This is a genomic window from Microbacterium sp. HJ5, assembly GCF_054824025.1.
The window spans coordinates 56652-114322 of the sequence record NZ_JSYE01000018.1; the positions used below are offsets into that span (position 1 = coordinate 56652).

44 protein-coding genes (2 of these 44 cut by a window edge) are annotated in these 57671 nt (G+C 71.8%); 18 read left to right on the plus strand and 26 right to left on the minus strand.

The window, feature by feature from the left end; genetic code table 11:
* The 5 genes from OB08_RS09815 to mgrA all read right to left on the minus strand — a co-directional run.
* Positions 1 to 1476: the 5' portion of an ABC-F family ATP-binding cassette domain-containing protein gene (locus OB08_RS09815; RefSeq protein ID WP_461474266.1), read on the minus strand. 339 nt of this gene lie to the left of the window's left edge; the window shows 1476 of its 1815 coding nt (coding positions 1-1476); its start codon is at positions 1474 to 1476; its stop codon lies off the left edge, out of view.
* A gap of 59 nt (positions 1477 to 1535) precedes the next feature.
* The gene (locus OB08_RS09820) at positions 1536 to 1793 is read right to left on the minus strand and encodes a GrpB family protein (protein ID WP_461474267.1); all 258 of its coding nucleotides are present in this window, start codon (positions 1791 to 1793) and stop codon (positions 1536 to 1538) included.
* Between the two features lie 180 nt (positions 1794 to 1973).
* Entirely contained in the window at positions 1974 to 3332 is a 1359-nt protein-coding gene (locus OB08_RS09825; RefSeq protein WP_461474268.1) for a GNAT family N-acetyltransferase, read from the minus strand.
* Between the two features lie 71 nt (positions 3333 to 3403).
* Positions 3404 to 4330, minus strand: coding sequence for a 4-(cytidine 5'-diphospho)-2-C-methyl-D-erythritol kinase (locus tag OB08_RS09830; protein WP_461474269.1), 927 nt, complete (start codon positions 4328 to 4330; stop codon positions 3404 to 3406).
* Positions 4327 to 5394: an L-glyceraldehyde 3-phosphate reductase gene (gene mgrA / locus OB08_RS09835; protein ID WP_461474270.1), complete on the minus strand. Its 1068-nt coding sequence runs from the start codon at positions 5392 to 5394 to the stop codon at positions 4327 to 4329. The genes OB08_RS09830 and mgrA overlap by 4 nt, the downstream gene beginning before the upstream one ends.
* A 177-nt stretch (positions 5395 to 5571) precedes the next feature.
* Between mgrA and OB08_RS09840 the strand changes: the two genes are divergently transcribed.
* The gene (locus OB08_RS09840) at positions 5572 to 7158 is read left to right on the plus strand and encodes a stealth conserved region 3 domain-containing protein (RefSeq protein WP_461474271.1); all 1587 of its coding nucleotides are present in this window, start codon (positions 5572 to 5574) and stop codon (positions 7156 to 7158) included.
* Here the strand turns inward: OB08_RS09840 and OB08_RS09845 are convergent.
* Together OB08_RS09845 and rsmA are read right to left on the minus strand one after the other, a co-directional pair.
* A complete protein-coding gene (locus OB08_RS09845) occupies positions 7106 to 8023 on the minus strand; it encodes a phosphodiesterase (RefSeq protein ID WP_461474272.1) in 918 nt (305 codons plus the stop codon). The genes OB08_RS09840 and OB08_RS09845 overlap by 53 nt on opposite strands.
* 102 nt (positions 8024 to 8125) lie before the next feature.
* The gene (gene rsmA / locus OB08_RS09850; RefSeq protein WP_461474273.1) at positions 8126 to 8974 is read right to left on the minus strand and encodes a 16S rRNA (adenine(1518)-N(6)/adenine(1519)-N(6))-dimethyltransferase RsmA; all 849 of its coding nucleotides are present in this window, start codon (positions 8972 to 8974) and stop codon (positions 8126 to 8128) included.
* Positions 8975 to 9053: 79 nt separating this feature from the next.
* Here rsmA and OB08_RS09855 point away from each other — a divergent pair, with 79 nt between their 5' ends.
* Positions 9054 to 10514, plus strand: coding sequence for a sugar porter family MFS transporter (locus OB08_RS09855; RefSeq protein WP_461474274.1), 1461 nt, complete (start codon positions 9054 to 9056; stop codon positions 10512 to 10514).
* Between the two features lie 72 nt (positions 10515 to 10586).
* Positions 10587 to 11891, plus strand: a complete 1305-nt coding sequence (locus OB08_RS09860) for an MFS transporter (protein WP_461474275.1) — start codon at positions 10587 to 10589, stop codon at positions 11889 to 11891.
* Positions 11892 to 11893: 2 nt separating this feature from the next.
* Here the strand turns inward: OB08_RS09860 and OB08_RS09865 are convergent, their stop codons facing one another.
* A complete protein-coding gene (locus OB08_RS09865) occupies positions 11894 to 12256 on the minus strand; it encodes a YciI family protein (protein WP_461474276.1) in 363 nt (120 codons plus the stop codon).
* Positions 12253 to 13536, minus strand: coding sequence for an RNA polymerase sigma factor (locus tag OB08_RS09870; RefSeq protein WP_461474330.1), 1284 nt, complete (start codon positions 13534 to 13536; stop codon positions 12253 to 12255). Before OB08_RS09870 ends, OB08_RS09865 begins: the two co-directional genes overlap by 4 nt.
* Positions 13537 to 13770: 234 nt before the next feature.
* On the opposite strand from OB08_RS09870, the gene OB08_RS09875 reads away from it, so the two are divergent.
* Positions 13771 to 13941: a hypothetical protein gene (locus tag OB08_RS09875; protein WP_461474277.1), complete on the plus strand. Its 171-nt coding sequence runs from the start codon at positions 13771 to 13773 to the stop codon at positions 13939 to 13941.
* 75 nt (positions 13942 to 14016) lie between these two features.
* Here OB08_RS09875 and OB08_RS09880 read toward each other — a convergent pair whose 3' ends face one another.
* From OB08_RS09880 to OB08_RS09895, 4 genes are all read right to left on the minus strand, one after another.
* The gene (locus OB08_RS09880) at positions 14017 to 14928 is read right to left on the minus strand and encodes a TatD family hydrolase (RefSeq protein WP_461474278.1); all 912 of its coding nucleotides are present in this window, start codon (positions 14926 to 14928) and stop codon (positions 14017 to 14019) included.
* An 84-nt stretch (positions 14929 to 15012) separates the two neighbouring features.
* Positions 15013 to 16590, minus strand: a complete 1578-nt coding sequence (metG, locus tag OB08_RS09885) for a methionine--tRNA ligase (RefSeq protein WP_461474279.1) — start codon at positions 16588 to 16590, stop codon at positions 15013 to 15015.
* 49 nt (positions 16591 to 16639) lie between these two features.
* Positions 16640 to 17458 (minus strand): 16S rRNA (cytidine(1402)-2'-O)-methyltransferase, encoded by an 819-nt coding sequence (gene rsmI, locus OB08_RS09890; RefSeq protein WP_461474280.1) that lies wholly within the window; start codon positions 17456 to 17458, stop codon positions 16640 to 16642.
* A 9-nt stretch (positions 17459 to 17467) separates the two neighbouring features.
* A complete protein-coding gene (locus tag OB08_RS09895; protein WP_461474281.1) occupies positions 17468 to 18055 on the minus strand; it encodes a MarR family winged helix-turn-helix transcriptional regulator in 588 nt (195 codons plus the stop codon).
* 85 nt (positions 18056 to 18140) lie between these two features.
* On the opposite strand from OB08_RS09895, the gene OB08_RS09900 reads away from it, so the two are divergent.
* Positions 18141 to 19760 carry a dolichyl-phosphate-mannose--protein mannosyltransferase gene (locus tag OB08_RS09900; protein WP_461474282.1) on the plus strand — a complete coding sequence of 540 codons (1620 nt, stop codon included), beginning with the start codon at positions 18141 to 18143 and terminating at the stop codon, positions 19758 to 19760.
* 18 nt (positions 19761 to 19778) lie between these two features.
* Here the strand turns inward: OB08_RS09900 and OB08_RS09905 are convergent, their stop codons facing one another.
* Positions 19779 to 21623, minus strand: a complete 1845-nt coding sequence (locus OB08_RS09905; RefSeq protein ID WP_461474283.1) for a thioredoxin domain-containing protein — start codon at positions 21621 to 21623, stop codon at positions 19779 to 19781.
* A gap of 22 nt (positions 21624 to 21645) precedes the next feature.
* Complete coding sequence (locus OB08_RS09910) at positions 21646 to 22482, minus strand: aldo/keto reductase (RefSeq protein ID WP_461474284.1); 837 nt, start codon at positions 22480 to 22482, stop codon at positions 21646 to 21648.
* A gap of 263 nt (positions 22483 to 22745) precedes the next feature.
* Here OB08_RS09910 and hrpA point away from each other — a divergent pair, with 263 nt between their 5' ends.
* Positions 22746 to 26660, plus strand: a complete 3915-nt coding sequence (gene hrpA, locus OB08_RS09915) for an ATP-dependent RNA helicase HrpA (protein ID WP_461474285.1) — start codon at positions 22746 to 22748, stop codon at positions 26658 to 26660.
* Positions 26661 to 26689: 29 nt separating this feature from the next.
* Positions 26690 to 27631 carry a quinone oxidoreductase family protein gene (locus tag OB08_RS09920; RefSeq protein ID WP_461474286.1) on the plus strand — a complete coding sequence of 314 codons (942 nt, stop codon included), beginning with the start codon at positions 26690 to 26692 and terminating at the stop codon, positions 27629 to 27631.
* Between the two features lie 14 nt (positions 27632 to 27645).
* On the opposite strand, the gene OB08_RS09925 is transcribed toward OB08_RS09920, so the two are convergent.
* Positions 27646 to 28506 carry a sulfurtransferase gene (locus tag OB08_RS09925; RefSeq protein WP_461474287.1) on the minus strand — a complete coding sequence of 287 codons (861 nt, stop codon included), beginning with the start codon at positions 28504 to 28506 and terminating at the stop codon, positions 27646 to 27648.
* Positions 28507 to 28579: 73 nt separating this feature from the next.
* Here OB08_RS09925 and OB08_RS09930 point away from each other — a divergent pair, with 73 nt between their 5' ends.
* Positions 28580 to 29977, plus strand: coding sequence for an O-acetylhomoserine aminocarboxypropyltransferase/cysteine synthase family protein (locus OB08_RS09930; RefSeq protein WP_461474288.1), 1398 nt, complete (start codon positions 28580 to 28582; stop codon positions 29975 to 29977).
* Here the strand turns inward: OB08_RS09930 and OB08_RS09935 are convergent.
* Entirely contained in the window at positions 29950 to 31278 is a 1329-nt protein-coding gene (locus OB08_RS09935; protein ID WP_461474289.1) for a M20/M25/M40 family metallo-hydrolase, read from the minus strand. The two genes, OB08_RS09930 and OB08_RS09935, sit on opposite strands and share 28 nt — an antisense overlap.
* Before the next feature lie 83 nt (positions 31279 to 31361).
* Here OB08_RS09935 and OB08_RS09940 point away from each other — a divergent pair, with 83 nt between their 5' ends.
* Both OB08_RS09940 and OB08_RS09945 read left to right on the plus strand, forming a co-directional pair.
* Positions 31362 to 32369: a Gfo/Idh/MocA family protein gene (locus OB08_RS09940; protein WP_461474290.1), complete on the plus strand. Its 1008-nt coding sequence runs from the start codon at positions 31362 to 31364 to the stop codon at positions 32367 to 32369.
* A 1-nt stretch (position 32370) separates the two neighbouring features.
* Positions 32371 to 33246, plus strand: a complete 876-nt coding sequence (locus OB08_RS09945; protein WP_461474291.1) for an NYN domain-containing protein — start codon at positions 32371 to 32373, stop codon at positions 33244 to 33246.
* 18 nt (positions 33247 to 33264) lie between these two features.
* Here the strand turns inward: OB08_RS09945 and OB08_RS09950 are convergent, their stop codons facing one another.
* Complete coding sequence (locus tag OB08_RS09950) at positions 33265 to 34077, minus strand: alpha/beta fold hydrolase (RefSeq protein WP_461474292.1); 813 nt, start codon at positions 34075 to 34077, stop codon at positions 33265 to 33267.
* A gap of 6 nt (positions 34078 to 34083) precedes the next feature.
* Positions 34084 to 35469, minus strand: coding sequence for an FAD-binding oxidoreductase (locus OB08_RS09955; RefSeq protein WP_461474293.1), 1386 nt, complete (start codon positions 35467 to 35469; stop codon positions 34084 to 34086).
* Between the two features lie 132 nt (positions 35470 to 35601).
* On the opposite strand from OB08_RS09955, the gene OB08_RS09960 reads away from it, so the two are divergent.
* The 8 genes from OB08_RS09960 to OB08_RS09995 all read left to right on the plus strand — a co-directional run bounded on the left by OB08_RS09960 (position 35602) and on the right by OB08_RS09995 (position 45132).
* Entirely contained in the window at positions 35602 to 36960 is a 1359-nt protein-coding gene (locus OB08_RS09960) for an MFS transporter (protein WP_461474294.1), read from the plus strand.
* Positions 36961 to 37092: 132 nt separating this feature from the next.
* A complete protein-coding gene (locus OB08_RS09965) occupies positions 37093 to 38280 on the plus strand; it encodes an ROK family transcriptional regulator (RefSeq protein WP_461474295.1) in 1188 nt (395 codons plus the stop codon).
* A gap of 3 nt (positions 38281 to 38283) precedes the next feature.
* Positions 38284 to 39381, plus strand: a complete 1098-nt coding sequence (locus OB08_RS09970; protein WP_461474296.1) for a substrate-binding domain-containing protein — start codon at positions 38284 to 38286, stop codon at positions 39379 to 39381.
* Positions 39382 to 39419: 38 nt separating this feature from the next.
* Positions 39420 to 40346, plus strand: coding sequence for an ATP-binding cassette domain-containing protein (locus OB08_RS09975; protein WP_461474297.1), 927 nt, complete (start codon positions 39420 to 39422; stop codon positions 40344 to 40346).
* Positions 40343 to 41593 carry a sugar ABC transporter permease gene (locus OB08_RS09980; protein WP_461474298.1) on the plus strand — a complete coding sequence of 417 codons (1251 nt, stop codon included), beginning with the start codon at positions 40343 to 40345 and terminating at the stop codon, positions 41591 to 41593. The genes OB08_RS09975 and OB08_RS09980 overlap by 4 nt, the downstream gene beginning before the upstream one ends.
* 289 nt (positions 41594 to 41882) lie before the next feature.
* Positions 41883 to 42968, plus strand: a complete 1086-nt coding sequence (locus OB08_RS09985; RefSeq protein ID WP_461474299.1) for a sugar ABC transporter substrate-binding protein — start codon at positions 41883 to 41885, stop codon at positions 42966 to 42968.
* Between the two features lie 86 nt (positions 42969 to 43054).
* Positions 43055 to 43864 carry an ATP-binding cassette domain-containing protein gene (locus tag OB08_RS09990; RefSeq protein ID WP_461474300.1) on the plus strand — a complete coding sequence of 270 codons (810 nt, stop codon included), beginning with the start codon at positions 43055 to 43057 and terminating at the stop codon, positions 43862 to 43864.
* The gene (locus tag OB08_RS09995; protein WP_461474301.1) at positions 43861 to 45132 is read left to right on the plus strand and encodes a sugar ABC transporter permease; all 1272 of its coding nucleotides are present in this window, start codon (positions 43861 to 43863) and stop codon (positions 45130 to 45132) included. The genes OB08_RS09990 and OB08_RS09995 overlap by 4 nt, the downstream gene beginning before the upstream one ends.
* A gap of 59 nt (positions 45133 to 45191) precedes the next feature.
* Here OB08_RS09995 and OB08_RS10000 read toward each other — a convergent pair whose 3' ends face one another.
* The 7 genes from OB08_RS10000 to OB08_RS10030 all read right to left on the minus strand — a co-directional run.
* Positions 45192 to 45890 (minus strand): NAD-dependent deacylase, encoded by a 699-nt coding sequence (locus OB08_RS10000; protein WP_461474302.1) that lies wholly within the window; start codon positions 45888 to 45890, stop codon positions 45192 to 45194.
* 79 nt (positions 45891 to 45969) lie between these two features.
* Positions 45970 to 49599, minus strand: coding sequence for an HYR domain-containing protein (locus OB08_RS10005; RefSeq protein ID WP_461474303.1), 3630 nt, complete (start codon positions 49597 to 49599; stop codon positions 45970 to 45972).
* 203 nt (positions 49600 to 49802) lie between these two features.
* The gene (locus OB08_RS10010; RefSeq protein ID WP_461474304.1) at positions 49803 to 51329 is read right to left on the minus strand and encodes an ATP-dependent DNA ligase; all 1527 of its coding nucleotides are present in this window, start codon (positions 51327 to 51329) and stop codon (positions 49803 to 49805) included.
* Positions 51330 to 51390: 61 nt separating this feature from the next.
* Positions 51391 to 52092 carry an ABC transporter ATP-binding protein gene (locus tag OB08_RS10015; protein WP_461474305.1) on the minus strand — a complete coding sequence of 234 codons (702 nt, stop codon included), beginning with the start codon at positions 52090 to 52092 and terminating at the stop codon, positions 51391 to 51393.
* A complete protein-coding gene (locus OB08_RS10020; RefSeq protein ID WP_461474306.1) occupies positions 52089 to 53093 on the minus strand; it encodes an ABC transporter ATP-binding protein in 1005 nt (334 codons plus the stop codon). The genes OB08_RS10015 and OB08_RS10020 overlap by 4 nt, the downstream gene beginning before the upstream one ends.
* Positions 53093 to 55816 (minus strand): ABC transporter permease, encoded by a 2724-nt coding sequence (locus OB08_RS10025; RefSeq protein WP_461474307.1) that lies wholly within the window; start codon positions 55814 to 55816, stop codon positions 53093 to 53095. The genes OB08_RS10020 and OB08_RS10025 overlap by 1 nt, the downstream gene beginning before the upstream one ends.
* A protein-coding gene (locus OB08_RS10030) for an FtsX-like permease family protein (protein WP_461474308.1) crosses the window boundary here: on the minus strand, positions 55813 to 57671 show its 3' portion. Its footprint extends 823 nt past the window's final position; the window shows 1859 of its 2682 coding nt (coding positions 824-2682); its start codon lies beyond the right edge, outside the window — the gene reads right to left on this strand; its stop codon occupies positions 55813 to 55815. Before OB08_RS10030 ends, OB08_RS10025 begins: the two co-directional genes overlap by 4 nt.

Below are 57671 nucleotides of genomic sequence, written 5' to 3' on the forward strand. Positions count from 1 at the left end.
ACCGCCGAGGATCGCGTACTGCTGGTCGGTGACCCGCTCGATGAAGTACCGGTCGTGCGAGACCACCAGCAGCGTCCCCGGCCACGTGTCGAGGAGGTCCTCCATGGCCGCGAGCATGTCGGTGTCGAGGTCGTTGGTCGGCTCGTCGAGGATCAGCACGTTGGGCTGCTCGAGCAGGATGAGCAGCAGCTGCAGGCGCCGCTTCTGCCCGCCGGAGAGGTCCTTGACGGGCGTCGAGAGCTGCGCGCTCGCGAAGCCCATGCGCTCGAGCAGCTGCCCGGGCGTGAGCTCCTGAGACTTCGAGCCGTTGCCGAAGGTGTAGGTCGTGCGCAGCCGCGCGATGACCACGCGCACCGGGTCGTCGAGATGGTCCTCGAGCTCGTCGAGACGCTGCGTGAGCGTCGCCACCTGCACCGTCTTTCCCCGCTTGACCCGCCCGGACGTGGGCTCGAGGTCGCCCGAGACGAGCGCGAGCAGAGTGGACTTGCCGGCGCCGTTCACCCCCAGGATGCCGGTGCGCTCGCCCGGCGCGATCCGCCACTCGACGGGATGCAGCACCTCACGGCCCGGCCCTCCGTCGGGCGAGGGGTAGGTCACCGCCGCGTCGAGCAGATCGACGACGTCCTTGCCCAGGCGCGAGACGGCGAGCGACTGCAGCTCCGTCTTGTCGCGGATCTCGGGCATGTCGGCGATGAGCGCGTTGGCGGCGTCGATGCGGAACTTCGGCTTCGAGGTGCGGGCCGGCGCGCCGCGGCGGAGCCACGCGAGCTCCTTGCGAGCGAGGTTCTGCCGCCGCGCCTCGATGGCCGCCGCCTGCCGGTCGCGCTCGACGCGCTGAAGGATGTAGGCCGCGTACCCGCCCTCGAACGGCTCGACGATGCGGTCGTGGACCTCCCACGTGCGGGTGCAGACCTCGTCGAGGAACCACCGGTCGTGCGTGACCACCAGCAGGCCGCCCTGGCTCGCCGACCAGCGACGCTTGAGGTGCTCGGCGAGCCACGCGATGGCCTCGACGTCGAGGTGGTTCGTGGGCTCGTCGAGGAAGATGACGTCGTGGTCGCCCGTGAGCAGGGCCGCGAGGGCGACGCGTCGGCGCTGGCCGCCGGAGAGACCCGTGACGGGACCGTCCCAGGCGAGCCCGTCCAGCAGGCCCGCGATGACGTCGCGCGTGCGCGCGTCGCCGGCCCATTCGTGCTCGGGACGGTCGCCCACCACGGCCTGGGCGATCGTCAGGGTGTCGTCGAGGGTGTCGGCCTGATCGAGAACGCCGACGCGGACGCCGCTGCGGACCGTGACCCGGCCCGCGTCGGGCTCGAGCCTGCCCGCCAGCATCGCGAGCAGGCTCGACTTGCCGTCGCCGTTGCGGCCGACGATGCCGATGCGGTCGCCCTCGTCGACACCGAGCGAGACGCCGTCGAAGACGACCTTCGTCGGGAATTCCAGGTGCAGGGCCTCGGCCCCCAGAAGATGTGCCATGTCCCCTCAAGGCTAGGCGAGAGCGGACGGGCGAGAGCACGGGCGACCGGGCGTGCGCCTCAGCCCGACGGCAGCAGCCCCGCCGCGACGAACGCGCGCCCGTAGATCTCGCGGATCACCGCCTGCTTGCGGGCGTTGTACTCCATGACGTGCTCGCCGGCGGCGTTCGCCTCGGCCGCCGCGGCGAGCTTCGCGTCGCGGTACCGGTCGCGGTCGTCGGGGTGCGCCCGCAGCCAGTCGCGGAAGATGAGGTGACGCGCCGGCTCTGCGGCGTCGGGCGAGAAGACGTGGAGGTTCGCGCGCGGGTCGACGGCCACGAGCCGCCCAGCGCGGCCGTCACCCGCGCTTCCGGAGCGCGGTACGCCGCCGACCACGTCGGGTCGGGATCGGCGATCCGGATGCCGCGCTCCGGCCTCTGGTCTCCGACCCAGGGCGTCGCGCCCGGCGGCGCCGGCGTGACGTCGAACCGGACGATGTCTTCGGGCCGCGCGGCCACGTCAGTACCAGATGCTGAGGCGGGGTGCGGTGTGCCAGGCGAGCACCCGCGCGGCGGCCGAGGCATCCGTCGACCGCACACGGCCCGCAGCCGCGAGCGTCGCGAGGGACACTCCGCCGAGGTACGCGGCCGACAGCTCCTCGATGCCGAGGGCCACCTCGACCGCGCCCTCCGGAGCGCCGCCGTCACCCCAATCCGAGACCGTGCCGCGGCCGTCGGCGTCGACGCTGAGCACGTATCGCCCACTCGCGTGACCGAGCACATCGGCGACGTCGAGGGCGAGCACTCCCGGTGCCCCGAAACGCCGCGCCTCGAGGGCTGTCACGACGTCGAGGATGCGGACGTACTGGTGGTCGCGGATCGTGACCCTGGCGGCGCGCTGGTCGGCGATCATCCAGCGCAGCGGCTCGTCGACCGAAAGCTCGTCGGCCGTCACCTCCGCCACGAGGTCGAGTTCGAGCAGGAAGCGCCACAGCGCGGCGTACGCGTCGTCATTCTCGGCCAGCAGGTAGCCGACCCGCACGCTCGCCTTGGTGAAGTCGTCGTGGTTCTCCTTCACCGAGTAGATCGCGAGCCCGCGCACCTCGCCGGTCGCATCGGCGTACTGCACGGCGCGCTTCTCGCCCGCCTTCTCGGCGGTCGGGCTCGTGCCCGCGAAGCCGTCCCAGTGACTGCCGGGCACGTCGATCTCGCCCGCGTCGCGCAGGCGCACGCGCTCGTGGAGGGCGGGCGCGAGCTCGCGCAGGCGCTCGCGCGGGATGAAGTCGACGCGCCCCTCGGGCCGGGGGCCGATCCACGTCGCCCGCTTGGTCTCGATGCGCCAGGACGCACTCGCGGCCGCCGGTGCGAAACCGTAGCGGCCGTACAGCGTGGACTCGCTCACGGTGAGCATGGCCAGCGGCGCACCCGACGAGACCGCTGCGCCGAGCTCGCCCTCGAGCATCGCGCGCGCGATGCCCCGGCGACGGTGCGTGGGGGCGACCGTCACGGCCGAGATCGCGCACGAGGGCAGGGCGGCGCCACCCGGCACCGTGAGCTGACCGATCCACGAGGCGATCGTCGCGACCGGGGACTCCGCCATCGGGGCCGAGGGGTCGTAGACGCCCGTGACCCGGCGATAGCCGCTGCGCTCGCGGCTCGCGGCGACCTGCTCGTCGGAGCGCTCGCCGTCCTGGAAGCCGCGTGCCACGACCTGGAGCCATGGTGCGAACCCCTCGCCGTCGACGGGCACGACCCGGTAGTCGAGCCCGTTCCCGGCGAGGCGGGCGCGCGAGGCCTCGTTCACCGGCGCCACGAGGTGAGCCGCGGCATCCGCCGTCTCGGTCTGCGCCGCGGGGCGCGTGTCGGTCTCGGAGGTCATCGTCGGTCCTTCCGTCGCGGTCGTGTGTGATTCGTCGTACTCGGGGTGACCTCGCGCCCGTCGGGCGCCGCTCAGCCGATCACGCGCGCGCCCGCGACCGGGCCGTGCACGTGCAGGGCCGCGAGCCCCGAAGCCGACAGGATGACCTGCAGCTCGAGCGCGGACTCGGGGTCGCCGGCCAGGAAGGCCAGCGTAGGCCCCGACCCCGACACCAGCCCGGCGAGCGCGCCCGAGCGCTCCCCCAGCTCGAGGGCATCACGGAGGCCCGGCCGCAGCGAGAGTGCCGCCGTCTGCAGGTCGTTGCGGATGTGCTCGGCCAGCGCGACGGGATCGCCCGCGCGCAGCGCGTGCAGCACCCCGGTGTCGACGTCCGGCGCGCCGGCCCCCACCCCGAGGTCGTTCTGCGCGCGCAGCGCATCGAGGTGCGCGTAGACCTCGGGAGTCGACAGTCCCTCGGCAGAGGGGACCACGACCCAGTCGAACCGCCCCTTCGCCAGCGCGGGACTCAGCTGGTCGCCGCGCCCGGTGCCGATCGCGGTGCCGCCCATGAGCGCGAAGGGGACGTCCGCGCCGAGCCGGGACGCGAGCTTGTGCAGCTCGGCCGTGCCGAGCTCGGCCCCCCAGAGCGCATCGCACGCGACGAGCGCGGCCGCGGCATCCGCCGATCCGCCCCCCATGCCGCCCGCGACCGGGACGTTCTTGACGATGTCGAGGTGCACGCCGCCGCGGTGCCCGATGCGCTGCGCCACGAGTCGCGCCGCGCGCACGGCCAGGTTGCGGTCGTCGGCGGGCACGCCCTCGAGATCGACCGTGCCCGAGAGCGTCACCGAGAACTCGTCGGACGGCGTGGCCCAGACGTTCTCGTACAGCGACACCGCCTGGTACGCCGAGGCGACGTCATGGTAGCCGTCGTCCTGCACGCCGCCCACCTCGAAGAAGAGGTTCAGCTTGCCGGGCGCGCGGACGTGCACGCGGTCGGTGACGGCGGCTTCGCTCACGAGGTCGCCGAGTCCGCCCACAGGTCGACGTCGATGCCGTCGGAGAGCGCGTCGATCTGCTCGATCTCCTCCGTCGTGAACCCTGGCCCGTCGAGGGCGCCGAGGTTCTCGTCGAGCTGCGACGTGCGCGAGGCGCCGATGAGGGCCGACACGACCACCGGGTCGCGCAGCACCCACTGGATCGCCATCTGGGCGAGGGACTGCCCGCGCTCCTTCGCGATCACGTCGAGTCCGCGGAGCTTCGCCAGCCCCGCGTCCGACAGCGAGCGGTCGGGGACGGAGGAGCGCTGCTGCGCGCGGTCGGCGGGCCCGCCGCCGAGGTACTTGTCGGTGAGGAGGCCCTGCGCGAGCGGGGTGAAGGCGATGGCGCCCATGCCCTCCTGCTTCAGCACGCCGGTCAGCCCGTCCTCGACCCAGCGGTTGAGGATCGAGTACGCCGGCTGGTGGATCACCAGCGGGGTTCCGAGCGACCGGGCGACGGATGCCGCGACCGCCGTCCGCTCGGCGCTGTACGACGAGATGCCGACGTAGAGCGCCTTGCCCTGCCGCACGAGGGTGTCCAGCGCCCCCACGGTCTCCTCGATGGGAACGTCAGGGTCGACGCGGTGGGAGTAGAAGATGTCGACGTAGTCGATGCTCATGCGCTTCAGGGACTGCTCGGCGCTGGCGAGGATGTACTTGCGCGACCCTCCGTTGCCGTACGGACCGTGCCACATGTCGTAGCCGGCCTTGGACGAGATGATGAGCTCGTCCCGGTACGGGGCGAAGTCCTCGCGCATCATCCGGCCGAAGTTCGTCTCGGCCGAGCCGTACGGCGGGCCGTAGTTGTTCGCGAGGTCGAAGTGGGTGATGCCCTTGTCGAAGGCGTGGCGCAGCAGCGCGCGCTGATTGTCGAACGGGATGTTGTCGCCGAAGTTCCACCACAGCCCGAGCGAGATGGGCGGCAGCGTGAGACCCGAGGTCCCGACGCGGCGGTACTCGGCGGTGTCGTAACGGTCGTCGGCGGCGGTGTAGGGGCGGCTGAGGTCTCCCCCGCGGGCACGGTAGCGCGGCTCTTCGGTCACCGCACCAGGCTATCGGCGTCGCGGCGAGCGCGCAGGGCGGCCACCGCGCGCGGCTCCCCGCGGCCCTGCACACCGGACGTATCGGTGTCAAGGGGCATCCCACGAAACGTCGCCGTAATGGAGTCTGCCTAGTGTGAGGCGGGGACGTGTCGCGCACGTCCCCCTGAAGGAGACCCTGTGCACCCACTCACCGTCGTCCCCGCTGTGCCGGACGCCTGGTCGACCCTGCTCGACCGCCCCGACGTCGTCCTCGACGGCGGGCTGCTGCATACGCTGCACGACGACGTGACGCCCGTCGGGGCGCGCACTGCGGATCTCCTGCTGGTGGCCGAGACGCTCGAGCACGCCGGGATCGACGTGACTCTCATCCGTCACGACCTCTCGGTTCCCGCCCTCGTCGTCGACCTCGCTGCCCGGGATGCCGCACTCGAGGCCATCGCGGAGCTGGGCGAGCGCGAGCCGGTGTACGTCAAGCAGAAGGGGCGCGCGGTCGCCCGCGCGATCGACGTCGACCCGCGCGGCGACGGCCCTGTCTCCCTCCGGGTCTTCCGCCCGCGGCTGTCGCGCGCCGGCGGGCTGCGGTATGGAGCGGCACTCGGTGCCCGCATCGAGTTCTGGCGCTTCGGCGAGGAGCTGGTCGAGGCGCCTTCCGACAACGCGCTCACGCGCCGGCTGACGCCGTCCAGCGACCTCACGTTCACCACGATCGAGCGGTTCGGGCGCCTGTGGCGCACGATCGACGGCATGTTCGACCTGCAGCCGCACGAGTTCGCGGGCGAGGTCGACATCGTCTTCTCCTGGGTCGACGGCTCGGCGAGCGACTTCCAGCGCCAGCGCGCCGCGCGCATGGCGGAGTACGTCGTGGGCGAGGGCGACGACGGTCCGGCCCGCTACCGTCACGTCGACGAGCTGCGCTACGCCCTGCGCAGCGTCCACATGTACGCGCCGTGGGTGCGGCGCATCTTCATCGCGACGGACTCGCCGACGCCGGCGTGGCTGGAGGACCACCCCCAGGTGACGATCGTGCGCAGCGAGGAGTTCTTCGCCGACCCGTCGGTGCTGCCCACCCACAACTCGCATGCCGTCGAAGCCCAGCTGCACCGCATCCCCGGCATCGCCGAGCACTTCCTGTACTCGAACGACGACATGTTCTTCGGCCGCCTCACCGAGCCGGAGCTCTTCTTCACGCCCGCCGCGGTGACGAAGTTCGTCGAGTGCGAGGTGCGCATCGGCGCCGGGGCGCCCGCTGCGCACCGCAGCGGTCATGACAACGGCCTGCGCGTGAACCGTGCGCTCCTGCGGGAGCGCTTCGGCCGGACGATCGTGCGCGACCTGGAGCACTGCGCGACTCCGCTGCGCCGCAGCGTCATGGCCGAGCTCGAGCGGGAGTTCCCCGACGACTTCGCGCGGACCGCGGCATCCCGCTTCCGCGCCTCCACCGACATCTCGGTGACGAACAGCCTGTACCACTACTACGCCCTCATGACGGGCCGCGCCGTCGCCACCACCCGACCGCGCACGCGGTACGTGCAGACCACGCTGACGGCGTCGCTGCGGCGCCTCGAGCGTCTCGCCGAGCGCACCGACATCGACATGTTCTGCCTCAACGACGGCGGCGAGACCGAGGTGCCCGAGCAGCTGCGGGCGCGCGTGGTGCAGGAGGCACTGGAGCGGATGTTCCCGGTGCGGGCGCCGTGGGAGCGCGCCGAGGTCAGCGCGGCAGAGCGATCGGCTCGGTCGGCGCATCCGTCCGCGCGGCGCTGAACGGCCCGACGCCGGCCAGCAGCAGACGCCGCTGCGCTTCGTCGGCATCGATGTGCTCCAGCGTGCGGGGCGCGTCGACCGGCACGACGGAGTGCACGACCGTGTCGTCGTAGAGGTGCACCAGGTTGAACGCCTGGGCTCCGTCCTGGGGGCGCGTGCCGCCGGTCGGCACCGTGAGGTCCTGCGCGTAGCAGGTCGATGACGCCACCGACACGGGGATGCCCGCGAACGTCGCGAACGTCGAGTAGTGCAGGTGCCCGGCGATGATCGCGCGCACGTCGGAGCGGCGCAGCACGGCGGCGAGGCGCGACTGATCCCGCAGCTCGACGCTCGCGGCGAGCGGCAGCACGCTGGGCACCGGCGGATGGTGCATGGCCAGGATCGTGCCGAGGGGCGCGGGTGTCGCGAGCACCCCGGCCAGCCACGCCAGCTGGTCGTCGGTCAGCTCGCCGTGGTGGTGACCGGGCACGGTCGAGTCGAGCGTGACGATGCGCAGCCCGTCGAGCTCGTCGACGCGGTCGATCGGCTCGGCCGCGCCGAGCTCGTCGAGGAGCGTCTCGCGGAACGTCGCGCGGTCGTCGTGGTTGCCCATGACCCAGAACAGGCGTGCACCGATGCGGGCGGCGAACGGCTCGACCAGCGCACGGAGGTCGGCGTACGCGTCCCGCTCGCCCAGGTCGGCGAGGTCTCCCGTGAACACGACGGCGTTCGGCCGGACCCCGCTCGCCTCGATCACCGAGAGCGTCTGCGCGAGATGCTCCGCCGCGTCGACCAGATCGAACAGCCGAGCGCCGCCGGCGCGCAGGTGCGTGTCGCTCAGGTGCAGCAGGATCCGTTCGGGCGCCGGGTACTCGGCGGTGCGCATCTTCGCTTCTCCCCCAGCCCTGCGGTCGAGTCAGGACTTGGCGGGAATGCTACCGACGCGATCCGTCGGGCCGTGCAAGGCGCGGTGAACGCTGAGGGAAATCTAAGCTCGCAGCGCCCGGGCGATGCGCACGAAGTCGTCGATCGACAGCTCCTCGCCGCGCGCGGTGGGCGCCACCCCGGCGGCCTCCAGGACGGCGGATGCCTCGCCCGACGTGCCGCCGAGGACGCCGGCGAGCGCCTGCCGCAGCATCTTCCGCCGCTGCTGGAAGGCCGCGTCGACGATGCGGAACGTCGCGCGACGCTCCTCCTCGGTGCCGCGCGGCTCGGGAACGCGGTGAAACCCCACGAGCACGCTGTCGACGTTCGGCACGGGCCAGAAGACCTGGCGCGACACCGTGCCGGCCAGGCGCCACGGTCCGTACCAGGCCGCCTTCACGCTGGGGGCTCCGTACACCTTCGAGCCCGGCGGGGCGGCGAGACGCTCGCCCACCTCGGCCTGCACCATCACGACACCGCGTTCGAGACCCGGGAACGTCTCGAGGAAGTGCAGCAGCACCGGGACGCTCACGTTGTACGGGAGATTCGCCACCAGCACGGTCGGGTCGCCGGGCAGCTCGGTCACCCGCAGCGCATCGGCGTCGACGACCGTGAGCGCCCCGTCAGACACACCATGAGCCGACGCGGTCGCCGGCAGCCGCTCGGCGAGGCGGTGGTCGATCTCGACGGCGGTGACGGATGCCCCGGCCTCGAGGATCGCGAGGGTGAGGGAGCCGAGTCCCGGACCGATCTCGACGACGCTGTCGCCGGGGGCGACCTCGGCGACGTGGACGATCTTGCGGACGGTGTTCGCGTCGACCACGAAGTTCTGCCCCAGCTTCTTGGTCGGGGTGACGTCGAGGTCGGCGGCGAGCGCGCGGATCTCGGCGGCTCCGAGCAGGGACACGGGCATGCGTTCACTGTACCCAGTGATCCCGCGCCGCCCGTGTGGCCCCTCGTCCGGGCAGTCGGCCCGCGCTAGCGTGACGGGCATGAACGGCACCGGATCGATCCCCTCTGACGCCTTCTCGCTCAAGAGCCCGTACGGACGAAGGGCGATCGGGCTCTCCGTGGCCGCGGCCGTCGGCGGCTTCCTGTTCGGCTTCGACTCGTCGGTCATCAACGGGGCGGTCGACTCGATCTCGAGCGACTTCGCGCTCAACGACGTCGTCACCGGCTTCGTCGTCGCGATCGCGCTGCTGGGCTGCGCGGTGGGCGCGATCATCGCCGGAAACCTGTCCGACCGATGGGGGCGGCTCCGGGTGATGTTCCTCGGGGCGATCATGTTCTTCGTCAGCTCGCTGGGCGCCGGCCTCGCGTTCTCGGCGTGGGACCTGGCGCTGTGGCGCGTGATCGGCGGCCTGGGCATCGGCATCGCGTCGGTCGTCGCGCCCGCCTACATCGCCGAGATCGCCCCTCGTCAGATCCGCGGCGGCCTCGCGTCGCTGCAGCAGCTCGCCATCACGCTCGGCATCTTCGCGGCCCTGCTGTCCGACGCCCTGCTCGCCAACACGGCCGGCGGCGCCGACAACGTCCTGTGGCTCGGGCTCGAGGCGTGGCGGTGGATGTTCATCGTCGGGGTCATCCCGTCTGCCGTGTACGGCATCCTGGCGTTCACGCTGCCCGAGTCGCCGCGGTATCTCATCGCGAAGGGCCGCTACGACGAGGCGCGCGCGATCTTCGCGCGGCTCGTGCCGGAGGCCGACCTCGACCACACGATCCGTGACCTGCAGACCGCGATCGAAACCGACCGGAAGAACGCCGGCGTCTCGCTCCGTGGGCCGGTGCTCGGCCTCCAGCGCATCGTCTGGGTCGGCATCATCCTGTCGGTGTTCCAGCAGTTCGTCGGCATCAACGTGATCTTCTACTACTCGACGAGCCTGTGGCAGTCGGTCGGCTTCGACGAGAGCGACTCCTTCACCATCAGCGTGGCGACCTCGATCACCAATGTGCTGGTCACCCTCATCGCGATCTTCCTGGTCGACCGGGTCGGCCGGAAGCCGATCCTCCTCATCGGCTCGGTGCTCATGACGGTCTCGCTCGGACTCATGGCTCTCTCGTTCGTCTTCTCCGAGACCGACGCGGAGGGCGCGGTCACGCTTCCCGCGCCGTGGGGACCGATCGCGCTCATCGCCGCGAACGTCTTCGTGATCGGTTTCGGTGCATCGTGGGGGCCGCTCGTGTGGGTCCTGCTCGGCGAGATCTTCCCCAGCCGGATCCGCGGCAAGGCACTGGGCGTGGCCGCGGGGGCGCAGTGGATCGCGAACTTCCTCATCACGATCTCGTTCCCCGCGATGTCGTCCTGGTCCCTGCCGCTCACGTACGGCATGTACGCCCTGTTCGCAGCCCTGTCCTTCGTCTACGTGCTGCTGCGCATCCCCGAGACGAAGGGCATGGACATCGAGCAGACGGAGACCCTGTTCACCCACAAGGACGCCAAGACGGCCGGATGACCCGCGCGGTGCGCGCCTTGCGGCCGTAGTGCGAGGTCGCGGGCCGCTCAGGCCCCGACCTAGGATCGTGGGATGCCCTCTCTCGGCGACCTCATCGCACCCCGCCGGATGGGCCGGGACTTCCGCTGGCTGCTGGCGTCGTCGTGGACGAGCAACCTGGGCGACGGCATCGCCCTCGCCGCCGCGCCGCTGCTGATCGCGTCGCTCACCTCGTCGCCGATCCTCGTCGCGGCCGGCGCCATGATGCAGTACCTTCCGTGGCTGCTCTTCGGCCTGCTCGCGGGCGCCGTCGCCGACCATCACGACCGCCGGAGGCTCGTGATGCTCGCGAACGCCCTCCGGGGTGCGATCGTCCTCGTGCTGGTGGGGTTCCTCGTCACCGGGCAGGCGACCGTGTGGCTCGTGCTGGCCGTGGCGTTCCTGTACGGCACCGCCGAGGTGTTCGCCGACTCCGCGGGCAGCACTCTCCTGCCGATGCTCGTGAAGCCTGCCGATCTCGGCATCGGCAATGCCCGCATGCAGGCCGGGTTCCTCGTGGCGAACCAGCTCGCCGGTCCGCCGCTGGGCGCGTTCCTCTTCGCGGTCGGCTCGTTCTGGCCGTTCGTGCTGCAGGTGCTGTGCGTCGCCCTCGCCGTCGTGCTGATCTCGCGCATCGCACGCACTCCGGTGCCCGAGCACGATGGGAGGCCGTCCGGCGCGAAGGTGCACGCCATCCGGGAGGGCCTGCGCTGGCTGCGCCACAACGCGCCCGTCCGCACACTGGTCGTCATCATCCTGGTGTTCAACGTGACGTGGGCCGCGCCGTGGGGCGTGCTCGTGCTCTACGCGACCGAGTACCTCGGCATGGGCCCCGTCGGCTACGGCGCCCTCACGACCGCCTCCGCGCTCGGCGGCTTCATCGCCGTCTTCGCGTTCGGATGGCTCGAGAAGGGCGTCTCGTTCTCCACGCTCATGCGCGTGTGCCTGTCGGCAGAGGTGCTCATGCACCTGGGGTTCGCGCTGACCACCTCGCCCGTGGTGGCGTTCGTGATCATGTTCGGCTTCGGGCTGTACGCGTTCGTGTGGGCCACGATCTCGACCACGGTGCGCCAGCGGCTCGTGCCGATGGAGCTGCAGGGCCGCATCGCGTCGGTGAACATGGTGGGAGTGTTCGGCGGGCTCGTGATCGGGCAGTTCATCGGCGGCGTCCTCGCCCAGGTCTGGGGTCTCACCGCACCCTGGTGGTTCGCATTCGGCGGCTCGCTCGTCACGCTGCTGCTGGTGTGGCGCTCGATCTCGCACATCGCGGCGGCCAGGCCCGTGCTCGACGAGGAGCAGGCGGAGCGGGTCGCCGACGAGGATGAGCCCGGCGCCGGCGGGATGCCCCTGCCGAACTGACGTCAGTCGGCGGGGTCCCACGGGTGCGGGACCGTCGGCAGGATGAGGATGCGCCCGAGCACGGCGGTCGGATGCTTCGACATGTACTCCGCCGCCTGCTCGATGGACCCCGCTTCGAGGATGTCGTATCCCGCGAACCATTCCTTGAACTCGGGGAAGGGGCCGTCGGTGACGATCGTCCGCCCGTCGCGGACGACGACCGCCTTCGCCCGGTCGCGCCCTGCGACGGGGGCGCCGACACCGACCGTGCCCGCGGCGACGCCTTCCTCCTCCCAGGCATCGAGCATGCGCCGATCCTCGTCCTCGGCGAGGGTCGATCCGCTCGCATCGGTCAGGTGGATCACGAAGTATCGCTGGGTGGTCACGTGGGTTCTCCTTCGATGGACGCCGCGAGGTCGTCACGGCGGCGGACGAGATGGGCGACCTCGGCGGAATTGCCCGTCAGATCGATCGCCCGGTCGTAGGCGGTGCGCGCCTCGTCGTTGCGGCCGACCCGACGCAGCAGTTCGGCTCTCGTCGCGTGGAACGCGTGGTGGCCGCCCAGCCGACCGGCGAGTCCCTCCGCCATTGCGAGAGCCGCCGCCGGTGCCTCGGCCTCCGAGACGGCGATCGCCTTGTTGAGCGTGACGACAGGACTCGGATCGACGCGCTCGAGCTGGGAGTAGAGCGCCACGATCTCCGGCCAGTCGGTGTCTCCTGCGCGCGACGCCGACGCGTGCACGCCGTTGATCGCCGCGAGGATGTCGTAGCGATTCCGGCCACGCCCCCCGCGCGCGGCCTCGTCGGCCCGCTCGCGCACGAGCGACAGCCCCTCGTCGATCAGCGCGCGGTCCCACGAGGCACGGTCCTGCTCGTCCAGTCGCACGAGCTCGCCGGCGTCCGAGACGCGGGCGCCGGACCGCGCCTCGGTCAGCAGCATCAGGGCCAGGAGCCCCGTCGCCTCGGCGCGCTCGTCGGAGTGGACAGGGAGCAGGTCGCGCACCAGCCGTGCCAGACGAATCGCTTCTCCCGTGAGGTCGGGACGGAGGGGGTCCGACTCGGCTCGCGATGCGAGGTACCCCTCGTTGAAGATGAGGTAGAGCACGGCGAACACGGCGTCCGCGCGGGCGGGCAGATCCTCCTTCTCAGGCAGGCGGAACGGGATCCTGTCGGCCCTGATCCTCGCCTTGGCGCGGCTCAGGCGCTGTCCCATCGTGGTCTCGCGCACGAGGAAGGCGTGAGCGATCTCGGCGACGGTGAGCCCACCGACGACGCGCAGCGTGAGCGCCACGCGGGCCTCCATCGCGTGCACCGGATGACAGCAGACGTACACGAGGCGGAGCCGGTCGTCGTCGACCGCCCCGACGTCCTCGGCGTTCGGATTGTCCGCGAGCATGAACGCCTCCCGCTGCAGATCGTCGCGGCGCGCTTCGCGACGGAGGCGGTCGATCCCCTTGCGATAGGCCGTCGTGGTGATCCAGGCGCCGGGATTGGGCGGGACGCCGTCGACCGGCCAGCGCTCGACCGCGACCGCGAAGGCCTCGGCCGCCGACTCCTCCGCGATCCCGACGTCGCCGAAGCGCCGCGCGAGCCCGGCGACCACGCGCGCCCACTCGGCGCGGTGCGTCGACGCGATGGCGCCGGCGACGTCGGCGTGCGGGTTCATCGTCGCCACGTCCGGCCGATCGCCCTGCGTGCCATGCCGTGCTCCTCCGCTCCTGCGATCGCGCCGCGGCGACCTCTCATCAGATCGACGAACAGACCTCGTCCGATTCGACACCTCCGCCGAACGAAGGGTCAAGAGCCGCTCGCCCGGCGCATCCTGTCGAACCGAGCCCACCCCGTTCGTGGCAGGAGTGAGGCGGACCATCCGCCCCCATGACGAAGGCGAGGATCGACCATGCACAGCACGATGACCGCAGACGACGAGCGCGAGTACGCCGACCGCATCCGCGAGGCGCGGCTCGAACACCGCCGGACGCGCCGCGCACGCCGGCACGCGTTCTGGGCGAACCTCAGCGAGTTTCTCCTGTCGATCCCCGCGGGGGTCGGCGTGCGCCTCGGCGGCTGACGCGACCGCTGCTCCTTCCTGCGACCGCGCCGCCGATCGGCGCAGCGCTCGCAGGAAGCTGCAGCGGTGGAGGGGTCAGTCCTCGAAGGGGCCGTAGACCTCGAGGGTGTTCGCGGCGATCTGCGCGGACAGCTCGTCCGCGTCGACGCCGAGCTCGCGCGCCATGAACCGCACGGTGACCGGGATCAGGTACGGCGCGTTGGGACGACCGCGGTGCGGTGTGGGCGTCAGGAACGGGGCATCCGTCTCGACGAGGATCCGCTCGCGCGGGATCGCCGCGAGCGCGTCGCGCAGATTCTGCGCGTTGTTGAAGGTGACGTTGCCCGCGAAGGAGAGCCAGTAGCCCTTCTCCCCCGCGATGCGCGCCATGTCGGCGTCGCCCGAGAAGCAGTGGAACACGGTCCGCTTGGGGGCGCCGACGCGCTCCAGAGTCTCGAGAACCGCCTCGTGCGCGTCGCGGTCGTGGATCTGCATCGCGATGCCGTGCTTCTTCGCGAGGTCGATGTGAGCCTCGAACGAGCGGAACTGGGCAGGCCTCCCGCCCTCGTCGGTGCGGAAGAAGTCGAGGCCCGTCTCGCCGATGGCGCGCACGCGCGGCTCCGCTGCGAGCCCGTCGATGACGGCGATCGCCTCGTCGAGGCGGCCGGCCTCTTCGTATGCGGGGGCCTCGTTGGGGTGGATGGCCACGGCGGCGAGCACGCGGGGGTGGGATGCCGCGGCCCACGCCGACCACCGGCTCGAGTCGATGTCGCCGCCGGCCTGCACGACGCCGATCACCCCGACGGCGGCGGCGCGCTCGAGCTGCTCGTCCAGCGACAGGCCGACGCCGTCCTCGATCTCGAGGTGCGCGTGGTTGTCGTACACCGGCACGGCGAGCGGCTCGGGAGCAGCCGGGTACGTGACGTCGCGCGTGCCCTTCTCGCGCGTGCGGACGTACTGCGACGGATCCGCGCCCTCTGCCGGGTACGGGACGGCGGCCTCACCCATGCATGTCCCACTTTCGGTCGCCTGCGGTCGCTCCGAGCGACGAGAAGTGGGACATGAAGACGGGGAAGTGGGACATGGACAGGGTCAGACCGACTGCTCGACGCGCGGGAAGAGCGGTGCGAGGCCGTTCACCGACGTGCCCGGCGTCAACGCGCCCCAGGCGCCGGCCTCGCGGATCGGCTGGTCCTGCAGGCGCCCGATCGACTCGGCCGCGCCGAGCGCGACCCACAGCTTCTCCGTCGCGACCGGCATCACCGGCGACAGCAGCACGGCGAGCGCACGCAGACCCTCGGCGGCGGTGTAGAGCACCGTGCCCAGGCGCTCGCGCTGTGCCTCGTCCTTCGCCAGCGCCCACGGCTCGTTCTCGGTGATGTACAGGTTCAGCGCGTCGACGATCGTCCAGATCGAGGTGATGGCCTCGTCGATGCGGAAGCGCTCGATCGCCGCGTCGGCGGCGGACGCGGCATCCGCCACCGTCTTCTGGATGTGCAGATCGGCCTCGGTGTAGGCGCCCGCGGGCGGCACCACGCCCTCGAAGTAGCGCTCGACCATCGCCGTCGTGCGCGAGGCGAGGTTGCCGAAGCCGTTGGCGAGCTCGGCCTGGTAGCGGGCCGAGAGGTCTTCCCACGAGAACGACCCGTCCTGACCGAAGGCGATCGCCGACAGGAAGTAGAAGCGGTACGCGTCCGAGCCGAAGACGTCGGTGATCTCGGTCGGCGCGATGCCGGTGAGCTTCGACTTCGACATCTTCTCGCCGCCGACGAGCAGCCAGCCGTGCGCGAAGACGCCGCGCGGCACCTCGACGCCCGCGGCCATCAGCATCGCCGGCCAGATGACGGCGTGGAAGCGCAGGATGTCCTTGCCGACGACGTGGTAGGCGGGCCAGCGGCGGGCGAACTCCTCCGGGTCGCTGCCGTAGCCGACGGCGGTGGCGTAGTTGAGGAGCGCGTCGACCCACACGTAGATGACGTGCGACTCGTCCCACGGCACCGTGATGCCCCAGTCGAACGCCGAGCGCGAGATCGAGAGGTCCTTGAGCCCCTGCTTCACGAACGAGACGACCTCGTTGCGCGCGGACTCGGGACGGATGAAGTCCGTCGACGAGTACAGCTCGAGCAGGCGGTCCTGGAACTCGGAGAGCTTGAAGAAGTAGTTCTTCTCCTGCAGCAGCTCGAGAGGCTTCGAGTGGATCGCACACACCTTGAGCCCCTCGAAGGGACCGGTGCCGTCGACGATCTCGGACTCGGGCTTGAACTCCTCGCAGCCGACGCAGTACAGCGCCTCGTACTCGCCGGCATAGATGTAGCCGCGGTCGTAGATGGCCTGCACGAACTGCTTCACGCGCTCCTCGTGGCGCGGCTGCGTCGTGCGGATGAAGTCGTCGTTGGCGACGTCGAGCGTCTTCAGCAGCGGGAACCACGCCTCGCCGACGAGCTTGTCGACCCACTCCTGCGGCGTCACGCCGTTTGCAGACGCGGCGCGCATCATCTTCTGACCGTGCTCGTCGGTGCCCGTGAGCATCCAGGTGTCGTCGCCCGCCTGGCGGTGCCAGCGCGCGAGCGTGTCGACGGCCACGGTCGTGTAGCCGTGGCCGATGTGGGGCACGTCGCTCGGATAGTAGATCGGCGTCGTGATGTAGAAGGACTGGCGGCCGGAAGTCACCCGAGGATTCTAGTCGGGCGGGATGCCGTGCCCGGCCTTCGTGACGGGGTCAGCCGCGCACGGCCAGTGCCCCCTGGTACAGCTCGCGCGACGAGTGGCCGGTGTGGGCGGCGACCTCGCCCGCGGCATCCTTGAGTCTCGTGCCGCTCCGCACCAGTTCGAGCACCTGGGTGACGGCGTCCGGGAAGGCGACCTCGCGCGGGGCGGCGCCCGCGACCACGATCACGAGCTCTCCGCGGACCCCCGCCGCCGCCCACTCGGCCAGTTCGGCGAGCGTGCCGCGCGCGACCTCCTCGTGCAGCTTCGTGAGCTCGCGGCACACCGCGGCACGCCGGTCATCGCCGAAGCCTCCCGCCATGTCGGCGAGCGTCGCCGCCACACGCGTCGGGGCCTCGAAGAACACCATCGTGCGCGGCTCGTTCGCCAGCGACCGGAAGACCGACGCCCGCTCCCCCGGCTTGCGCGGCACGAAGCCCTCGAAGGTGAAGCGGTCGGTCGGAAGACCCGAGACGGCGAGCGCGGTGAGCACGGCGCTGGGCCCGGGGATGGCGGTGACGACCACCCCCGCGGCGGCGGCGGCCGCGACGAGGCCGTAGCCGGGATCGCTGACCGTGGGCATGCCGGCGTCGCTGAGCACGAGCACGTCGCCGTCGCGCGCGAGCTCGACGAGCTCGGGGGCGCGGTCCTTCTCGTTGTGGTCGTGCAGAGCGATGAGCCGCGGTCGGTTGTCGATGCCCAGCGCCGCGAGCAGCCGCTGGGTCGTGCGGGTGTCCTCGGCCGCGACCACCTTCGCGGTCTGGAGCGCTTCGATGAGGCGGCGCGAGGCATCCCCGAGATTTCCGATCGGGGTCGCCGCGAGGATGATCACGCCCTCAGCCTAGGCGCGGCCCGGGCCGCCCTGCCCGAGTTCGGCGGCGCCGTCGGCGTCCGACTCGTGTCCGGGCTCGTGCTCCGACCCGTGGTCCGGTTGGTGCTCCGGCTCGATCTGATCGACCGCCGCACGCAGGCGGCTCAGCGTGTCGATGACGATGCGGGTCTCGTCGGGCGTCATGCCGCTGACCGCGTCGAGCATGCGGGCGTGCATGGCCCCGAGCGTCCGCCGCACCTCCTCGTCGGTGTCGGTGGTGGGGGTCACGACGATACGGCGCTGATCGGTGGGGTGCGGGCCGCGCATGACGTGGTCGGACTTCTCGAGCCGGTCGATGATCGCGGTGACGGATGCCGTCGACACCCCGAGGTAGCGCGCGAGCTCGGCGGGCGACACCACCCGCGACTCGCGCTCGGCCTTGAGCAGGTACCGGAGCGTGAGCAGGTCGTTCTCGCCCATCGCCATCGCGTCGCGTGTACGCCGGCGCATCGCCACCTCGGACGCGCGATAGAGCCGGAACGCCTGCAGCAGCTCGATCGCACGACGCTTCGCGTCGTCGGCGTCGTCGCCGTACCAATAGCCGGTGCTCTCGCCCACGTCACGAATCATACGGACGGGCCGCCCCCACGCCGGGGAGGTTGCGCCCGGGGCCTCACAGGGACCCGCGCCTAGACTGTGCAGCGTGACGCACGCGCCCCGGCTGGACGCCGACCCGCCCGCCGAGTCGCTGCTCCCGCCGGCCCGCGCGAGCCTGTACGACCGGTTCTCCGCGCGAATCGGCGCCGACCGGCGCGCGCAGCGTCTTTACGCGTGGCTCGGGCCCGCGCTGGTGGTGGCCCTGGCCGCCGTGCTGCGCCTGTGGAACCTCGCGGCGGCGCACGACCTGATGAATCAGTTCGACGAGACCTACTACGTCAAGGACGCGTGGAGCCTGTCGCAACTCGGGTATGAGGCGGCCTGGCCGGCCGAGGCGAACGACCGGTTCCTCGCCGGCGACGTGAACATCTTCACCGCCGACCCGGCGTTCGTCATCCACCCGCCGCTGGGCAAATGGATCATCGCGCTCGGGATGATGGTGCTCGGTCCCGAGAACGGCTGGGGCTGGCGCATCACGACCGCCCTGATGGGCACGGCGGCGGTGCTGCTGCTCATGCTCATCGCACGCAGGCTCACCGGCTCGACGACGTTCGCCGTGATCGCCGGCCTGCTGATGGCCGTCGACGGGCTCGCGATCTCCATGAGCCGGGTGGCGCTCCTCGACACCCACCTCATGTTCTTCGTGCTGCTGGGCTTCCTCTTCGTCCTGCTCGACCGCGAGCGCACGATGGCGCGGATCGCGCTCACGGTCGCCGCGAGGTACGACGGCGACGACCCGCCCGCGTGGGGCCCGCTGCTGTGGAACCGACCGTGGATCGTGGCCGCGGGCGTCGCGCTGGGCGCGGCATCCGCCGTCAAATGGTCGGGAGCGTGGGTGCTCGCCGGCCTCGGCGTCTACCTCGTGGTGACGGACGCCCTCGCGCGACGGCGGGCGGGCGTGCTGTTCTGGCCGTCGGATGCGATCCGGCAGGGGGTCGCGACGTTCGTGCTGCTCGTGCCCGTCGCCGTGCTCGTCTACATCGCGTCGTGGTCGGGGTGGCTGCTCACCGACGGCGGCTACGACCGCCACTCCGCGGACGCGAGCCCGGCGACGGGCCTCTGGTCGTGGGTGCCCCTGGCGCTGCAGAGCCTCTGGATCGACCACACCACGATGTTCGGCGCCGCCTCGCGGATCACGTCGGGACACTCGTACGCGAGCCCGGCGTGGCAGTGGCCGCTGCTGATCCGGCCGACGAACATCTACTACCACCACGACGCGCTCGGCGTGGACGGGTGCGCGACCGGCAACGGCTGCTCGACGGCGATCGCCAGCATCCCGAACCCGCTGATCTGGTACGCCGGCGTGGCCGCGGTGATCTACCTGGCCTACCGCTTCGTGATCGCACGCGACTGGCGCTACGCGTTCGTGCTCACCGGGATCGCCGTGACGTACGTGCCGTGGCTCTTCTACCCCGAACGCACGATCTTCCAGTTCTACACGGTCCTCACCCTGCCGTTCATGCTGCTGGCGCTCACGTTCGCGCTGCGCGACATCGCCGGCCCTCGCCACGCCGACGCGTACCGGCGACTCACCGGCCAGAGGCTCGTCCTGGTGTTCCTCGCCGTCGCGCTCGCGCTGTCGGCGTTCTGGTACCCGGTGGTCTCGGCGATGCAGGTGCCGTACGACTTCTACCGCCTGCACATCTGGCTGCCCACCTGGGTGTGAGCGGACCGGGCGGGCGGGTCAGCCCGTCAGTGCGGCCGGGTCGGTGACGGGAAGGCGGCACGCGAAGTCGCGGCAGTCGTACGCGGTCGCGGCGCCGCCGATCGCGGTCTTGCCCGCGAAGAGCGAGAAGCCGGCTTCGGTGAACTCCTCGGCCTGCGCCGCCGAGACGGCGACGAAGAGATCCGAGCGCATGCCGCGTGCCGCGGCGACCACCGGAGCATCGGCCTCGTCGGCGACGACCACCATCTGGCGCGGGCCCGACGCGAGGCGCGCGGCGACCTGGAGCAGCGCGCCGTGCGCGAGCGGCTGCTGCAGCGCAGCGCGGGCGTGCGCGGTGACCGTGCGCTCCGCGAGGGTGCGCAGGTGGTCGCCACCGCCGAGCGTCCACAGCGCCAGCGCGGCGTCGGCGAGCGCGGCGGCGCCGGACGGCTCGTCGCCGTCGGATGCGGCATCCGGAGCCCCTACGCCCTGCGCGGCGAGCACGGGGTCTCCTCCGCCCGGCACCGACAGGGTGCCGTCGGCCCCCGCGCAGGCGGCGACGAGCGCAACGGCGCGGACGGCGTAGGCGGCGTCGCCCGTCGCGGCGGCGAGTGCGGCGAGCCCGGAGGCGAGCTGGCCGTAGTCGGCGAGCGTGGCCGACGCGCGGGACGCGATCTCGTCGAGCGACGCCCTCACCAGCCTCCCGTCGGCGGCGACGTTGGTCTCGAGCACGGCGTCGGCCGCCCAGCGGGCGGCCTCGATCCACCGAGGCTCGTCGAGACGGGACCCGGCGCGCGCGAGGGCGCCGATCGCGAGGCCGTTCCACCCGGTGACGACCTTGGCGTCGACGGCCGGCGGTTCGAGGGCGGCGCGGGCCGCGGCATCCCGCTGGTAGTAGCCGCCTTCGCTGCGGGCGCCGTCGATCCACGACTCCGAGTCCTGGGCGGCGCCGAACCCTCCGCCGGGCTGCTGGAGCACGTCGAGGAGGAACGCGGCCACTCCTCGCGCGGTGTCCTCGTCGCCGGCATCGAGAGCGACGTCGAGGAGCTGGGCGTTGTCGGTGAGCATGCGCTCGTAGTGCGGCACCGACCAGTCGCGACGCGTCGCGTAGCGGAAGAAGCCGCCTTCGACGTCGTCGCGCAGCGCGGAGTGCGCCATCGCCGACAGGGCGCGCTCGGCGACGGACGCCGCGTCGGGAGCCGCGTCGCGCACCGCGCGCGACTGCAGGAAGCGCAGGGCCGTCGCGACCGGGAACTTCGGCGCCGCGGGGTCGCCGCGGCCGAAGCCGCCGAACTCGGCGTCCTCGCGTTCGGCGAGCGCGCGCGCGGCGGTCGTCAACTCGTCGAGGGACGGTGGAGCGGATGCTTCGCCCCCACCGTTCGCGCGGACCTCGGCGAGCGCCGAGACCACCGCGTCGGCGGTCCCGTCGATCTGGTCGCGGCGCTCGGTCCACGCCTCGTGCACGGCGGCGAGCACTTGCCGGAACGCCGGCATGCCTCCGCGCGGCTGGGGCGGGAAGTACGTGCCGGCGAAGAACGGGCGCCCCTCGGGCGTCGCGAAGACCGTCAGCGGCCAGCCGAGGCTCGCGGTGAACGCGCCGGCCGCCGCCATGTACGCGGCGTCGACCTCGGGGTGCTCCTCGCGGTCGACCTTGATCGACACGAAGCCCGCGTCGAGGTCGGCCGCGGTGGCCGCGTCGTCGAAGGACTCGCGGGCCATGACGTGGCACCAGTGGCACGTGGAGTAGCCGATCGAGACCATGACCGGCACGTCCCGCGCGCGGGCTTCGGCGAAGGCCTCCTCGCCCCACGGGAACCACGAGACCGGGTTGCCCGCGTGGGCGCGCAGGTACGGGCTCGTGGCTTCCGCGAGACGTGGGTTCACGGCATCCGCTCGCATCCGGTCGTCAGTCGACCTCGTCGGGGTGGGCGCTGACGCGACCCGTCCCGTCGGGCTGCTCCATCGCGTCGATCGCGGCGACCTCGTCGGCGGTGAGCTCGAAGTCGAAGACGTCGAGGTTCTCCTCGAGGCGTTCACGGCGCACCGACTTGGGGAAGACGATGAAGCCCTTCTGCAGGTGCCAGCGCAGGACGGCCTGCGCCGGCGTCTTGCCGTGGGCCCGCGCCGCGGCCGCCACGTGCTCGGCACCGAACAGGTCGTACTTGCCCTGACCGAGGGGCCCCCACGACTCGATGCGGACGTCGTTCGCCGCCGCCCAATCGGTGATGTCGCGCTGCTGGTAGGCCGGGTGCAGCTCGATCTGGTTGACGGCGGGCACGACGCCCGTGGCGGCGACGATGCGCTCGAGGTGCGGGACGAGGTGGTTCGAGACGCCGATGCTGCGGGTGAGGCCGCCGTCGCGCAGTTCGATGAGCTTCTCCCACGCGTGGACGTAGTTGTCGGCCGCGGGGGTGGGCCAGTGGACGAGGTAGAGGTCGACCTGCTCGAGGCCGAGCTTCGCGAGGCTCTCGGCGATCGCGGCGTCGGGCTCATCGCCGTCGTGGCGGTCGTTCCAGAGCTTGGTCGTGATGAAGAGCTCGTGGCGCGGGATGCCGGAGGAGGCGATGGCGGCGCCGACGCCCTCTTCGTTGCCGTAGATCGCGGCCGTGTCGATGTGGCGGTAGCCGACCTCGAGCGCCTCGCTCACGGCGCGCTGCGTGTCGGCCGGCGGGACCTTGAACACGCCGTAGCCGAGCTGGGGGATGTCGTGGCCGTCGTTGAGCTTCACGGTGGGGGTTGCCATGAATCCAGACTAGGAGGCTCGGCGTCGAACAGGGGCCACACGGGGAACAGACCCAGGTCGGGTTCGCTCGCGCGGGGCGGCGGCTCGGTCTGCCGGCCCCGCAGGCCCCGCCGGTACGCGCGCCCCGGTCCTGAGCCCGAACTCACATGAGGTTTTCGCGAGGTGTCTGCAGACCGGCGCCGCGGAGCGACGTCCGAGGAGCGGAGCGGAGCGCGCGACCGCGGAGCGACGAGCGCGAGCCGTCCGTCATACGATGGAGGGCTATGTCTGCGCCCGAACCCGTCATTTCGTACCCGCCGGAGCTGCCTGTCAGCGCCGCGCGCGACGAGATCGCCGCCGCGATCCGCGACCACCAGGTCGTCATCGTCGCGGGCGCCACGGGCTCGGGCAAGACGACGCAGCTGCCGAAGATCTGCCTCGAGCTCGGCCGCACGCGCATCGCCCATACGCAGCCGCGACGCATCGCCGCGCGCACCATCGCGGAACGCGTCGCCGAAGAGCTCCAGGTTCCGCTGGGCTCGACCGTCGGCTACAAGGTGCGCTTCACCGACAAGGTGTCCGACGACACGCGCATCGCGCTCATGACGGACGGCATCCTGCTCAACGAGATCCACCGCGACCGTCTGCTCAAGCGATACGACACGATCATCGTCGACGAGGCGCACGAGCGATCGCTCAACGTCGACTTCCTCATCGGCTACCTCAAACGAGTGCTCCCCCGCCGGCCCGACCTCAAGGTCGTGATCACCAGCGCCACGATCGACCCCGAGAGCTTCGCGAAGCACTTCGCCGGGCCTGACGGGGAGCCGGCGCCGATCATCGAGGTGTCCGGACGGACCTACCCCGTCGAGGTGCGCTACCGGCCGCCCGCGACGGCGGGCAAGGACGAGCCGGACGACGTCGACGGCATCACGGCCGCGCTCCGCGAGCTCGACCGCGAGCCGGCCGGCGACGTGCTGGTGTTCCTTCCCGGCGAGGCCGAGATCCGCGACGCGATGGATGCCGTCCGCGGCATGTACGCGAAGGACGCCGCGCCGACCGAGGTCCTCCCTCTCTACGGACGCCTCAGCGCCGCCGAGCAGCACCGCGTCTTCGAACGCTCGTCGGTCGCCGGCGTGCGCCGGCGGGTCATCCTCGCCACGAACGTCGCCGAGACCAGCCTGACCGTGCCGGGCATCCGCTACGTCGTCGACACCGGCACGGCGCGCATCTCGCGCTACAGCAACCGGAGCAAGATCCAGCGGCTCCCGATCGAGCCGATCTCGCAGGCCTCGGCGCAGCAACGGTCGGGTCGTGCGGGCCGCACGAGCGACGGAGTGGCGATCCGCCTCTACGCCGAAGAGGACTTCGCCGGTCGCGACGAGTTCACCCAGCCCGAGATCCTCCGCACGAGCCTCGCATCGGTGATCCTCCAGATGCTCTCGCTGGGCTTCGGCGACATCTCGTCGTTCCCGTTCCTCATGCCGCCCGACTCGCGCGGCGTGAAAGCGGCGTTCGACCTGCTCGTCGAGCTCGGCGCCGTGCGCGCCGGCCGCGACGGCGACCGCTCGCCCGCGCTCACCGACCTCGGGCGCGAGATCGCGCGCCTGCCGATCGACCCGCGGTTCGCGCGCATGCTCCTCGAGGCACGGCGGACGAACGTGTTGCGCGACGTGCTCGTGATCGTCGCCGGCATGTCGATCCAGGACGTGCGCGAACGACCCGAGGAGCGCCGCGAGGAAGCCGACCGGCTCCATGCCCGCTTCACCGACCCGACCAGCGACTTCCTGAGCCTGCTCAACCTGTGGAACCACCTCCAGGAGAAGCAGGCCGAGCTCGGGTCGAGCGCCTTCCGGCGCCTCTGCCGCCAGGAGCACCTCAACTACGTGCGCGTGCGCGAATGGGCCGACGTCCACCGCCAGCTCAGCGCGATCCTCGGCACGTCCAGGAAACAGCACGCGACCAGCACCGCCGACCCCGACGACATCCACCGCGCGATCCTCTCCGGGCTCCTGTCGCAGATCGGCATCCTCGACGACCGCGCCCCCGCGAAGACGGCACAGCGCGGCCGGGGCGACCGCCCGGAGCGCCCTGAACGGCGCTCGGCCGAGTACCTCGGCGCCCGCGGCACGCGCTTCGCGATCTTCCCCGGATCGGGCCTGAAGAAGGCCCGGCCGACCGCCGTCATGGCCGCCGAGGTCGTCGAGACCTCGCGCCTCTTCGCGCGCACGGTCGCGACGATCGACCCCGAGTGGGCCGAGCCGCTCGCCGGCGACCTCGCCAAGCGTCAGCTGAGCGAGCCCCACTGGTCCAAGGCGTCGGGCGCGGCATCCGTCTACGAGAAGATCTCGCTGTTCGGCGTCGACATCGTGCCGCGCCGCCGGGTGCAGCTCGCGCGCTTCGACAGACCGTTCGCGCGCGAACTGTTCCTGCGTCACGCCCTCGTCGAGGGCGAATGGGATGCGAGCGCCCTCGACAAGCGGCTGACGTCGTTCGAGCGACGCAACCTCGAGCTGCGCCGGCGTCTCGAGAAGATCGAGGAGCGCGAGCGCCGCCGCGACATCCTGGTGGGCGACGAGGCCGTCTACCGCTTCTACGACGCGCGCATCCCCCGAGACGTTTTCGACGTGCGGTCGTTCGAGTCGTGGTGGCGCGACGCCGCGCAGCGCACCCCGCGCCTGCTCGACATGACCGAGGCAGACCTCGTCGACGAGGCGTCGCGCGGCGACGAGCGGGACTTCCCCGCCCGCTGGCAGCAGGGCGACCAGGTGCTGTCGCTGGCATACCGCTTCGAGCCGGGCGCCCCCGACGACGGCGTGACGGCCGTGGTGCCGCTCGCCCTGCTGGCGCAGCTGCGCGCCGACGGGTTCGACTGGCAGGTGCCCGGCATGCGCGACGAGCTCATCACCGCGCTCCTGCGGTCGCTGCCGAAAGCGATCCGCCGGCACGTCGTGCCCGCCGCAGACTGGGCCGCGACCTTCGCGGGCGAGCTGGCAGGCCAGGGACCCGAGTCGCACGCCGGGCTCCCGCCCACAGGGCTCCGCGAGGCGCTGGCCGCCCGCATCCAGCGCGTCGCGAACCAGCCGGTGAGCGCAGCCGACTTCGAGCTCGACCGGGTGCCCGGCCACCTGCTCGTCTCGTTCCGCGCCGTCGACGAGCGCGGGCGCGCCGCCGGGTCGGACCGCGACCTCGCCGCGCTCCAGGACCGGCTCGCCGGACGGGCCCGTGACTCGGTCGCACGCTCGGTCGCCCGCGCGCAGCAAGGCGGCACACGCGCGCCCTCGCCTGCCGCCGTCGGACCGCAGCCCGCCGCAGCTGCGGCGTCGTCCTTCGCCGAGGGCACCGGCCTCACGGAGTGGACCTTCGACGACCTCCCCGACGTCGTCGACACGCGCGTCGCCGGCGGCGTCGTGCGCGGCTACCCCGCCATCGTCGACGAGGGGTCCTCGGTCGCGCTGCGCATCGAGGCGACCCCCGAGGCCGCGGCGGCCGCTACGCACAGCGGAGCGCGCCGACTGCTCCTCCTCGCCGTCCCCTCGCCCTCGGCCTACGTCCTCGACCACCTCACGTCGGCCGAGAAGCTCGCACTCGCGGCATCCCCCTACCCGTCTGCCAAGGCCCTCGTCGAGGACGCCCGCGTGGCGGTGGCGGACGCGGTCATCGCGCGCACGGCTCCCGGGGGCGTGATCCGCACGCGGGCCGCTTTCGACGCCGTACGCGACGCGATGTCGTCGGTGATCGTCGACGAGCTCTTCCAGACGGTGTCGCTGACCGCACGCATCCTCACCGCCGCGCGCGACGCCGAGCGCGCGGTGCGCGATCAGAACTCGCTCACGCTCCTCGGTGCGCTGAACGACGTCAAGAGCCAGGTCGCCGGGCTCGTCTTCCCGGGGTTCGTCGCGCGCACGGGCACCGACCGGCTGGTGCACCTGCCCCGCTACCTGCGCGGGGCGCTCGACCGGGTGAAGGCGCTGGCCGACAACCCCGGACGCGACCGCCAGCGCATGACAGAGTTCGAGCGGGCCGCCGTGGCCTTCGCGGAGGCCGGCGGGACCGTGCCCGTGCCGGCCGGCGCACAGCCCGCCCTCGCCCGGACCCGCTGGCTGCTCGAGGAGTACCGCGTCAGCCTGTTCGCGCAGCAGCTCGGCACCGCCGAGCCCGTGTCGCTGCAGCGCATCCAGAAAGCCCTGCGGGAATAGGGCCCGACAAGCGAGAGGTTGCCCCTGCCATGGCCACTGCGATCGTGTACACCGAGTTCGGCGGACCCGAGGTCCTGCACTCGACCGAGATCCCCGCGCCCCTGCCCGGTGAGGGCGAGATCGCGATCCGCGTCGAGGCCGCCGGCGTGAACCCCATCGACGCGAAGCTCCGCTCGGGGCAGCGCGCCTCTGCCGAGATCGTCGAGCCGCGGCGGGTGGGCAACGACGGCGCCGGTGTCGTCACCACGATCGGCCCGGGCGTCGACGGCTTCCGGCCGGGCGACGCGGTCGTGTTCTCCGGCGCGTCCGGCGCCTACGCGAGCGACATCGTCGTCTCCGCCGCGCGGGTGCACGCGCGTCCGCCGCAGGTCGATGCCGCGACCGGCGCGGCGCTCGGGATCCCGGTCGGCACGGCCTATCAGACGCTGCGGTCGCTGTCGGTCGGCGCCGGCGACACGCTGCTTCTCCATGCCGGATCGGGCGCGGTCGGCCAGGCTGCGATCCAGCTCGCTGTCCTGTGGGGGGCGACGGTGATCGCGACCTCCTCGCCGCGCCGCGCAGATGCCGTGCGGGCGCTGGGCGCGATCCCGGTGCCGTACGGCGACGGACTCGCCGGGCGCGTGCGCGACGCGGCGCCGCAAGGCGTCACCGTCGCGATCGACGCGGCCGGCACCGACGAGGCGCTGCGCACCTCGATCGAGCTGGTCGCCGACAAGACGCGCATCGCGACGCTCGTGAAGGGACGGGATGCCGCATCCCTCGGCATCCGCGCCTTCTCGGGCGGCTCGCCGCAGCCCCTCACGGCGCAGCAGCAGGCTTGGCGCGGCGAGGCCGTGCCCGTCGTGCTCGCGTTGCTGGCCGCCGGGCGCTTCACGGTGGAGCTCGGTCCGTCGCTCGCCCTGGCCGATGCGCCCGAGGCGCACCGCATCGTCGAGGACGGAGTCGACGGCAAGGTCACCCTGGTGCCGTAGCCCCCGGCCCGGGCTCAGTTCCCTCCCGGCTCCGCGCCGGTCGCGACCGAGCGTCCCGGCGTGTTCGACCACTGGCTCCACGACCCGGGGTAGATCCGCAGGTCGAGACCCGCGAGTTCGGCGGTGACGGCCGCCTGCGCGGCGGTGACGCCCGACCCGCAGTACGCCGCCGCCGCGACGCCGGGCACGACGCCGGCGTCGGCGAACAGGGCGCGCAGGGTCGCGGCATCCGGGAACCCGCTGTCCGTCATGTACGACGTCGTCGGGAGGCTCACCGCGCCCGGGATGTGTCCCGCGATCGGATCGATGGGCTCGACCTCGCCGCGGTAGCGCTCGGCCGCGCGCACGTCGAGCAGCACGCCGTGCTCCGGCCACGCCGCGGCGTCGTCGATCGAGAGCACCGGCTCGGACAGCGGATGCAGAACGACGGTCCCGGGCTCGGGCACCACGTCGCCGCGCTCGACGTCGAAGCCGGCGCCGATCCACGCGGCGAGGCCGCCGTCGAGCAGCCGCACGTCCGTGACGCCGCTGCGGGTCAGCAGCCACCACGCGCGCGACGCGCCGAGGGAGCGGGCGTCGTCGTAGACGACCACCGTGTCGCCGTCGTGAAGGCCCCACCGGCGTGCGGCGGCCTGCAGGTCGCGGAGCGCGGGGAGCGGATGACGCCCGTCCTCCGGCCGGCCATGCCGCGAGAGCTCACTCTCGAGGTCGACGTACACGGCGCCGGGCACATGACCTTCGAGGTACGCGGGGCGCCCGTCCGGGCGATCGAGCCGGTACCGGACGTCGAGCACCCGCACGCCGCCGGCACCCGCGCGACCGCCGCGATGGGCGAGAAGACGGTGGAGTTCTGCGGGGGTGATGAGCTGCGCCACGCCTCCATCCTCGCCCACGGCCGTGCGCAACACTTCGACACAGGGCGGTGGTGCGCGAGCGCGCGCCCCGACAATGGATCGCATGTCCCAGTCCCCGCGCTCCTTCGCGACGGCGCAGGTGCAGGCGGGTTACGACGCCGGCATCGCCGAGCACACCGCCGTGCCGTCGATCCATCAGTCGAACGCGTTCGAGTTCCGCTCGCTGAGCGAGGCGCGCGACCTCTTCGCGCTGCGGCGCGACGGCAACATCTACAGCCGCGCAGCCAACCCGACCGTCCTCGTGTTCGAGAAGCGCGTCGCCGAGCTCGAGGGCGGTGTCGCCGCAGCGGGAGTCGCCTCCGGGCAGGCGGCGGTCGCCCTCGCGCTGCTCGCCCTCGCCAAGCAGGGCGAGCACATCGTCGCCGCCCGTCAGCTCTACGGCGGCACGGTCGACCTGCTCCAGGACACCTTCGCCGACTGGGGCATCGAGGTGACGTTCGTCGATCAGGACGACACGGATGCCTGGGCCGACGCCGTCCGCCCGACCACGCGCGCGTTCTTCGCCGAGTCCATCACGAACCCGATCGCCCAGGTGCTCGACGTGCGCGCCGTCGCCGGCATCGCGCACGGCGCCGGCGTGCCCCTCGTGATCGACGCCACGGTCGCGACACCGTACCTGCAGCGGGTGAAGGACCTGGGCGCCGACATCACCGTGCACTCGGCGACGAAGTTCCTGGGCGGCCACGGCACCTCGCTCGGCGGAGCCATCGTCGACCTCGGCACGTTCGACTTCACCGCCGAGCCCGAGCGCTGGCCACAGCTCACGCAGACGTATCAGCGCGTACCGAGCGGCAGCCTGGTCGAGCGGTTCGGCGAGGCGGGCTCGCCCTACATCGCGCTGGTCAAGACGAAGTACGTCCACGATCTCGGGCCGTCGCTGTCGGCGTTCAACGCGTTCCAGCTGCTCCAGGGACTCGAGACGCTCGACCTGCGGATCGCGCGGCACTCGTCGAGCGCGCTCGAGGTGGCCCGCTTCCTCGAGGGCCACGACGCCGTCACGAGGGTGCATCACCCCGGACTCGCGTCCAGCCCGTGGCACGCGCTGGCGCAGGACTACCTTCCGCGCGGCGCGAGCTCCGTGTTCGCGTTCGACCTCCCGGGCACCGGCGACGCCGAGGCGGACTTCGCCCTCGTCGAGGCGTTCATCGCGCGGCTGCGCCTGGTGAAGCTCGTCGCCAACATCGGCGACGCGCGCAGCCTCGTCGCCCATCCGTCGTCGATGACCCACAGTCACCTGTCACCGGCGCAGCTCGCCGACGCCGGCATCTCGCCCACGACGGTGCGCCTGTCGATCGGCCTCGAGGATCCGGCCGACATCGTCGCCGACCTCGCGCAGGCCCTCGCCTCGGTGCCGGCGACCGACCGCACGCCCGCTGCTGAGGTTCGCGCCGATCCGGCCGAGCGTCAGCTCGCCGCGACGAGCGCGCGGTAGAACCCGATCCCCCGCAGCCACACGTCGACGCGGATGCGCTCGTTGTGCGAGTGCAGCGCGTCGCGCTCCGCGCGCGTGAGATGGAACGGCGTGAAGCGGTAGACGCCCGTGGAGATCGCCGTGAACCAGCGACTGTCGCTCGCACCGAGCTGCAGGTAGGGCGTCGTCACGACGTCGTCGCCGAGCGTCGACGCCACGGCCGTGGCGATCCGGCGCCACGCCTCGCCCTGCCACGGCGACACCGGCGACGGGTCCGAGCCGTGCCGCACCGCGAGCTCGACCTCGGGGTCGCCGATCACGCGGCGAGCGCGTTCGGTCGCGCCCTCGACGGTGTCGCCGGTGAGGAGCCGGATGTTGACGGATGCGCGGGCCGTCGTGGCCAGGACGTTCTCTCCCGGCGCTCCGCTGAGCTCGGTCGCGACGGCGGTCGTGCGCACGATCGCGTTCATCTCGGGTCCGAGCCTGGCGAACACGGCGGCGACGAGAGGCCCGGTGACGGCCAGGCTGCGCAGCAGCGCGCGCAGCGGCTGGGGTGCGTGCGGCGCGAGCGTCGAGAGCATCGCGCGCACCGGCGGCGCGAGCCGCGTCGGGAAAGGATGCCGGTGCAGCCGGTCGATCGCACGCGCGAGACGCGCCGTCGCCGGCACGGCCGGCGGGGTCGAGGCGTGCCCGCCGCCCTCGCGCGCAGTCAGCAGCAGGGTCATCACGCCGCGCTCGGCGACGCCCACCATCGCGGTGGGCACAGTCACGCCGGGGACCACCCCTTGGACGACGGCACCGCCTTCGTCGAGCACGAGCGCGGGACGGATGCCGCGCCCCCGCAGCACCTCGACCATCGCCCGCGCTCCGCCGCCGGCGGTCTCCTCGTTGTGCCCGAAGGCCAGGTAGACGTCGCGCGCCGGCGTGAACCCGTCGGCTACGAGCTGCTCGACCGCCTCGAGGATGGCGACGAGCGCGCCCTTGTCGTCGATCGCGCCGCGCGCGTGGATCGCGGCATCCGCTCCCTCGCCGACGATGGCGGCCGCGAACGGGTCGGTCTCCCACTCGGACTCCACCACGGGCACGACGTCGATGTGCGCCATGAGCACGAGCGGGTCGTCCGTCCGGGCGCCGCGCCACCGGAAGAGCAGCGAGTGGCCGTCGACGACCTCGCGCTCGAGCGCCGCGTGCGTTCCGGGATACAGCCGCTCGAGCGCGGCCTGGAAGGCGTCGAACGCGGGCCAGTCGATCTCGGACTCGTCGGCGTGCGACACCGTGGGGATGCGCAGGAGGTCGCGGAAGCGGTCGACAGGGGATGCCACGCCCCGAGCCTAACCGCGCCCGCCCGTGCGCCCCGGGCCGGTCGCCCGCGCGCGGCGCCGGGCCGGTCGCTACGCTCGGGATCATGACGTCGCCCTCCTCCCCCTCCTCGCCCGGCCTGCGCTGGGGCATCCTCGGTCCGGGCGGCATCGCCCGCGCCTTCGCCGCCGACCTCCGCACCGCGGGGCTCGATCTCGTCGCCGTCGGCTCCCGCAGCGCCGAGTCCGCCTCCGCGTTCGCCGCGCAGTTCGACGTCGCCCGGGTGCACGGCTCGTACGAGGCACTGGTCTCCGACCCCGGCGTCGACATCGTCTACATCGCGACCCCGCACCCGTTCCACGCCGAGCAGGCGATCCTGGCGCTGGAGCACGGCAAGCACGTCCTCGTCGAGAAGCCCTTCACCCTGACTGCCGACGAGGCCGCCGCCGTCCGCGAGGTCGCCGCCGACCGCGGGCTGCTGGCGATGGAGGCGATGTGGACGCGATACCTCCCGCACATGGCCCGCATCCGCGAGATCGTCGCGTCCGGGGCCCTCGGCGAGATCCGTGTCGTGATGGCCGACCACACGCAGAAGATCTCGAGCGATCCCGCGCACCGGCTGAACGCCCTCGAGCTCGGCGGCGGCGCACTCCTCGACCTCGGCATCTACCCGATCTCGTTCGCGTGGGACATCCTCGGCGAGCCTCTCGCCATCACCGCGTCCGCGCGGCTGGGCGAGACGGGCGCCGACACCGAGGTCGCCACGATCATGTCGCACCAGTCGGGCGCGCTGTCGACCTCGATCTCCGCCTCGCGATCGGCCGGCCCGAACACCGCGCACATCATCGGGACCGAGGCTCGGATCGACATCGATCGGGTCTGGTACAACGCCACGTCGTTCCGCGTCATCGCGCCCGACGGCACGGTGCTCGAGGACTACGTGTCCGACATCCAGGGCCGCGGAATGCAGTTCCAGGCGCTCGCGGCCGAGCGTCTCGTGGCGGCGGGGCTCGTCGACAGCGACATCCTCCCCATCGACGAGACGGTCGCGATCATGGCGACGCTCGACGAGGTCCGCGACCTCATCGGCGTGCGCTACCCCGGGGAGGAGTGACATGCCCGATCTGCAGAACGCCCGCGTCGCGGTCTACCTCGACTTCGACAACATCGTCATGAGCTGGTACGACCGCGTGCACGGCAAGAACGCCTATTCGCGCGACCGTCAGAAGATCATGACGGATGCCTCGGACCGCGAGATCGCCGAGCGCCTGACCGCCGCCACGATCGACGTCGGCGCGATCATCGACTACGCGACGTCGTTCGGCACGCTGGTCCTCACGCGGGCGTACGCGGACTGGTCGTCTCCGGTGAACGCCGTCTACCGCTCGCAGCTCGTCGCCCGCGCGGTCGACCTCGTGCAGCTGTTCCCGGCCGCGGCCTACGCCAAGAACGGGGCCGACATCCGTCTCGCGGTGGACGCCGTCGAGGACATGTTCCGCCTCCCCGACCTCACCCACGTCGTGATCGTCGCCGGCGACAGCGACTACGTGCCCCTCGCGCAGCGCTGCAAGCGGCTGGGCCGCTTCGTCGTCGGCGTCGGGGTGGCCGGCTCGACGGCGAAGTCGCTGGCGGCGGCGTGCGACCAGTTCGACTCTTACGACGCGCTGCCGGGCGTCGCCGAGACGGCGCCGGTGAGCAAGGAGGCGACGGATGCCGCGCCCCCGCGCCGCCGCTCGCGCAAGGCCGCCCAGCCCGACCCCGTCGAGGCGCTCCTCGAGCGAGCGCTGCGGCTCGAGAGCGACAAGGAGGACGTCGAGTGGCAGCACGCCTCGGCGGTGAAGAGCCTCATCAAGCGCCTCGATCCGTCGTTCAGCGAGAAGGCGCTCGGACACAAGAGCTTCACCGAGTTCGTGCGCGCGCACCCGTCCGTCGCCGAGATGGACGAGTCGGGGAACATCGTGCTCATCCGCCTCGCCGCCGAGCGCGCCTGACCGCGTCGCGGGGAGGGGTCAGGCCGGCGCGACGCGTCCGAGGAAGGACAGCATCGCGGCGTTGAACGCCTTCGGCTGCTCGATGTTGGCCGCATGACCGTCGTTGTCGAGTACGACGGCCTCGCCGAGCGGAGCGAGCGCCGCCGACGCCGTGGCGTGCGCGCTCGGCCAGAACTCGCTCTCGGCACCGGCGACGAAGAGCACCGGCTGCTCGGTCGCGGCGATCACGGCGCGCCAGTCGGCGGTCGCGTGATCATGCAGCAGGGAGAGCTCGCCCGGCGTGAGCTCGCGCTCGGCGCCCTTCATCGCCTTGAGCAGGCGCACGAGCCGCATGCCCCGCCGGGCGAGCGGCGTGCCGTGGCCTGTCTCGGGGATGCGCTCGGCGAAGTAGGTGTCGACGTTGGACTGGTCGTAGCCGTAGAAGCCGTTCGGCCAGTCCGGCGTGTTCAGCATCTTCGGCGTCTGGTCGACGATCACGATCGCTCCCACGCGGTCGCCGCCGAACTGGGCGAGGTACGACCAGATGGTGTTCCCGCCCATCGACCCGCCCACCAGCACGGCGCCGGTCAGATCGAGCTCTTCCATGACGTCGCGCAGGTCGCGGCCGCGGCGTGCCATGCCCACCCCCGTCTCGGGCCGGTCGGCTGCGCCGTGGCCCCGGACGTCGACGGTGATGACGCGGTAGCCGGCATCCGCCAGCGGCTTCGCCTGATACAGCCAGCTCGTGGCGGCGGCTTTGAAGCCGGCGAGCAGCACGACGGGTCGGGCGGCGGGATCACCGGTCTGGATCACGTCCAAGCGGACGCCGTCGTCTGCGGTGAGCGAGGTCATGCGGGATCAGTCTCCGTTCGGGAAGGCCTTGCCGGGGTTGAGGATGCCCGCGGGGTCGAGGGCGTTCTTGATGGCGCGGTGCAGACCGAGGACCGTCGGGCTGAGCTCTTCGGCCGCTCCGGGGAGCTTGAGCAGGCCCACGCCGTGCTCACCCGTCACCGTGCCGCCGAGCGCACGGCAGTCGTCGACGATGCGGTCGAAGGCGATCTTCGCGCGGGCCTTGGCGTCGTCGTCGCCGTCGGGCGCCACGATCAGCGGGTGCAGGTTGCCGTCGCCGGCGTGGGCGATGTTGGCGATGACGACGTCGGCCGCGGTCGCGGCGGCCTCGATGCGGGCGAGCATCTCGGGCACGGCCGACCGCGGAACGCACACGTCCTCGGTCAGCACGGGGCCGAGCCGCTCGAGCGCGGGGTACGCGAGCCGGCGCGCCGCGAACAGCCGGTCGACCTCGTCGGGATCGGACGCGCGCTCGACGCGATCCCCGCCGGCGTCGCGCAACAGCCGGGCCACCGCGGCGGCGAGCTCGTCGCCACGGGCACCGGGCTCGTCGACCTTCGCGAGCAGCAGGGCCTCCGACTGCTCGGGCAGCTCCCAGCCCTGCCACTGCGCCACCGCGTGCAGGCACGTGCGATCGATGAGCTCGAGGGCCGACGGCACGATCCCCGCCGCCGACACGGCCGCGACGGCGCGACCAGCGTCGGTGAGCGAGCCGAAGTACCCGACGATCGCGCGCTCCTCGCGGCCGGCGAGCGGCCGGAGCTTCACCGTCACGTCGACGACGATCCCGAGCGTCCCCTCCGATCCCACGAACAGACCGGTCAGGTCGTACCCGGTGACGCCCTTCGCCGTCGTCCGCCCCAGCTTCGCGATCGACCCGTCGGCGAGCACGACCGTCATGCCGATGACATAGTCGCGCGTGACGCCGTACTTCACGCAGCAGATGCCGCCGGCGTTGGTGGCGACGTTGCCGCCGAGGGTGCTGATCGCCTGGCTGGCGGGGTCCGGCGGGTACCAGAGACCGTGCGCGACGACGTGACGGCGCAGATCGTCGTTCAGCACGCCCGCCTCGGCCACGGCGTAGCGCTCCGCGACGTCGACCTCGGTGATCGCCGTCATGCGCTCCAGCGAGAGGACGAGGCATCCGTTCGTCGCATTCGCACCACCCGACAGACCCGTGCCGGCGCCGCGCGGCACCACGGGCGCCCCGTGCTCGGCGGCCACCCGCACCGCGGCGACCACGTGCTCGACGGTTCCCGCGAACACGACGGCCGCGGGTGTGCCGTACTCGGCCCACTCGGCATCGTCGTGACTGCATCGGGAGAGCGTCTCGGGATCGGTGGCGACGGCTGCGGCGGGGAGGGCGGCGCGGAGGGCCTCGACGACGGTGTCCATGACGTGTCGATGCTAACCCCCGTGTGAGCGGATTCTCACGCATCCCGTGTTGAAACCTGAATCCTCCGTCAGGTAGGGTTCGGACCGCGGCACTCATCGCCGCGTTCGCGCTCTACGAGGAGGTACCAGCGCATGGCATCCGCCACAGCATCCCCTGAGAAGCAGTCCACCCTTCGCCGCGTCGTGACCGCGTCGATGGCGGGCACCGTCGTCGAGTGGTACGAGTTCTTCCTGTACGCCACCGCCGCGACGCTCGTGTTCAACGTCATCATGTTCCCGCCGTCGGACGACCCGTACACCCCGATCATCGCGGCGCTGACGACCTATGCGGTGGGCTTCATCGCGCGGCCGCTCGGCGGCATCGTGTTCGGGCACTTCGGCGACAAGTACGGGCGCAAGAAGCTGCTCCAGCTGGCGATCACCCTCGTCGGCGTGGCGACGTTCCTCATGGGCTGCCTCCCGACGTTCGACCAGGTCGGATACTGGGCGGTCGGGCTGCTGCTGTTCCTCCGCTTCGCGCAGGGATTCGCGGTCGGCGGCGAGTGGGGCGGCGCGGTGCTGCTCGTCTCGGAGCACTCGCCCAACCGCTCGCGCGGATTCTGGGCCTCGTTCCCGCAGGCCGCCGTGCCCCTCGGCAACCTCCTCGCGACGGTCGTGCTCCTGATCCTCAGCAACACGCTGTCGCCCGAGGCCTTCCTCTCGTGGGGCTGGCGCGTCGCCTTCTGGCTGTCGGTCGTGATCGTGGCCGTCGGCTACTACATCCGCACGCGCGTCACCGACGCCCCGATCTTCATCGAGGCGCAGAAGCAGGCCGAGGAGTCGAAGCACACCCGCTACGGCGTGCTCGAGGTCATCAAGCGCTACCCCCGCGGCGTGCTCACGGCGATGGGCCTGCGCTTCGCCGAGAACATCATGTACTACCTCGTGGTGACCTTCTCGATCGTCTACCTGCGCACCGCCCTGCAGCTCGACGTCACGGCGATCCTCGGCTACCTGGTCATCGCGCACATCGTGCACATGCTCGTGATCCCGGTGATCGGCGCGCTCGCCGACCGCATCGGCCGCAGGCCCGTGTACTTCATCGGCACCGTGCTCGCCGCGGCGTGGGGCTTCTTCGCCTTCCCGATGTTCGACACGCGCGACCCCATCGTGGTCATCCTCGCGATCTGCCTCGGCCTGATCATCCACGCGTTCATGTACGCGCCGCAGCCGGCGATCATGTCGGAGATGTTCCCGACGCGCATGCGCTACTCGGGCGTCTCGCTGGGCTACCAGGTCACCTCGATCGTCGCGGGCTCGCTCGCCCCGATCATCGCGACGGCTCTCCTCGCCGAGTACGGCACGTGGGTGCCCGTCGCGATCTACCTCGCGATCGCCGCCGCGATCACGCTGATCGCCGTCGTGTCGATGCGCGAGACCAAGGGGTCGTCGCTGCACGACCTCGACCGCGTCGACGAGGAGCGGCTGGCGGCCGCCCGCGCGACGGCATGACAGCAGAGCGGATGCCTCTCCCCGCGCGCCGCGCCGGGCGGGGCATCCGCTCCGTCGTTCCCGCCATCGGCGAGCGGATGCCTCGAAGGCACGCCCGATCTGGGGAAAGGACCGTCCGGTACAGTGTCGTCTGTGGCACGCCATAACCCGCCGCCGGGCTCGCAGACCTCGCTTCGCGAGGCCAATCGCGCGCGCCTGGTGGAGTCGCTCAAGCGGCACGGGCGCCTGACCCAGATCGAGCTCGCCGGCAGCACAGGGCTCTCGCCCGCCACGGTGTCCAACATCGTCAAGGAGCTGACCGCCTCGGGGCTGCTGCACACGTCGTTCACGTCGCGCAGCGGGCGACGTGCGACCCTCGTGTCGCTGGCCCGCCAGCTGGGCCTCGTCGCCGGCGTCCACTTCAGCTCGCGGCAGCTGCACATCGCCATCGCCGACACGGCGCGCGCGATCGTGACGCAGTCGTCGCTTCCCCTCGCCCTCGACCACCGCCACGACGCCGAGCTCGACCGGCTCAGCCTGCTGCTCGGCGACATGATGGAGTCGCTCGGCGGCTCGCTTTCCGACCTCCTCGCGGTTGGTCTCGCCCTGCCCGCGCCGATCGACCCGCGCACCGGGATGGTCTCGACGCCCGGGCTTCTCCGCGGCTGGGAGGGCGTCGACGTCGCGGCGAGCCTGTCCGCCCGCATCGGGCGCCCGGTCTACGTCGACAGCGAGGCCAACCTCGGCGGTCTCGCCGAGGCGCGCGAGGGCAACGGGCGCGAGGCGTCGTCGTCGGTGTTCATCCGCGTCGGCCACACGATCAGCGCGGGCCTCATCGTGGGCGGTGACCTGTTCCGCGGCGTCAACGGCAAGGCCGGGCAGATCGGTCACGTCACGATCGACGAGAACGGGCCCATCTGCCGCTGCAGCAACCGCGGCTGCCTCGAGACCTACGCCGGTGGGCCGGCATTGCTGTCGCTCTTCCCCGCGGGCGAGGGCATGCAGCGGCTCGGCGACCTGCTGCAGGCCGCCGAGGCGGGCGATGGCAGCTCGCGACGGGTGATCGCCGACGCCGGTCGCCACATCGGCATCGCCGCGGCCAGCCTGTGCAACCTCTTCGACCCCGAGCTCATCATCATGGGCGGTGAGCTCGCCCAGGCCGGCGAGATCCTGATGGCCCCGATGCGCCACTCGCTCGAGCGCACCGCACTGCCGGCCGCCGGCGGACTCCCCGAGATCGTCGGCGCCTCGTTCGGCGAGTGGGCCGAGACGCGCGGCGCGATCGCGATCGCGCTCGACCATGTGACGGTGGATGCGCAAGCACTCCCCTATTCGGCGTAGCCCATGGCGAAGTCGAGATCAGGACGCGAGGTTCTGAAGAAGGCGCTCGGCCGCGTGGCAGCGGCCACGGCGCTGACGCTCGCGGTCACCGGTGGTGCCGTCGCGTGCTCGGCCTCCGGTCCCGGCCCCTCGTCGAGCGGCGGATCCGACTCCATCGCGCTCCTGCTCCCCGACGCCAAGACGGCGCGCTACGAGACGTTCGACCGGCCCTTCTTCGAGGCGCGCGTCGCCGAGCTCGGCGACTACGACGTGCTCTACTCCAACGCCGACCAGGACGCCGCGAAGCAGCAGCAGCAGGCGGAGTCCGCCCTCGCGGCGGGCGCCGGCGTGCTCGTGCTCGACGCGGTCGACGCCAACGCGGCCGTCAGCATCGTGCGCTCGGCGAACGCGAAGGGCGTGCCCGTCATCTCGTACGACCGGCTCATCGCCGGGGGCGACCTCGCGTACTACGTCTCGTTCGACAACGAGAAGGTCGGCGAGCTGCAGGCGGCGGAGTTCGTCGACGCGGTGGAGGATGCCGGGGGCGGCGGCATCCTGATGGTCAACGGCTCGCCGACCGACAGCAACGCCGCCCAGTTCCGCGAGGGCGCGCACAGCCTCATCGACGCCAGCGGACTCGACGTGCTGGCCGAGTACGACACCCCCGACTGGAGTCCCGACAAGGCGCAGGCGTGGGTCGCCGGGCAGATCGCGCAGTACGGCGACGAGATCGTCGGCGTGTATGCGGCCAACGACGGCACGGCCGGTGGCGCGGTGGCGGCGCTCAAGGCGGCGAACGTCGATCCGTTCCCCGTCGTGACGGGTCAGGACGCCGAGCTGACGGCGCTCCAGCGGATCATCACGGGTGATCAGCACATGACCGTGTACAAGGCGATCAAGCCGCAGGCGGAGCTCGCCGCCGAGGTGGCGGTCGCCCTGCTCAACGGCGAGGAGGTCACGGCGCCCATGCGGGTCGGCGGCGTGCCCACGACGCTGCTCGACCCCGTGGCAGTGACGGTCGACAACATCCTCGAGACCGTCGTCGCCGACGGGTTCTGGACCGTGACGGACATCTGCACCCCGCAGTACGCCGATGCGTGCGAAGCCGCGGGCATCGGGTAAGGTCCTGACCTTGGCGAGGAGGGCATGAGCGGATGTCGATGACACAGCCGCGCGCGGGACGCTCGCGCGAACGGGTGCTCACCATGCGCGGCATCGGGAAGCACTTCGGTGCGGTCAAGGCCCTGACCGACGTGGACTTCTGGGTCAACGAGGGCGAGGTGGTCGCGCTCGTCGGCGACAACGGCGCCGGCAAGTCGACGCTGGTCAAGGTGCTCGCGGGCGTGCACGCGCCCGACGCCGGCACGATCGAGTTCGACGGCGCGCTCGTCGACATCCCGAGTCCGGCCGATGCGCAGGACCTCGGGATCGCCACGATCTTCCAGGATCTCGCCCTGTGCGACAACCTCGACGTCGTGGCCAACCTGTGGCTCGGGCGCGAGCTGCGCGACGGACTGGGGCTCGACGAGGTCGACATGGAGCAGCGCACGTGGACGCTCCTGCGGGAGCTGTCCGCCAAGCTCCCCTCGGTGCGCATCCCGGTGGCGTCGCTGTCGGGCGGCCAGCGCCAGACCGTCGCGATCGCCCGGTCGCTCATCGGCGATCCGCGCATCGTGATCCTCGACGAGCCGACGGCCGCGCTCGGCGTCGCGCAGACCGCCGAGGTGCTCAACCTGATCGAGCGCCTGCGCGAGCGCGGCCACGGGGTGATCCTCATCAGCCACAACATGGCGGACGTCATGGCCGTGGCCGACCGCGTGGTCGTGCTGCGCCTCGGCCGCAACAACGGCGTCTACAACGTCGCGGAGGTCACGAGCGAGACCCTCATCGCTGCGATCACCGGCGCCGCCGACAACTCGGCCGCACGCATGGCCTCCGAGCGGGCCTCGACGATCCCGCCGGCCGCGGGCGCTCCCGTCGACGGCGAACCGAAAGACGATGACGGCGACGGCCCGGCCGCCGAGATCATCCGCATGCCGAGCTCGCGGCCACGTCGTCCGTCGCCGCCGAAGGGCGGTCGTCCGTGAGCCGGGATCAGGCGATGCCCGCCCCGGGCGCGGACGCCGACGACCGGCGGCTGCTCAGCGTCGCCGGACTCCGCGGGGCTGTCGAGTCGCTGTTCGCGCGCATCCGCGGGGGCGATCTCGGCGCCGCGCCGGTGGTGGGCGGGCTCATCGTCATCTGGCTGGTCTTCCAGGCGCTCAACCCGGTGTTCCTCTCCAGCAAGAACCTCGTTCTCCTCACCATGCAATGCGCGGCGATCGGCACGATCGCCCTCGGGGTGGTGCTCGTGCTGCTGCTGGGCGAGATCGACCTGTCCGTGGGATCGGTGTCGGGCCTGGCCGCGGCCGTCCTTGCCGTCACATTCGTGCAGCTGAGCTGGCCCCTCGTGCTGGCACTCGTCGCCGCCATCGGCATCGGATGCCTCGTCGGCCTCCTCTACGGCTTCCTGTACACCCGCTTCGGGCTGCCCAGCTTCGTGATCACCCTCGCCGGCCTCCTGGGGTTCCTGGGGCTCCAGCTGTGGGTGCTGGGCGACACCGGCACGATCGGGCTCCCGTTCGATTCGTGGATCGTCGCGTTCGCTCAGGACTGGTTCCTTCCCCACTGGGCGGCGTATCTGCTCGTCGTCCTGTCGGTGGGTGCGTACGGGTGGGTGCTGCTGCGCCACGCGCGCCGACGCGCGGCGGCGAACCTCGTGAGCCGGAGCAGCCTCGAGATCGGCGTGCGCAGCGGCGGGCTGCTGGTGTTCCTCCTGCTGACCGCGTGGTACCTGAACCTCGACCGCGGTGTCGGCGTGATGTTCGTCTTCTTCATCGGGCTCATCGTCATCATGAATCTCGTTCTCACGCGCACGCGCTGGGGGCGCGCCGTCTACGCGGTCGGCGGCTCGGTCGAGGCGGCGCGGCGCGCCGGCATCCGGGTCGACCGCATCTACATGTCGGTGTTCATGATGTGCTCCACGCTCGCCGCGGTGGGCGGCATCCTCGCCGCCGCACGCCTCGCATCGGCGAACCAGAGCTCGGGCACGGGAGACGTGAATCTCAACGCGATCGCCGCCGCCGTCATCGGCGGCGCGAGCCTCTTCGGCGGCCGCGGGTCGGCCTTCTCGGCACTCCTCGGGATCATCGTCATCCAGTCGATCTCGTCGGGGCTCACGCTGCTCAGCCTCGACTCCTCGGTGCAGTTCATGATCACGGGCGTCGTGCTGGTCCTCGCCGTCATCGTCGACTCGATCTCGCGCCGTACGAGGGCGGCCACCGGACTCGCCTGACCACGGAGTGCCTTCACGCGGCGAACTCGCCGTCGCATCGATTCCCTGACGATTCTCCTCGTACTGGTCGATCTGCCTTCGTCCGGGCGCGATTTCATGCATTCTGCACCGTGGGACGCGGATTGACGAAAGACGAGCGCGCGCCCGTCGCATCCGCTCACCGGCGTTGCCAAAGCGTTACGTTCAAGACTTGACGACAAGAACCCCGGGCGGAAATGATCGCTACCAAGCGCGAAGTGCGTCAGGGACGAACCTGGGGCTCGCGCACTTCAATGACGAAAGGCGAATGATGAAGAAGTCTTCACTCCTCGCCGTGGCCGCCCTCACGGGTGCCGCCGCGGTGATGCTTGCGGGCTGTGCCGGCAACTCCGGCGGCACTCCCAGCGACAGCGGCGACGACGGCGGCGAAGCCACCGGCGGTCGTGCGTGTGTGATCCTTCCCGACGCGGCGTCGTCGCCGCGCTGGGAGAACTTCGACGCGAAGTACCTGCAGGAGGGCCTCGAGGGCGCCGGCTTCGAGACCGACATCCAGAACGCTCTGGGTGACGTCAACAAGTACGCGACGATCGCCGACCAGCAGCTCGCCCAGGGCTGCGGCGTCATGCTGCTCGTCGACTACCAGGGCGCCGCCGAGGCCGTGGCCACCAAGGCCAAGGCCGAGGGCATCCCGGTGATCGCCTACGACCGTCCGTTCTCGGGCGCCGACTACTACGTGTCGTTCGACAACGTCGAGGTCGGTCGCATGGAGGGCCAGACCGTCCTCAACGGCCTCGAGGCCGCGGGCGTCGACCCGGCCGAGGCGACCGTCGTCTACATGGGCGGCGACCCGACCGACGGCAACGCGGCGATGTTCAAGGAAGGCGCCGTCGAGGTCATGGAAGAGGCGGGCATCACCGCCGCTGCCGAGCCCCCGGGAGTCTGGGACCAGGCCAAGTCGCAGACCAACTTCGAGCAGGCCCTCACCTCGCTCGGCGGCCAGGTCGACGGCGTCTGGGTCGCGAACGACACCAACGCGGCCGGCGTGATCAAGGTCCTGCAGGACAACAACCTCGAGGGCGTGGCCGTCTCCGGCCAGGACGCCAACGTCGCAGGCCTGCAGAACATCCTCCTCGGCTGGCAGACCGCGACGGTCTACAAGCCGGTGAAGGACGAGGCCGAGGCCGCCGTCGAGACCGCTGTGGCGCTGCTCAAGGGCGAAGAGGTCTCGACCGACGCCGAGCTCGAGGACGGCACGCCGTACATCCAGGTGACGCCGATCCTCGTCGGACCGGAGCAGGTCAAGGACGTCATCGCCGCCGGCGACGCGTCGTACGACGACGTCTGCACCCCGGATGTCATGGCCGCGTGCGAGGAGTTCGGAATCCCCGCCGAGTAATCTGTCGGGCAAGAGCCCGCGAGGGCGTCGCGTCATCAGGCGCGGCGCCCTCCGCGCTCGCACCGACACTCTGCAAGGAAGCGAGTATGTCAGAGACGATCACCGCCACAGAGCCGATCATCCAGCTGGTCGGCGTCAAGAAATCATTCGGTCCGGTCAGCGTCCTCAAGGGCGTCGACCTCAAGGTGTACCCCGGCAAGGTGACCGCCCTCGTGGGCGACAACGGCGCCGGCAAGTCCACGCTCATCAAAGGTCTCGCAGGCGTGCAGCCCTACGACGAGGGCGAAGTGCTCATCGACGGGTCGCACCGCGACCTCCACGCCCCGCGCGACGCTTCGGGCCTCGGCATCGAGGTCGTCTACCAGGACCTCGCCCTGTGCGACAACCTCGACATCGTCCAGAACATGTTCCTCGGCCGCGAGGAGACCTCGATCGGCACGTTCGACGAGGGTCGCATGGAGAAGGAGGCGTCCGACACGCTGCGGTCGCTCTCGGTCCGCACCGTGAAGTCGGTGCGGCAGAAGGTGTCGAGTCTGTCGGGCGGCCAGCGCCAGACCGTCGCGATCGCCCGCGCTGTGCTGAAGAAGGCGCGCGTGGTCATCCTCGACGAACCGACGGCCGCACTGGGCGTCGCGCAGACCGAGCAGGTGCTGAACCTGGTGAAGCGGCTCTCCCACCAGGGCGTCGCCGTCATCCTCATCAGCCACAACCTCGCCGACGTCTTCGAGGTCGCCGACGACATCGCCGTGCTGTACCTCGGCCAGATGGTCGCGCAGATCCCGACGTCGGAGACCACCCGCGACGACGTCGTCGGGTACATCACCGGCACGAAGACGCCGGCCGGCGTCAACATCGTCGACACATCCACGCTTCGCACCGAGGAGGGAGCGGTATGAGCAGCAACGCAACCCGCACGGAAGCAGCACCCGACCCGCTCGCGAGCGACCTGATCGGCAGCGGCGTCGAGGGCGGCGTCGCCGACCAGGCGCGCGCCTGGTGGCAGCGCGTGCGCAGCGGCGACATGGGCGCCCTGCCCGCCATCGGCGGCCTCGTGGTGCTCGGCATCCTGTTCACGGCGCTGAGCCCGTTCTTCCTCACCGAGCGCAACTTCGCCAACCTGCTCAATCAGGCCGCCACCCTCGTGGTGCTCGGCATGGCGCTCGTGTTCGTGCTCCTGCTGGGCGAGATCGACCTCTCGGCCGGTGTCACGGGCGGCGTGGGCATGGCGCTGTTCGTGGTGCTGAACTCGCAGTTCAACATCCCGTGGGGGCTCGCGCTGCTCATCGGATTCGGCTTCGGGTTCCTCATCGGCGCCTTCATCGGCTTCTTCGTGGCGAGGGTGGGCATCCCATCGTTCGTCGTGACTTTGGGCTTGTTCCTGGGTCTCCAGGGGCTCGCGCTCGTCGTCATCGGACCGGGCGGACTGTTCCGCGTCGAGGTGCCCGAGCTCATCGCGCTGCAGAACGGAAACCTGCCCGTGTGGGGCGGCTGGGTCATGCTCGCGATCATCCTGGCGGTCTCGGCGGGCACGTCGTTCTGGGATCGCTCGCGCCGCACGCGCGCCGGGGTCCCCAACCGGGCGATGTCGCTGGTGTGGATCAAGCTCGCGGTGATCGCCGTCATCGGCGGAGCCGTGGTCTTCATCCTCAATCAGGACCGCGGCCAGTCGGTCGTCGCGGTGCAGGGCGTTCCGAACGTCGTGCCGATCGTGCTGGTGATCCTGTGGATCGGAACGTTCGTGCTCGACCGCACCAAGTTCGGGCGCTACATCTACGCGATCGGCGGCAACGCCGAGGCCGCGCGCCGCTCGGGTGTCAAGGTCCGCTGGATCAAGTGGTGGGCGTTCGTGATCTGCTCGAGCCTCGCCGTGTTCTCGGCGCTGCTGAGCGTGTCGCGCGTCGGCACGGTCGACGCCACCGTCGGACGCGACATCGTGCTCTCGGGCGTCGCGGCCGCGGTGGTCGGCGGCGTCAGCCTGTTCGGCGGCAAGGGCCGGCTCATGCATGCGGCCATCGGTGCCCTCGTGATCGCGACGATCACGAACGGCCTCGGCCTGCTGAACCTGCCGGCCGGTGTGAACCTGCTCGTCACCGGCGGCGTCCTCATCCTCGCCGCGACCGTCGACGCGCTCTCGCGTCTGCGGGGCAACGGCGTGCGGACGTAGCAGCAGGACAGGAGGAAGGCGCCGGGCGGATCATCGCCCGGCGCCTTCCTTCATGCAGGTCAGGCGCCGAGAAGACGCAGAGTCTCGTCGACCCAGACCGGCACGAGCTCGCCCGCTCGCCCCGCGCGCGCCTCGTCGAACGGGATGAGCGGATCACTCGGCACGAGGTTGAGCTCCACCGTGCGGGCGCCGAAGGCGGCCGCGAGGGCCATGTAGCCGGCGGCCGGGTACACCTCGCCCGACGTGCCGATCGAGACGAACGCGTCGCACGCGACGACCGCCTGCTCGATGCGGTCGAGCTCGTATGGCATCTCGCCGAACCACACCACGTCGGGGCGCAGCATCCGCTCGCCGCAGACCGGACACGGCGGTCGCGGCTCCAGGTCGCCGTCGTGCAGCGGACGCGCCCCGCATGCCGTGCACAGTGCCCGCCGCAGTTCACCGTGCATATGGACGAGGTTGCGGGTGCCGGCGCGCTCGTGCAGGTCGTCGACGTTCTGGGTCACCACGAGCAGCCGGTCGCCCAGCGCGTTCTCGAGTCGGGCGAGAGCGAAGTGCGCGGCGTTGGGGGCGACGGATGCCACGGCCCGCCTCCTCGCGTCGTAGAACGCCTGCACGGCGTCGGGGTCGCGCTCGAACGCCTCGGGCGTCGCGACGTCCTCGATGCGGTGCCCCTCCCACAGGCCGTCGGCGTCGCGGAACGTCGGGACTCCGCTCTCGGCCGAGATCCCGGCGCCGGTGAGCACGACGATGCGCATGAGCCCATTGTGCCGGGGCGCGCGGACGACGAGAGGCCCCGGAGGGCATCGCGCTCCGGGGCCTCTCTTGCTGTGTGGCTTACTTCAGCTTGAAGTTCGCCGAGATGAACGAACCGTCCAGCGTCGTCATCGTCACGGTGTAGCAGGCACCGGGCTTCTTCGGGGTCTGCCAGTTCTGGATGAACTGGCCAGCCGTCGAGTCGTATCGCAGGCTGGTGCCGCCCGTCGTCGTGACCTCGATGTCGTCGGTGACCGTCGCGCCGGTCTGGCACGAGACCTCCTTCTGCGTGAAGGTCTTGATCGCCGTCGTAGTGGTCAGCTCCATCGCGCCCGAGAAGACCTCGAACTTGAGCGGAACCGTCGCGCCGTTCTTGACGGTGTTGAGAACGCCGTTCATGTCGACCGGCTGGAAGAAGCCGCTGAGCCGCCATGCCAGGACCGAGTACGAGCGCTCAGCCGTCGCGGTGTTGCCCGCGCCGTCGACCGCGTTCGCGGTGAGGGTGTGGGCGCCGACCGTCGAGCCGTAGCCCGCCACCTGGCAGGCGACCAAGCCCGAGACGGTGTCCGTCGCCGTGCAGGTGCCCACAGCGGGTACCTGGCCGAAGACGTAGGACGCTCCCGCCGTCGGGCCGCCGACCCACGTGATCACGGGTGCCGTCGTGTCCTGCACCTTCACCGTGAACGAGCCGTGCCTCGTGTTGCCGGCGGCGTCGGTCGCCTGGCACGCGACAGTCGTCGTGCCGAGCGCGAACGTCGACCCCGACACCGGTGCGCAGGTGACGCCGACGGCGCCGTCCACGATGTCGGTGGCGGATGCCTCGAACGAGACGGCCGCGCCGGACGGCCCGGTCGCCTCACGCGTGATCGGCGCGGGCAGCGACAGCGTCGGCGCCGTGGTGTCGACCACGGTCACCCGAAACGCCTTGCTCGTGCTGTTGCTGTGCCCGTCCGTCGCCGCGCACGTGACGAGCGTCTCGCCGAGCGCGAACGTGCTGCCCGAGGCCGGGGTGCACACCGGCGTCACCTCCCCGGCCACGATGTCGGTCGCGGTCGCCGAGAAGCCGACGACGCGGCCCTCGGGACCGGTCGCCTCACCCGTGAGATCGGCAGGAACCGTGAGCGAGGGAGCGGTCGTGTCCTCCACCGTGATCGTGAACGATCCCTTGCCGGTGTTGCCCTCGTCGTCGGTCGCGGAGCAGCCGACGGTGGTGGTGGCGATCGGGAAGGTGGAGCCGGCGGGCGGCGCGCATTCGGCGACGACGTCCTGGTCGACGATGTCCGTCGCGGTCACCGTGTAGCCGACCGTGGCACCGCTCGGTCCGCTCGCCTCGCGTGTGATGTCGGCCGGCACCTCGACGATCGGTGCGGTGGTGTCCTCCACGATCACTCGGAAGGTACCGGTCGAGGAATTGCCGGAGTCATCGGTCGCTTTGCAGGACACGAGCGTCGAGCCGAGCGCGAACATCGACTCCGACGCCGGGGTGCAGACCGGCGTGACCGACTGGTCGACCGCGTCATCGGCGGTGGGCACGAAGGCAACCGTACGGCCCTCGGGGCCGGTCGCCTCGACGGTGATGTCGGCCGGGACGCTCAGCCGAGGAGCAGTCGTGTCACGGACGGTGACCTCGAACGACGCGCTGCCGTCGTTGCCCGCGCCGTCGACGGCTGTGCAGCTCACCGTGCTCTTGCCGAGCGGGAAGACGGAACCTGTCGGCGGCACGCAGGACGGCGTGAGCGCGCCGCTGACGATGTCGGACGCGGTGGCGCTGAACTCGACCGCCGCTCCGGCCGGACCGGTCGCCTCCGCAGTGACGCCCGCAGGCACGGTCACCGACGGATCGGTGGTGTCCTGCACGACGACGCCGAACGTCGCATGCGATTTGTTGCCTTCGGCGTCGACCGCGGTGCACGATACCTCGGTCGTTCCGAGGACGAAGTGCGTGTTCGACGCCGGCGAGCACACGACCTCCGCCGCGCCGCTCACGAGGTCGTCAGCAGTCACGTCGTATTCAGCCGTGGCACCCGAGGGTCCCGTCGCCTCGACGGTGACCTTCTCAGGAGCCGTGATCGCGGGCCCTGTCGTGTCGACCACGTACACGGAGAACACGCCGGTCGCCTTGTTGCCGGCCGCATCGACCGCCACGCAGGTGACCTGGTGCGGTCCGAGGTCGAGCGCCTCGCCGGAGGCGGGGTCGCACACCGCCGTGAGCGCGCCGCTCACGGTGTCATCGGCCGTCGCCGTAAAGCTGACGACAGCGCCGTCCGGGCCGGTCGCCTCCACCGTCATCGGCGAGGGCAGGGTGAGCACGGGAATCGTCGTGTCGACGACGGTCACGCTGAACGAGCCTGTGCCCGTGTTGCCCGCGGCATCCTCGGCCGTGCACACGACGTCGGTGACACCCAGCTGGAAGGTCGAACCGGACGCGGGGACGCACGACGTCGCGAGGGCACCGCTGACCGCATCAGCGGCGGAGGACGCGAAGGTGACGACGGCACCGGTCGGGCCCGTCGCCTCTGCCGTGATCGGCGCAGGCACCGTGACGGCGGGAGCGATGCGGTCGACCACGTGGACGATGAACGAGGCGGACGCCGTGTTGGCGCGTGCGTCGGAAGCCGAGCACTGGACGGTCGTGTCGCCGAGGGGGAGCACGCTCCCCGACGCCGGGGTACAGGTGACCGCGATCGGGCCGTCGACGGAGTCGGAGGCCGAGGCGGCGTACGTGACCGTGGCGCCGGACGCTGCCGTCGCGTCGACGGTGAACTCGGCGGGCACCACGATGCTGGGCTTCGTCGTGTCGGAGATCGCGACGGTGAAGATGGACGAGCCGGTGTTGCCGGCAGCATCCGTCGCCGAACACGTCACGGTCGTGGAACCCACCGCGAACGACGTCCCGGAGGCCGGCACACACGCGACGGCGGGGCTGCCCGACACCGCGTCGGTCGCGACGGGGTTGGTCCACGACACCGTCGTGCCGGATCCCGTGGCCTCCATCGCGATGTTCGACATCGCCCCCACAGCGGGGGCGGTCGTGTCACGGACGAGGACGTTGAACGAGCCCGTCGCCGTGTTGCCGGCGGCGTCGGTCGCCGAGCACGACACCGGCGTGGTGCCGAGCTTGAAGGTCGAGCCCGCAGCGGGAGTGCAGGTCACCGTCGGCGACGCCGGGTCGGCGTCGGTGGCGGAGTACGGGAAGGAGACGACCGCGCCGGCGGAGCTCGTCGCCTCGGTCGTGACGGATGCCGGCAGGTTGAGGGTCGGCGCGGTGGTGTCGGCGTTGCACGCCTTCGTCGTCCACGTCACGGGAACCGTCGAGACGCCGGTGACGGCGCCGTTCGAGCTGTTCCGGCCGGTGTAGGTGAACGCGAGGGTACCGGAGCCGCCCGTGGCCTTGGCCGCGAGCGTGACGGTGGCGGGGATGCTGGTCGGGCTCACACTGTCGGAGGAGCTGCCCAGGCCCGCCCAGCCGGCAGGGATCGCGATCGTGGCGGGATTCGGCAACGAGGCGCTCATCCCGCTTGTGGTCTGCGCCGATGCGAAGCCGACGGTCACCGACGAGCCGTCGGCGAAGACGTTCCCGCCTCCGCCGTTGCGGCGCGCGGCGATGAGCACGGTGAACTGCACGGACCCGTCCGTGCAGGCCGCCACCTGTGTCGCCTTCGGGTCGAAGGGCGCCAGCCCGTCCCCATCGAACGCGAGCTGATCGGCCACAGCGGCATTCGCCCCTCCGGCCACCAGCAGTAGTGCCGCACAGAAGGCAGCACAGATTTTGAGCGCACGGAATCGCGCCATGATGAAACCCCATTCTCCCCACCGGCTCGCGACACCCCTGTCGTCGAGCTCAGTCCCGCGTTCATCGTTTCACGGACTCCGGCGGCGCACCTCAGGGTCGGCTCAGGATTGGCCCAACCATTTCACGCCCGCAGCAGGGCGCGCAGCGCGTCGATCGTGTCGGCCTCGGCGAGGCCCTTGTCGGGACGGTAGCCCTTGACCCGCGCGAATCGGAGAGCCACTCCCCCGGGATAACGCGTCGACCGCTGCACGCCGTCGATCGCGATCTCGACCACGGTCTCGGGTCGCACGTGCACGGCGTACGACGAGCGGTGCGTCTCGATCGTCGGGAAATGCTCGGTCTGCCAGCGCAGAAGCGCGTCGGTCAGCCCCTTGAAGGTCTTGCCCACCATCACGAATCCCCCGGGCTCGCCGAACGCCCCATCGGGGTCGCGCGCCCCGAGGTGCAGGTTCGACAGCTGCCCCGCGCGGCGCCCCGAGCCCCACTCGACCGCAAGCACCACGAGGTCGAAGGTCAGCACCGGCTTCACCTTCAGCCAGCTCTTTCCGCGCCGGCCCGCGGCGTAGGGCGACTCGACGCCCTTCACCATGATGCCCTCGTGCCCCGCCGCGAGCGCTTCGCGGGAGAACTCCTCGGCCCGAGCGGGATCGTCGGTGACGATGCCCGGCATGCGGGCGTCGCCGGCGACGTCGGCGAGCACGCCCAGCCGGGTCGACAGCGGCTCGTCGAGCAGATCGCGCCCGTCGACATGAAGGACGTCGAAGAACCAGGGCCGCAGCACGACCTCGGCGCCGGTCTCGGATCCGAATCGCGCCATGGTGTCCTGGAACGGGCGGGGCCCGCCGTCCTCATCGAGCGACAGCGTCTCACCGTCGAGGATCAGCCGCTGAGCAGGCAGGGCGCGCACCACGTCGACGATCTCGGGCACGCGATGGGTGATGTCGGCGAGGTTGCGCGTGTAGACCCTCACCTCGTCGGCGTCGCGATGGACCTGGATGCGGGCCCCGTCGAGCTTGTATTCGACGGATGCCTCGCCCGGCACCGCCGCGATCGCCTCCGTCGCCGACGCCGCGGTCGAGGCGAGCATCGGCATGACGGGACGACCAACGACGAGTCCGACCTCGTCGAGATCGTCTGCCGTGCCCGTCAGCGCGATGACCGCGGTGGCGCCGAGGTCGCCCGACAGCATCGCCGCGCGGCGCACCGCCGGGGTGTCGCGCCCCGCAGCCTTGGCGACCGCGTCCAGCAGCACGCCCTCGAGCGCGCCGGTGCGCAACTCGCCGAGCATGACCCTCATCAGGAAGTCCCATTCCGCGGGAGTGGCGCGCTCGGACAGCTCGACCAGCTCGTCGCGGCGGGCGGCGACCGAGCCCCGGCCGTCGGTGGCCGCGAGCCGATCGAGCGCCGCGTCGGCATCGAGCACCTGAAGCGCGGGCTCGTCGGCGTGCGTCGTCTCGAGCGCGCTGAGGCTGCGCCAGCCCACGCCCAGGCGTCCCTGGCGCGGAGTGGCGGTGAGGAAGCCGATCGTCGGAGCGATCTCGTCGGGCGCGAGACCTCGCAGCAGGTCGGCCAGCGCGGCGATCTTGGCCAGCCGTGACGACGTCGCGGCGACGGCCTCCGCAGCGGCGACGACTTCGGTCAGCAGCATGCGTGCATTCTTTCACCGGGCGACGACAGCGCCCGGCTCTTGCCCGTGCCGGCGCCCTCGGCTACGCGACCGGCGCCGCGACCGAGCCCGCCCGCAGCACGCCGTCGTGCAGCTCGAGCACGCGGTCGGCCCGGAACACGATGGACGGGTCGTGCGTCGACAGCAGCACGGCCACGCCGTCGTCGTGCGCGATCGAGGCGATGAGGTCGATCATGGTCGCCGCGGTGTGGGAGTCCAGCTGGCCGGTGGGCTCGTCGGCGAGCACGATGCGCGGCGAGCCGGCCAGCGCCCGGGCGATGCCCACGCGCTGCTGCTGGCCACCGGACAGCTCCCCCGGCCGCTGCTTGGCGTGGTCGGCGAGGCCGACGCGTGCGAGCAGCCGCGAGACCCTCGACGACCGCTCCGCCGGATCGGTGCCGCGGATGCGCATCGGCAGCTCCACGTTCTCCTCGGCCGACAGGGCGCCGATGAGTCCGAACGACTGGAAGACGTAGCCGATGTCGTCGCGGCGGACGGCGTCGACCTGCTTCTCGGGCGCCTCGGTCAGCACGACGTCGCCGACGCGCACGCGCCCGGTCGTCGGGGGCTGGATGCCGCCCAGCACGTGGAGCAGCGTCGTCTTGCCGGCGCCCGAAGGTCCGACGAGCACGACGAGCTCGCCGGGACGGAGTTCGAGCGAAGCCTCCGACAGCGCGTGCACGTCGCCCGCGGGCGTGCGGTGCACGACGGAGAGACCGGATGCCTCGAGCACGGGTCCGCTCATGAGCTCTCCTCCTCGTGGGAGCCTTCGCGCCGGCTGCGGCGCGTCTCGGGTGCGGGCACGTCGGTCCCGGCGCCGTCCGCAGGTATGGGCTCCGGGGCGCGAGAGGCATCGTCGCCACTTCCGGCCGGCGGGGTCTGGCGCCCGTCGCCCGGCCAGACGCCGACGTGATCGGGGTTCAGCTTGAGCCGAACTCGCTCACGAAGCGAGAGGTGGTGCATGTACTCGGTCGGCAGCTGCAGGCGGCCCACCTTGTCGAGCACCACGAACTCCTCGGCCATGTCGTGCTCGCGCCCCTCGTCGTCGGTGTGCGTCCACCGCAGCACCTCGGTCGACGTGCGCCCATCGCGGATCTGCACGGTCCGCTGGACGTGCTCCGACACCGCGGGGTCGTGCGTGACGATGAGCGCGGTGGTGCCGAGCTCGCGGTTCACGGTCTCGAACGTCGCGAGAACCTCGGCGGAGGCGTGCTCGTCGAGGTCGCCGGTCGGCTCGTCGGCCAGGAGCACGCGCGGGTCGTTGGCGAGCGCGACGGCGATGGCCACCCGCTGCTGCTGCCCGCCCGACAGCTCCGCCGGACGCCGGTCGGCGACGTCGGCGACGCCGGCGAGCTCGAGCAGCTCGGTCGCGCGCTCGGGGTGCTTGCGGTCGCCGCCGATGGCGCGGGCGAGCTGGACGTTCTCATGAGCCGACAGGTAGGGCAGCAGGTTGCGCGCCGTCTGCTGCCACACGAAGCCGACGACCTCGCGGCGATAGGTGACCCGGTCGCGCGCCGACAGCGACGGCAGGTCGCGACCGGCCACTCGCGCGGAGCCGGCAGTCGGGGCGTCGAGGGCCGACAGGATCGACAGCAGCGTGGACTTGCCGGAGCCGGACGCCCCCACCAGCGCCACGAGCTCGCCGCGATCGATGACGAGGTCGAGGCCCTGGAGGGCCTGCACCTCGATGTCGGCGACGGCGAAGATCCTCACGAGGCCCTCGCACGCGATGTCGGGTTCGGTCATCAGTCCTCCTCGGTTCGGAGCACGGTCGCCATCGACGTCGTGCGCGCGCTGACGACGCCGCCGACCACGGCGAGCGCCAGCGCCGTCACCACGACGGCGATGAGGGTGCCGCTCAGGACGGGGTCGACGGCGATGCTGGGCTGGCCGCCGCCGCCGGTGAAAGGGCGCAGATCGATCGAGGTCACCACGAGCAGCGGCAGCATCGCGCCCAGCGCGACGCCGCCCACGAGGCCCGTGACGCCCAGCGGGACGAACTCCCACGCCACCACCCCGCGCGAGCGACCGCGATCGAGGCCCATGCTGCGCAGCAGCGCGATCACGCGGGAGCGGGCGTCGCGCGAGACGCCCGCGACGAGCAGGAGCGCGACGACCGACAGCGCCACGGCGACGCCCAGCGCCGCGAGCAGCACGAACCGCAGCGCCGACACGGCCGGGGATGCCTGGATCTCGGCGGTGGACTCCTCGAGGATCCGGACGGAGTGGCCGTCGCCGACGACCGCGCTGAGCTCGCCGGCGACGGCTGACGGATCGGCGTCGGGCGCGATGTCGACCATCACGGTGCGCGGGAAGAACCCGAAGCCCGTGAGCGAGGCATAGTCGGACTGGTCCATCAGCACGAACTTCTCGGAGCCCGTCATGCCGAGCACGCGATCGAGGGTGCCGACGACGTCGACCGGTGTCTCGACGACCGAGGCGCCGCCCTCGCCGAGGTCTTCTCTCAGAGCCGTGGACCAGACGACCTGCACCGGATCGGAACCCGGGACGATGAGCCCTTCGGGCAGGGCGCCCACCATGCCGCGCTGCACCGCCGCGAGACGGTCGGTGTCGGTGACGGTGACCTGCACGCTGTCGCGACCCGACGCCCCGGCGACCGTGACGTAGTCGCCGCGGAGGACGCCGACTGCCTCGTCGACGCCCTCGACGGCCCGCATCGCTTCGATCGTGGCCTCGTCGAAGTAGGGGCCGGCAAGTCGGATGTCGCCGCCGACGTCGCGCTGCGCGGCGACGACCGCGCCCCGGTCGACGGTCGCCAGCACGAGCGAGGAGAACACGGCGATCGCGACGGCGACCAGCATCGCCAGCACCGCGGTGGTGCCCGCGGCCGAGTCCCGCAGGTTGCGCGCGGCGCCCACGAGTCCGACGACACCACGGCCTCGACGCGACACGCGCAGCGCGGCGGCGATGGGCAGGGGGTGCAGCCGCACCACGATGAGCGCCACGGCGACGGTCGCCAGGAGGGGCGCCGCCACGACCAGCGGGTCGATCCCCTCGGTGGCCGCGCCGACGCCGCGCACGAACAGCTGCACGACCGCGACGACGGCGAGGAGGAGGACGACGGCTTCGACGATCCGCACGCCCTTGCTGCGCACCGGCGCGTCGAGGTCGGCGCGTCCGCGCTCGAGCAGCGCCGGTCGGAGGGTGAAGGCGAGGGCGATGCCGGGAACGACGCCGACGGCGATCGCGGCGACCGTGGGGGCCGGGCCGGCGTCGTTCGGCGTCACGGCGATCGCCACGACGGCGGCGGCCACGGCCGCGGGCAGCCCGAGGATGAGCCCCTCGCCGAGGAGCAGGCGGCGCAGGCGCGCGAGCGGAGCACCGCGAGCGGACATGAGGGACAGGTCGGCCCGGCGCCGCCGGATCATGAGCGCCGCCGCGAGGACCACGAGCGCGACACTCACGGCGAGCGGACCGACGGCGGCGACCGCGAGGATCGCGCTCGCCGAGTTGGCGCGCGAGAGGGCGGTCGAGAGCACGTCGACGATCTCGCTCTGGAAGCGGACGCGGAGCTGACCGGATTCGTCCACCGGGACGCTGGACGACGTCGCCGCGCGCAGCGCCGCGAGCAGCGCGACGGGCTCCTGGCCGAGCGCGGCCGCGCCGTCGACCGGGTACCACGCCTGGAACGAGGTGCGGAAGCCGGGCGCGACCTGCTGCCACGTCAGGGAGTCGACCCATGCCACGGACGTGGCCGTCGGCCGGCGGTTGCCGTCGTCGAACACCGTCGCGGTCAGCGCCGTGGGCAGGTGGACCCAGCGATCCGCTTCCGGGTCGACCGCGGCTAGCGTGCCGGCCAGCACGACTTCAGCACCGCCGTCGGTCCATGCGGTGCTGCCCGGACCGAGCGTGAACCGTGTCAGCGCACGCTCCTCGCCGACTGGCCACATCATCGCCTGCGCGGCATCCGCGCTCAGCACGATCTCGACCGGGCCTTCGCCGCTCCACGGCGCGGGCCACTCCCCTTCGACGAGCTCGACATTCTGACGCAGCCCCGGCTCCGATGTGAGCTGCACGATCGAGAGGGGCGCTTCCGGGTCGAGCACGGCGGGATCGACCTGGATGTCCTGCGTATATCCGGCGAACTGCGCGCCACCGACGAGCGGGGCGAGCTCGGGTTCGAGCGACCCGCGGTTATCGGCGAGCAGCTGTCCGACCGCGCCGAACACGCCTGCAGCGCCCTCGTCCCAGCCGTCGGCGACGGACGGGTCCGACGCCGGCCCGAAAACCGGCGAGCCGATGAGGCTGGCGGACAGGTCGCGCGAGATCGCCGGCATGTCCGACACCTGGTGCGCCACTTCGGCCCGAACGACCCCCACGAGTGCCCGCGGCGCGGCGGCGATGACGAACGCCGCGAAGGCGACGAGCGCCACGATGACGAGCGCGGCGCTGCGCGGCGTCGCGAAACGTCGACGGGTGAGGGCGGACAGGCCCGGCGATCGGGTCACTCGTCCTCCCTCATGAGCGGGGCGAGGCCGCCGGGGGCGCGCACGGTGGCGACGATGCCGGCGAAGACCAGCGCGGCGGTGAGGATCAGCCCACCGAGCAGGAGGGGCTGGGCCTGCAGGACGACCGGGTACGCCTCCGGGACGCTGCCGTAGGCGGCCCGCACGAGCGGGGCGACGATGAGCCATGCCGTCGCGATGCCGGCGGCGATGCCGCCGACAGCCCCCATCGCGACCGCGAACAGGTCCTCTTGCGCGCGGACACGTGACGCGCGCGGGCGTCCGAGCCCGATCACCGCGAGCAGCGCCAGCTCGCGCGCGTCGGCGCGGCTCCGCGTGCGGCGCAGCACCAGCACGACCGTGGCGAGCACGACCGCACCGCCGGCGGCGAGCCAGAACGCGGATGCCGTGGCGGCGGCGTTCTGCCCTGAACGGGGGTCGGCGATCATGGTCACGGTCTGCGCGAACTGCTCCTCGACCGCTGCGGCGACCGCGCCCGGGTCCTCCGTCGCCAGCCACGCTTGCGTCGGGAGGATCTCGAACGGGCTCGCCAGCGACAGGGTCCCGAGGTCGACCAGCATCCCCTCACCGGCGGACGTGCCGGGCAGCACCGGAACGATGTCGGCGATCTCGAAGTCGGCCTCGAACTCGGGCTTGAGCAGTTCGAGCGCGATCGTGTCGCCCAGCTCGAGGCTCAGGGAGGCCGCGAGTGCCGAGGTCATCACGGCCGGCACGGCGGTGGGCACACCCGGGGCGACGGCCTGCGTGAACGGCTCCCCGGCAGCCGCCTCCGGCGCGAAGGTCAGCGCCGACCCGGTCACCTCGAGGCTGCCCGGGGTCCCGGCCGCGGGCCGGAACGCCGACAGGTCGACGGTGTCGCCGCCGGAGCCCGCGGTGATCGTCCCCGCGCCGGGGACGAAGCCGAGCGGGTGATACGCGAGGGCGATGGCGGCGAGGGACCACTGGTCGCCGGCATCGAGCTCGAAGGTGACGGTCTCCTCGGCGCGGACGTCGGCCGTCTCCACGACGTTTCCGTCGTCGTCCTCGCCGATGCTGAAATCGGCATTGCTGAAGGTGAGCGTCTCTGTGGCTCCGGCGGCCGACAGGAGGCTCACGCGCACCTGGAACGCCGGAGAGCCCGGCTCGTGGAACTGACCCTCCTCGTACTCGATCGGCTCGCCCGGCGGCGCGACGAGGGTCAGCGTCAGCGCGTCGCCCGCCAGAGGGACCCCCGCGTCGGCGACGGTCAGCGCCTCGCCGAGGGCCGCGGGGTCGATGGTTCCGCCCGCGTCGAGCATGACCTCACCGAGTTCCCGTGCCTCGACGGCCAGGATCGGGATGCGGCCGTCGGCGCCCTGGGCGCTCATCGGGCGCGCGAGCATCGCGGCATCGGGCGAGCCCGCGGACGCCACCTCGGCGGCGGCCACGTCGTCGGGGATCGTGCCGACCTTGACGTCGGCCCCGACGCGCAGCGCCTCGGGAGCGTCGCCGAGCGCGGTGAGACTCGCCTGGTAGGCCCCGGCGACGGTGATCGTGCCGATGGCGAAGGCGACCACGGTGATCGAGAGGGCATGGCGGGCGGGGCGCCGCGATGCCAGCCGGAGTGGAGTGATCGGCGAGACTCCGCGGATGGGCGCGAACGCCGCGGCGACGCCACGCGCGATCGGCGTCGCCAGCGCCACCGCGACGAGCGCCGCGAGGGCGAGGGCGAGCGCGGGGGCGATCGCGACGAGCGGATCCAGCACGGTGCCGCCGTCTCCTCGCTCGACGACCGGCGTACCCGACTGCACGAACTGCCAGACGGCCAGACCGGTGACGACGGCGAGCAGGACGACCGCGCCGATGTCCGCGACGGCGC

Coding starts and splice junctions, on each gene's coding strand:
- OB08_RS09870 (WP_461474330.1), bottom strand. CDS start 13,536: ATGAACCCGCACGCCGACGTCGCCGGCGCCATCGCGTCGACGCACCGC.
- OB08_RS09950 (WP_461474292.1), bottom strand. CDS start 34,077: ATGACCTCGCTCACCGCAGACGACGGCGTCCGCTTGGACGTGATCCAG.
- OB08_RS09970 (WP_461474296.1), top strand. CDS start 38,284: ATGGCGAAGTCGAGATCAGGACGCGAGGTTCTGAAGAAGGCGCTCGGC.
- OB08_RS09985 (WP_461474299.1), top strand. CDS start 41,883: ATGAAGAAGTCTTCACTCCTCGCCGTGGCCGCCCTCACGGGTGCCGCC.
- OB08_RS10015 (WP_461474305.1), bottom strand. CDS start 52,092: ATGAGCGGACCCGTGCTCGAGGCATCCGGTCTCTCCGTCGTGCACCGC.
- OB08_RS09910 (WP_461474284.1), bottom strand. CDS start 22,482: ATGGCAACCCCCACCGTGAAGCTCAACGACGGCCACGACATCCCCCAG.
- OB08_RS09940 (WP_461474290.1), top strand. CDS start 31,362: ATGACGTCGCCCTCCTCCCCCTCCTCGCCCGGCCTGCGCTGGGGCATC.
- OB08_RS09880 (WP_461474278.1), bottom strand. CDS start 14,928: ATGGGTGAGGCCGCCGTCCCGTACCCGGCAGAGGGCGCGGATCCGTCG.
- OB08_RS09955 (WP_461474293.1), bottom strand. CDS start 35,469: ATGGACACCGTCGTCGAGGCCCTCCGCGCCGCCCTCCCCGCCGCAGCC.
- OB08_RS09920 (WP_461474286.1), top strand. CDS start 26,690: ATGGCCACTGCGATCGTGTACACCGAGTTCGGCGGACCCGAGGTCCTG.
- hrpA (WP_461474285.1), top strand. CDS start 22,746: ATGTCTGCGCCCGAACCCGTCATTTCGTACCCGCCGGAGCTGCCTGTC.
- OB08_RS09945 (WP_461474291.1), top strand. CDS start 32,371: ATGCCCGATCTGCAGAACGCCCGCGTCGCGGTCTACCTCGACTTCGAC.
- OB08_RS09930 (WP_461474288.1), top strand. CDS start 28,580: ATGGATCGCATGTCCCAGTCCCCGCGCTCCTTCGCGACGGCGCAGGTG.
- OB08_RS09875 (WP_461474277.1), top strand. CDS start 13,771: ATGCACAGCACGATGACCGCAGACGACGAGCGCGAGTACGCCGACCGC.
- OB08_RS10000 (WP_461474302.1), bottom strand. CDS start 45,890: ATGCGCATCGTCGTGCTCACCGGCGCCGGGATCTCGGCCGAGAGCGGA.
- OB08_RS09825 (WP_461474268.1), bottom strand. CDS start 3,332: ATGACCTCCGAGACCGACACGCGCCCCGCGGCGCAGACCGAGACGGCG.
- OB08_RS09960 (WP_461474294.1), top strand. CDS start 35,602: ATGGCATCCGCCACAGCATCCCCTGAGAAGCAGTCCACCCTTCGCCGC.
- OB08_RS09845 (WP_461474272.1), bottom strand. CDS start 8,023: ATGCGCACCGCCGAGTACCCGGCGCCCGAACGGATCCTGCTGCACCTG.
- OB08_RS09860 (WP_461474275.1), top strand. CDS start 10,587: ATGCCCTCTCTCGGCGACCTCATCGCACCCCGCCGGATGGGCCGGGAC.
- OB08_RS09995 (WP_461474301.1), top strand. CDS start 43,861: ATGAGCAGCAACGCAACCCGCACGGAAGCAGCACCCGACCCGCTCGCG.
- OB08_RS10010 (WP_461474304.1), bottom strand. CDS start 51,329: ATGCTGCTGACCGAAGTCGTCGCCGCTGCGGAGGCCGTCGCCGCGACG.
- OB08_RS10020 (WP_461474306.1), bottom strand. CDS start 53,093: ATGACCGAACCCGACATCGCGTGCGAGGGCCTCGTGAGGATCTTCGCC.
- OB08_RS09990 (WP_461474300.1), top strand. CDS start 43,055: ATGTCAGAGACGATCACCGCCACAGAGCCGATCATCCAGCTGGTCGGC.
- OB08_RS09855 (WP_461474274.1), top strand. CDS start 9,054: ATGAACGGCACCGGATCGATCCCCTCTGACGCCTTCTCGCTCAAGAGC.
- rsmA (WP_461474273.1), bottom strand. CDS start 8,974: ATGCCCGTGTCCCTGCTCGGAGCCGCCGAGATCCGCGCGCTCGCCGCC.
- OB08_RS09975 (WP_461474297.1), top strand. CDS start 39,420: ATGACACAGCCGCGCGCGGGACGCTCGCGCGAACGGGTGCTCACCATG.